At 69.9% G+C, this 42,875-nt stretch carries 31 protein-coding genes; 15 read left to right on the top strand and 16 right to left on the bottom strand.

What is annotated here, in order from left to right:
- Positions 1-270: 270 nt before the first annotated feature.
- Positions 271-798 carry an isochorismatase family protein gene (locus tag ABZT17_RS35390; protein ID WP_356355202.1) on the bottom strand — a complete coding sequence of 176 codons (528 nt, stop codon included), beginning with the start codon at positions 796-798 and terminating at the stop codon, positions 271-273.
- A 32-nt stretch (positions 799-830) separates the two neighbouring features.
- Positions 831-1,271, bottom strand: a complete 441-nt coding sequence (locus ABZT17_RS35385) for a MarR family transcriptional regulator (RefSeq protein WP_356355201.1) — start codon at positions 1,269-1,271, stop codon at positions 831-833.
- 82 nt (positions 1,272-1,353) lie between these two features.
- Here ABZT17_RS35385 and ABZT17_RS35380 point away from each other — a divergent pair, with 82 nt between their 5' ends.
- The 3 genes from ABZT17_RS35380 to ABZT17_RS35370 all read left to right on the top strand — a co-directional run bounded on the left by ABZT17_RS35380 (position 1,354) and on the right by ABZT17_RS35370 (position 5,549).
- Entirely contained in the window at positions 1,354-2,271 is a 918-nt protein-coding gene (locus ABZT17_RS35380) for a zinc-binding dehydrogenase (RefSeq protein WP_356355200.1), read from the top strand.
- A gap of 115 nt (positions 2,272-2,386) precedes the next feature.
- Positions 2,387-4,312, top strand: a complete 1,926-nt coding sequence (locus ABZT17_RS35375; RefSeq protein WP_356355199.1) for a sialidase family protein — start codon at positions 2,387-2,389, stop codon at positions 4,310-4,312.
- A gap of 10 nt (positions 4,313-4,322) precedes the next feature.
- Positions 4,323-5,549, top strand: coding sequence for a DUF4185 domain-containing protein (locus tag ABZT17_RS35370; protein ID WP_356355198.1), 1,227 nt, complete (start codon positions 4,323-4,325; stop codon positions 5,547-5,549).
- Here the strand turns inward: ABZT17_RS35370 and ABZT17_RS35365 are convergent.
- On the bottom strand, positions 5,485-6,519 hold the full coding sequence (locus tag ABZT17_RS35365; protein ID WP_356355204.1) for a bile acid:sodium symporter family protein: 1,035 nt from the start codon (positions 6,517-6,519) through the stop codon (positions 5,485-5,487). The two genes, ABZT17_RS35370 and ABZT17_RS35365, sit on opposite strands and share 65 nt — an antisense overlap.
- A gap of 176 nt (positions 6,520-6,695) precedes the next feature.
- Here ABZT17_RS35365 and ABZT17_RS35360 point away from each other — a divergent pair, with 176 nt between their 5' ends.
- Both ABZT17_RS35360 and ABZT17_RS35355 read left to right on the top strand, forming a co-directional pair.
- Positions 6,696-7,568, top strand: coding sequence for a LysR substrate-binding domain-containing protein (locus ABZT17_RS35360; protein WP_356355196.1), 873 nt, complete (start codon positions 6,696-6,698; stop codon positions 7,566-7,568).
- A gap of 365 nt (positions 7,569-7,933) precedes the next feature.
- Entirely contained in the window at positions 7,934-9,760 is a 1,827-nt protein-coding gene (locus ABZT17_RS35355) for an AMP-dependent synthetase/ligase (protein ID WP_356355194.1), read from the top strand.
- A gap of 28 nt (positions 9,761-9,788) precedes the next feature.
- Here ABZT17_RS35355 and ABZT17_RS35350 read toward each other — a convergent pair whose 3' ends face one another.
- From ABZT17_RS35350 to ABZT17_RS35330, 5 genes are read right to left on the bottom strand one after another with little or no spacing between them, the layout of a single operon-like run.
- The gene (locus tag ABZT17_RS35350; RefSeq protein WP_356355193.1) at positions 9,789-11,819 is read right to left on the bottom strand and encodes a PQQ-dependent sugar dehydrogenase; all 2,031 of its coding nucleotides are present in this window, start codon (positions 11,817-11,819) and stop codon (positions 9,789-9,791) included.
- A gap of 11 nt (positions 11,820-11,830) precedes the next feature.
- Positions 11,831-14,080, bottom strand: coding sequence for an alpha-galactosidase (locus ABZT17_RS35345; RefSeq protein ID WP_356355191.1), 2,250 nt, complete (start codon positions 14,078-14,080; stop codon positions 11,831-11,833).
- A complete protein-coding gene (locus ABZT17_RS35340) occupies positions 14,077-17,316 on the bottom strand; it encodes a glycosyl hydrolase family 28 protein (RefSeq protein WP_356355189.1) in 3,240 nt (1,079 codons plus the stop codon). The genes ABZT17_RS35345 and ABZT17_RS35340 overlap by 4 nt, the downstream gene beginning before the upstream one ends.
- 12 nt (positions 17,317-17,328) lie before the next feature.
- On the bottom strand, positions 17,329-18,111 hold the full coding sequence (locus ABZT17_RS35335; protein WP_356355187.1) for a heparin lyase I family protein: 783 nt from the start codon (positions 18,109-18,111) through the stop codon (positions 17,329-17,331).
- Between the two features lie 4 nt (positions 18,112-18,115).
- Entirely contained in the window at positions 18,116-19,303 is a 1,188-nt protein-coding gene (locus ABZT17_RS35330) for a glycoside hydrolase family 88 protein (protein ID WP_356355185.1), read from the bottom strand.
- A gap of 321 nt (positions 19,304-19,624) precedes the next feature.
- Between ABZT17_RS35330 and ABZT17_RS35325 the strand changes: the two genes are divergently transcribed.
- A complete protein-coding gene (locus ABZT17_RS35325; RefSeq protein WP_356355184.1) occupies positions 19,625-20,461 on the top strand; it encodes an aldo/keto reductase in 837 nt (278 codons plus the stop codon).
- Here ABZT17_RS35325 and ABZT17_RS35320 read toward each other — a convergent pair.
- Together ABZT17_RS35320 and ABZT17_RS35315 are read right to left on the bottom strand one after the other, a co-directional pair.
- Entirely contained in the window at positions 20,448-23,009 is a 2,562-nt protein-coding gene (locus ABZT17_RS35320) for a hypothetical protein (protein ID WP_356355183.1), read from the bottom strand. The two genes, ABZT17_RS35325 and ABZT17_RS35320, sit on opposite strands and share 14 nt — an antisense overlap.
- Positions 23,010-23,117: 108 nt before the next feature.
- Positions 23,118-23,729, bottom strand: coding sequence for a hypothetical protein (locus ABZT17_RS35315; RefSeq protein WP_356355181.1), 612 nt, complete (start codon positions 23,727-23,729; stop codon positions 23,118-23,120).
- Positions 23,730-23,894: 165 nt separating this feature from the next.
- Between ABZT17_RS35315 and ABZT17_RS35310 the strand changes: the two genes are divergently transcribed.
- Positions 23,895-25,226, top strand: a complete 1,332-nt coding sequence (locus ABZT17_RS35310) for a hypothetical protein (protein WP_356355179.1) — start codon at positions 23,895-23,897, stop codon at positions 25,224-25,226.
- A 171-nt stretch (positions 25,227-25,397) separates the two neighbouring features.
- Entirely contained in the window at positions 25,398-26,096 is a 699-nt protein-coding gene (locus ABZT17_RS35305; RefSeq protein WP_356355177.1) for a glycoside hydrolase family 75 protein, read from the top strand.
- A 109-nt stretch (positions 26,097-26,205) separates the two neighbouring features.
- Here the strand turns inward: ABZT17_RS35305 and ABZT17_RS35300 are convergent, their stop codons facing one another.
- Positions 26,206-27,126 carry a class I SAM-dependent methyltransferase gene (locus tag ABZT17_RS35300; protein ID WP_356355175.1) on the bottom strand — a complete coding sequence of 307 codons (921 nt, stop codon included), beginning with the start codon at positions 27,124-27,126 and terminating at the stop codon, positions 26,206-26,208.
- 124 nt (positions 27,127-27,250) lie between these two features.
- Between ABZT17_RS35300 and ABZT17_RS35295 the strand changes: the two genes are divergently transcribed.
- A complete protein-coding gene (locus ABZT17_RS35295) occupies positions 27,251-28,021 on the top strand; it encodes a phytanoyl-CoA dioxygenase family protein (protein ID WP_356355173.1) in 771 nt (256 codons plus the stop codon).
- A gap of 41 nt (positions 28,022-28,062) precedes the next feature.
- Here the strand turns inward: ABZT17_RS35295 and ABZT17_RS35290 are convergent, their stop codons facing one another.
- Positions 28,063-29,775 carry a glycoside hydrolase family 6 protein gene (locus ABZT17_RS35290; protein ID WP_356355171.1) on the bottom strand — a complete coding sequence of 571 codons (1,713 nt, stop codon included), beginning with the start codon at positions 29,773-29,775 and terminating at the stop codon, positions 28,063-28,065.
- A 30-nt stretch (positions 29,776-29,805) separates the two neighbouring features.
- A complete protein-coding gene (locus ABZT17_RS35285) occupies positions 29,806-31,281 on the bottom strand; it encodes a cellulase family glycosylhydrolase (RefSeq protein WP_356355169.1) in 1,476 nt (491 codons plus the stop codon).
- Between the two features lie 276 nt (positions 31,282-31,557).
- On the opposite strand from ABZT17_RS35285, the gene ABZT17_RS35280 reads away from it, so the two are divergent.
- Together ABZT17_RS35280 and ABZT17_RS35275 are read left to right on the top strand one after the other, a co-directional pair.
- On the top strand, positions 31,558-34,476 hold the full coding sequence (locus ABZT17_RS35280; RefSeq protein ID WP_356355167.1) for a glycoside hydrolase family 48 protein: 2,919 nt from the start codon (positions 31,558-31,560) through the stop codon (positions 34,474-34,476).
- Between the two features lie 98 nt (positions 34,477-34,574).
- Positions 34,575-37,244 carry a cellulose binding domain-containing protein gene (locus tag ABZT17_RS35275; protein WP_356355165.1) on the top strand — a complete coding sequence of 890 codons (2,670 nt, stop codon included), beginning with the start codon at positions 34,575-34,577 and terminating at the stop codon, positions 37,242-37,244.
- Positions 37,245-37,375: 131 nt separating this feature from the next.
- Here the strand turns inward: ABZT17_RS35275 and ABZT17_RS35270 are convergent, their stop codons facing one another.
- Both ABZT17_RS35270 and ABZT17_RS35265 read right to left on the bottom strand, forming a co-directional pair.
- A complete protein-coding gene (locus ABZT17_RS35270; protein ID WP_356355163.1) occupies positions 37,376-38,125 on the bottom strand; it encodes a class I SAM-dependent methyltransferase in 750 nt (249 codons plus the stop codon).
- 5 nt (positions 38,126-38,130) lie between these two features.
- On the bottom strand, positions 38,131-38,436 hold the full coding sequence (locus ABZT17_RS35265) for a 4a-hydroxytetrahydrobiopterin dehydratase (protein ID WP_356355161.1): 306 nt from the start codon (positions 38,434-38,436) through the stop codon (positions 38,131-38,133).
- 232 nt (positions 38,437-38,668) lie between these two features.
- Between ABZT17_RS35265 and ABZT17_RS35260 the strand changes: the two genes are divergently transcribed.
- The 4 genes from ABZT17_RS35260 to narJ all read left to right on the top strand — a co-directional run bounded on the left by ABZT17_RS35260 (position 38,669) and on the right by narJ (position 42,245).
- Positions 38,669-39,499, top strand: a complete 831-nt coding sequence (locus tag ABZT17_RS35260) for a helix-turn-helix domain-containing protein (protein ID WP_356355159.1) — start codon at positions 38,669-38,671, stop codon at positions 39,497-39,499.
- Positions 39,500-39,734: 235 nt separating this feature from the next.
- Positions 39,735-40,598, top strand: a complete 864-nt coding sequence (locus ABZT17_RS35255) for a helix-turn-helix transcriptional regulator (protein WP_356355157.1) — start codon at positions 39,735-39,737, stop codon at positions 40,596-40,598.
- A 90-nt stretch (positions 40,599-40,688) separates the two neighbouring features.
- Entirely contained in the window at positions 40,689-41,495 is an 807-nt protein-coding gene (locus ABZT17_RS35250; protein ID WP_356355155.1) for an SAM-dependent methyltransferase, read from the top strand.
- A gap of 270 nt (positions 41,496-41,765) precedes the next feature.
- Complete coding sequence (gene narJ / locus ABZT17_RS35245) at positions 41,766-42,245, top strand: nitrate reductase molybdenum cofactor assembly chaperone (protein ID WP_356355153.1); 480 nt, start codon at positions 41,766-41,768, stop codon at positions 42,243-42,245.
- Between the two features lie 7 nt (positions 42,246-42,252).
- On the opposite strand, the gene ABZT17_RS35240 is transcribed toward narJ, so the two are convergent.
- Positions 42,253-42,875 (bottom strand): Hsp70 family protein (locus tag ABZT17_RS35240; protein ID WP_356355151.1); only part of this gene is annotated, 623 nt, incomplete at its 5' end.

The following is a 42,875-nucleotide window of genomic DNA, read 5'->3' as shown; positions in this document are numbered from 1 at the left end:
GCCTGCGCCGGGGGGCCGGCCGTGGGCGGGTGCCGCGCCGCCCCCGTGCCCCCGGCCCCCCCCCGCCGGGGGGGACCCCCCCCCGACACCGGCGCGCCCCCTGCGGCTCTCTTCGCGGCCGACGCGTGGGCACGGGTCGGGTTGGTGGGCACTCGCCGTGGGCCGACGGTGCCGCACGGCGTACAGGGGGCGGTGCAGGGCGGCGCCGCATGGGGGGCGCCGAAGGGGGGCGCCGAAGGGGGGCCGTTCGGCGGTGTGCGGGGGGCCTGGTCAGCCGGTCACGAACCGTACCTCTCGTGCTCGTACCACCGTGCCCAGGCGGGGGAAGTCCAGCCGGGTCGACGCCTCGTGTTCCGCCGCCGTGAAGGCGGCCATCGCGTCCTCCACGAAGACCAGGTCGTAGCCCAGGTCGCCGGCGGCGCGGGCGGTGGACTCGACGCCCAGGTTGGTGGCGATACCGCCGAACACCAGGGTGCGGACGCCGCGTTCGCGCAGCCGCTCGTGGAGGTCCGTGCCCTGGAAGGCACCGATCGTCCGCTTCACGACCTCGACGTCGCCGTCCCGGGCGAGGCCCGCCACCAGGCCGCTGCCCGGCGGCTGTTCGGCGAGACCGGGGCGTTCGACGCGGACGAGGACCACGGGTGCGCCGGCCGAGCGGAAGGCGGCGGCCAACTCCTCGGCGGTGGACAGGACTTCGGTGCCCTTGCGGGGCTCCAGGGGGAGCGCGACGATCCGGTCCATCAGATCGACGAGGACGAGGGCGCTGCGCGCGGGATCGAGGGCTAGGGGTGCGGTCATGACGGAACGTTATCCGTCGTCAGCCCTCCGTATCAGCCGTCCGTGCCGGAAATTCGGATCAACAGGCCCATGAACCGGTCGCGTTCGGCCGCCGAGAGCGGGGCGAGCAGCTCCTCGTTGGCCGCGCGCGCCGCCCTCTCGCAGCGTTTCAGCAGGTGTGCGCCCTCCGGGGTGATCGACACCGCGTTCTTGCGGCGGTCCTTGGGGTCCGGCTCGCGAACGACGAGTTCCGCGGCCTGGAGGTCGTTCAGGACGCCGACCAGGTCCTTGGGGTCGAGGCTCACGGCCCGGCCGAGGTCGGCCTGCGCGACGGGTGCGAGGTCACGGACGGCGGAGAGCACCACGTGGTGCCACATCTTCAGCCCCTCGGCCGCAAGCGCCTCGGTCACCAGGGCACGCCCTCGGGCGGCCGCGCGGCCCAGCAGCCAACTGGGCAGGGAACGGATCTCCGCGAGGGGCTCTTGGGACGACATGGTGCCAGACTACCGGCAAGTCGTTGGACTTCCCAATAAATAAGGGATACCGTTGGGAGTCCCAACGGTTTATGGAGGTGCGATGCGCCGCGTCCGCTACGAATCCCCCGGCGGCCCCCTGTTCCTGGAGGAGGCCGCCGTTCCGGAACCCGGCCCCGGCGAGCTCCTCGTCCGCTGCGAGGCCATCGGCGTCACGCTTCCCGTCGTCCGCAAGGTCACCGAGGCCGCCGAACCGATCGCGCTCGGCGGTGAGATCGCCGGAGAGGTGGTGGCCCTCGGCGAGGGCGTCGGCCGCTTCGGGGTGGGCGACCGTGTGACCGGCCTGTGCTTCGGGCACGGTTACGCCGACTTCGCGACGCTCCACGAGTCCATGGCCTCCCCGATACCCGACTCGGCGACCGCCGTCGACGCGGTCGCCCTCGTCCGCAGCGGTCTGGTCGCCCTGGGCGCCCTGGAGGCCGCCCGTCCCGAACCCGGCGAGGCCGCTCTCGTCACGGCGGCGGCGAGCGGGGTCGGCCATCTGGCCGTGCAGTTGGCGCGGCTGCGGGGCGCGCGGCGGGTCGTGGGCGCCGTCTCCGATCCGGCGAAGGCCGCTTTCGTACGCTCCCTCGGCGCGGACACCGTCGCCGTCTACGGCGACGAGAGCTGGGGCGAGCCCGTCGACTACGCCCTCGACGCGGTGGGCGGCGAGCTGCTCACCCCGGCGCTCGCGGCACTGGCGCCCGGCGGGCGGCTGGTGGCGTACAGCTCGGGCGGCGGGACGATCCGAGCGTACGACCTTCTCGTGGGCGCCAAGTCCGTGATCGGCTTCCAGATGGCGCGGATCGCCCGCGGGCGGCCGGAGTCGTACGAGAAGTGGCGGCGGGAGCTGTGGCGGCTGTTCGCGGAAGGGGCGCTGAAGCCCGCCGTGCACGGGGAGTTCGGGCTCGGGGACGCGGCGAGGGCGCATGCGGCGGTCGAGGCGCGGAGCAACCTGGGCAAGGTGGTGCTGCGACCGTGAAATCCGCGGCCGCACGCTCCTTGTGAGGCTCCGGACGCCGCAACTAGCCTCTGTGACACGGACATCGGACGTAGGATGTCCGGATGTCCAGACCTCTGAAGGGCGGGTTCGCACCATGCCGTCACGTCTTCGCACACGTCTGAGAGCCACCCTCGCCATCCTGTTCACCACGGCCGCGCTGCTCGTGCCGGCTAACACGGCTCATGCCCAACGGGAGGGCGCGGGCGGGGACTTCGAGCAGCAGGTGCTGTTCAGGGCCTCGCAGGACCCGGGTTACGCCTGCTTCCGGATACCGGCGATCGTGAAGACCGAGGACGGCACGCTGCTCGCGTTCGCCGAGGGCCGGGTGCTCAACTGCGGGGACGCCGCCGACATCGACATCGTGCTCAAGCGGTCCACGGACGGCGGGCGGACCTGGGGCCCGCTGCGGGTGGTCACCGACGGCGGCGGGGACACCCACGGCAACCCGGCGCCGGTCGTGGACCGCGCGACGGGCCGCGTCCTGCTGGCCGAGACCTGGAACACCGGCCGTACGGACGGCGCCAGTTGCTCGGTGCCCTGCGACCGCACCCCGCATCTGCAGTACAGCGACGACGACGGTCTGACCTGGTCGCAGCCGCGTGACCTGAGCGACGAGATCCTCCCGGCCGACTGGAACTCCTGGTACGCCACAGGGCCCGTCCACGGCATCCAGCTCACCCGTGGCCGGCACGCCGGACGCCTGGTCTTCGGCGTCAACACCGAGACCTGGAAGGGCGAGCGAAGCGAGAGGGGGGTCACGCCGGCCGAGGGCGGGGGGAGGGTCACCGCCAACCACGCGGCGCTGGTCGTCAGCGACGACGGGGGCGACCACTGGCGGATCGGTGCCACGGACAGCCGGCCGGTCGCGGACGACGGCACCTTCCGGCAGAAGCCCTCCGAGATGACCCTGGCCGAGCGCGCCGACGGCTCGGTCCTCGTCAGCGGACGGGAGACCGACGGCACCGATCTCGGTCACCGCACCCAGGCGGTCAGCCGCGACGGCGGGGACAGCTTCACCGCGCCGTTCCGCGACCTGCCCGACCTCTACACCCCCATGGTCCAGGGCTCCGTGCTGGGCCTGGGCGACCGCCTCCTGCTCGCCTGCCCCGGCGACCCCGACCGGCGGCGGACCATGATGATCCGCTCCTCCTACGACGGCGGGCGCACCTGGGACAGCGTCGACCGCGGCACGGTCGTGACCACGGACTGGTCCGGCTACTCCGACATGGCGCGCGTCGACCACGACACGGTGGGGCTGCTGTACGAGGGCGGCGCGGTGGACGCCCGCGACGAGATCCGGTTCGCCCGCTTCACCGAGGACTGGCTCCAGCCCCGCCGGGGCCCCGACCCGACCACCGCCGACCTGGCCCCGCACGCCCGTCCGGCGGCCGTGCTCGGCGGCGCCCGGGAGACGGACGGCGTGTTCGGCGGCGCCCTGGAGTTCGACGGCGCCGACGACGCCGTACGCCTGCCGTACAGCGACCGGCTCCCCCTCGGGACCAGGGACTTCACGGCGTCGCTGTGGTTCCGGTACACCGCCGCGAGCGGTGAGCAGCCGCTGCTGTGGATGGGCGGGACCGGCACCACCCAGCCGCAGGTCTGGCTGCGCGGCGAGCCCGCGAACAACCGCGTCCAGGGCCTCATCACGGTCCGCGACGGCGCTTCGGCCCCCCGGTCGGCGTCCGTGAGCACCACCGGCGCCCGCAACGACGGCCAGTGGCACCACCTGGCCCTGCGCCGCGGCGGAGGGCGGCTCTCCCTGTTCGTCGACGGTACGCGCAGCGACACCGCCGATGTGCCGGGGTCGGTCAGCCGCAACTCGCCGTTCGGGGTGCACATCGGCCAGCGCATGGACAGCCGGGCGTACTTCACCGGCGCGATCGACGACGTCCAGGTGTGGGACCGGGCGCTGAGCGACGAGGAGTCGGCCGACGGGCGGGCCCTGTCCGCGCCGGACGCGAGGAACATGAAGGACTCGGTCCTGTGGCTGCCCATGGACCGCGTGCGCGGGAGCCACTAACGTCCCGTGGGTGCCCGACGACGTACGAGCACGACAGCGGACGGGAACCGGCCTCGGCCTGCTGCTGGCGCTGGTTCTCGGAGCCGTGCTGCTCACCGCCCTTCCGGACGACGGCGAACGGGAGGGCGGTGGGTGCACCCCGTACACGACCGCCGCCTGGTCCGGGGACGACCGCCTCACCGGTGAGTTCACCCGCTACGGCGACGACGAGACCCGTACCGACGACTGGACCGGCGGTGACGGCACCCACTCGGTGCGGCTGCCGGACGGCCGGGTGCTGTGGCTGTTCTCGGACACCTATCTGGGCCAGGTGCACGCCCCGCCCAACCCGGTCGGCGAGTCCGCCGCCTGGCGGGACACCTCGGCGCCGCTGGTGCGGAACTCGGCCGTGGTGATGCGGGCCGGCCGCCTGGAGAGCACGCTTCCCGCCCCGCTCTTCGCGGATCCGGCTCCGAACCAGTGGCGCTGGCCGGTCGCGGCGCGCGTCGAGCCGCGCTCCCCGGGTTCGTCCGAGAAGGTCGTGCGGGTCCTGCTGTGGGTGCGGACGGCCGGACAGTCCCCGTGGATCTACGGCGTCCCGACGGCCACCGAGGTCGCCACGCTCTCCCTGCCGGAGCTGCGGGTCGAGTCGGTCGTGAAGGTGCTCGACCAGAGCCTGGTCGCCGACCCCTCCCGGCGGGTCCTGTTCGGCACGACCCTGACCGAACAGGGCGGCTGGACCTATGTGTTCGGTGGCGACGACGGACAGGCGGCCTCCCGGCCGGTCTCGTCGGCGTATGTCGCCCGGGTGGCCGACGGACGGCTCGCGGATCCCTCGGCGTGGCGGTACTGGGACGGCTCGGGGTGGGGGCCGCGGCCCGCCGCGGTGCGCGGGGCGAAGGTGGGCAGCGCCTTCTCGGTGGTGCGGGTGAACAAAACCTATGTGCTGTTCACGATGGCCGCGGGGGCGGCAGGCCTGACCACCGTGACCTCGTACTGGTCCTGCTCCCCCACCGGCCCCTGGCACGGTCCGACGAAGAACTTCAGCCCCTCGCTGCCGGCGGCCGGGGTGGCCGCGTACAACCCGCAGGCGCAACCGGCGGTGTCCGACGGCGGCTTCGGCACGGGCGGCGGACGGCTGGTGCTCAGCTATGACGTCAACTGGCTGGAGACGACGGGGGCTTCCGCGAGCATCAACGCGAACGTGTCCCTGTACCGGCCGCGGTTCGTGACGGTGCGGCTGGTGCGGGCCCGGTGATCTCCGCGCTGTCGCCGGCGGTCTCCTCCTGGGGGTCGCGCGAGCGGCGCTTGGCGATGACCGCGCAGACCATCAGCTGCATCTGGTGGAAGAGCATCAGCGGCAGCACGGCCAGCGAGGCATGGGCGCCGAACAGGACGCTCGCCATGGGCAGCCCGGAGGCCAGGGACTTCTTGGAGCCGGCGAACTGGATGGCGATCCGGTCCTCGCGGTCGAAACGCAGCGCCTTGCCGCCGTACCAGGTCAGGGCCAGCATCACGGCGAGCAGGACGGCCTCGACGACCAGCAGCCCGCCGAGCCGGGCCGGGCTCACCTGATGCCAGATGCCCTGGACCATGCCCTCGCTGAACGCGGTGTAGACGACCAGCAGGATCGAGCCGCGGTCCACCAGTCCGAGCACCTTCTTGTGGCGTGCGACGAAGCCGCCGATCCACCGGCGCAGCACCTGCCCGGCGACGAAGGGCACCAGCAGTTGGAGCACGATCTGGACGAGCGAGTCGGCCGAGAACCCGCCGGCGCTGCTGCCCAGCAGGGCCGCCGCGAGGAGCGGGGTGATCACGATGCCGACGAGGGAGGAGAAGGAGCCCGCGCAGATCGCCGCCGGAACGTTTCCCCGGGCGATCGACGTGAAGGCGATCGACGACTGGATGGTCGACGGGACGAGCGTGAGGAAGAGCAGGCCCTGGTAGAGCGGGTGGGTCAGGAGGACCGGGACGAGACCGCGGGCGGCCAGCCCCAGCAGCGGGAAGATCACGAACGTACAGACGAGGACCGTGCCGTGCAGCCGCCAGTGCTTGAGTCCGTCCAGGGCCTCGCGGGTGGAGAGCCGGGCGCCGTAGAGGAAGAAGAGGAAGGCGATCGCGGCCGTGGAGGCGCCCGAGGCCACGTCGGCCCCCGTCCCGCGGGCCGGGAACAGGGCGGCGAGGCCCACCGTCCCGAGCAGCAGCAGGATGTACGGGTCGATCGGCATCCAACTCGGCCAACGCAGGCGTTTCACGGTGCTCCACTTGCTCGTCGATGTCAGGCGCTCCGGGTGTGGGGCACGGAGTACCCCGCTCCATCGTCCTCCTCGCACGGCCGATCGGGAATCCGTCATACCGCTCTCACTGCCATCACGTATCGCGATAGGCAGCTACCCTTCCTTTCATGTACGACCCCTCCCACCTGCGCACCTTTCTGGCGGTCGCCCAGACCCTGAGTTTCACCCAGGCCGCGCGTCGGCTGGGGCTGCGCCAGTCGACGGTCAGCCAGCACGTACGGCGCCTGGAGGACGCCACCGGCCGCCAGCTGTTCTCCCGGGACACGCACTCGGTGGAGCTGACGGAGGACGGCGAGGCGATGCTCGGTTTCGCGCGCCGGATCCTGGAGGTGCACGAGCAGGCGTCGGCGTTCTTCACCGGCACCCGGCTGCGCGGCCGGCTCCGCTTCGGCGCCTCGGAGGACTTCGTGCTGACCCGGCTGCCGGAGATCCTGGAGGGCTTCCGCCACGACCATCCCGAGGTCGACCTGGAGCTGACGGTCGAACTGTCCGGGACGCTCCACGAGCAGCTGGCGGCGGGGAAACTGGACCTGGTGCTGGCCAAGCGGCGCCCGGAGGATCCACGCGGGCAGCTGGTCTGGCACGACGAGCTGGTGTGGATCGGCGCGGAGCGACTGCGTCTGGACGCGGACCGCCCGGTCCCGCTGATCGTCTTCCCGCCGCCGGGCATCACCCGCGCCCTCGCCTTCGAGTCCCTGGAGCGGGAGGGCCGGTCCTGGCGTATCGCGTGCACCAGCGGGAGTCTGAGCGCCCTGATCGCGGCGGCCCGCGCGGGCCTCGGTGTGATGGCCCACTCGCGCGGGCTGGTCCCGCCGGGCCTGGTCCGCGTCCCCGACCGCTTCGGCCTGCCGGAACTGGGCCGCGTCGACTTCGTCCTGGTCCACGGCCGCCGTCCCACCTCGGCCCAGAGCGCGGCGGACGCCCTGGCGGCGACGATCCTGGCAGGCGGGGACCGGCTGCAACGCAGACGCGGTGGTTAGCGGGGCCGGGGCCGGGGCGGCGCCGTGGCGGTCGGGTTGTGGGAGCCCGTGGTGGACGGTGTGACGAATTCCGCCCCCGAAACGCAGACGGAGGAGACGGTCCGAACACGCCCGTGAAGCCTTTGACCTGCGGTCAAAGGCCGTAGTCAGGTCGTACAGATTCGGTGGAGATTGCGGGACCGAAACTTACTCAACCGTCAGTTTTCTGTCCGACCCTTCCTGATGTGAGGGCATTTTCCGGCCGTGACCGGGGCGGTACGTGAGGATTGCTCGGCTTCGGCCCCCCTCCCGCCCGGTGGCCGGGTGGGGTAGCTTTCACGGCGCTTGCGAGTCTCTGAATCAGCGCTGAGGAACGGGGAGCGGGTTTGCGCGAGTTCACCAACCCTCCGTTGACGTCGGTGCCGCCGGTGGGCGGTCTGGCCGATGTCGTCTTCGAGCGTGCCCAGGAGGACCCGCTGCACATCTCCCTCGGCCGCAAGGACGAGAACGGGCAGTGGCGCGACGTGACGGCGGCCGAGTTCCGGGACGAGGTCCTGGCCCTCGCCAAGGGACTGCTCGCCCGCGGCATCCGGTTCGGCGACCGGGTCGCCATCATGTCCCGCACCCGCTACGAGTGGACGCTGTTCGACTTCGCGCTGTGGACGATCGGCGCCCAGGTGGTGCCGATCTACCCCACCTCGTCGGCGGAGCAGTGTTTCTGGGCGCTGTACGACGCCGAGTGTTCGGCGGCGGTCGTGGAGCACGAGGACCACTCGATGACGATCGCCAGTGTCATCGACCGGCTGCCGCAGCTGCACCAGCTGTGGCAGCTGGACATCGGCGCCGTGCAGGAGCTGTACGACGCCGGCGCCCACATCGACGACGAGGTGGTGCACCGGCACCGCACGGCGGTCACCCCGGAGTCGACCGCGACGATCATCTACACCTCCGGCACCACGGGCCGCCCCAAGGGCTGTGTGATCCCGCACGGCAGCTTCATGTGGGAGGCGGACACGGTCGCCGAGCACTGGGAGCCCGTCTTCCACTCCAAGAAGGGCGACGAGGCGGCGACCCTGCTGTTCCTGCCGCTCGCCCACGTCTTCGGACGGATGGTGCAGGTGGCCGCGATCCGCCGCGGGGTCCGCTTCGGCCATCAGCCGCAGCTGAACGCGGCGGCGCTGCTGCCCGACCTGGTCGCGTTCAGGCCGACCTTCATCCTCGGGGTGCCGTACATCTTTGAGAAGGTCTTCAACGCCTCCCGGCGCAAGGCCGAGAAGGAGGGCAAGGCCGGCCCGTTCGAGAAGGCCGTCGAGGTCGCCGTGAAGTACGCGGACGCCGTCGAGGCGAAGGCCTGGGGCACCGGGCCCGGCCCGTCGGCGGGTCTGCGGATGCAGCACCAGCTGTTCGACAAGCTCGTCTACTCCAAGGTGCGGGCGGCGATGGGCGGCCGTATCCGCAACGCCATGACGGGCGGCTCCGCGATGGACCGCCGGCTCGGCCTGTTCTTCGCGGGCGCGGGTGTGCAGATCTACGAGGGCTACGGCCTCACCGAGTCGACGGCGGCGGCGACCGCCAACCCGCCCGAGCGCACCCGCTACGGCACGGTCGGTCAGCCCATCCCCGGCGTCACCGTGCACATCGCGGACGACGGTGAGATCTGGCTGTACGGCCCGAACATCTTCCAGGGCTACCTCAACAACCAGAAGGCCACCGACGAGACCCTGCACGACGGCTGGCTCGCCACCGGCGACCTGGGCTCCCTCGACGAGGACGGCTATCTCACCATCACCGGCCGCAAGAAGGAGATCCTGGTGACCTCCGGCGGCAAGAGTGTCTCCCCGGGGATGCTGGAGGAACGGGTCCGCGACCACCCCCTGGTCAACCAGTGCATCGTCGTGGGCAACGACCGGCCGTACATCGCCGCCCTGGTCACCCTGGACATCGAGGCCGTCGAGCACTGGCTGACCATGCGGGGCAAGCCGCAGATGCCGCCGGCCGAGCTGGTGCGCGACGCCGACCTGGAGACGGAGGTGCGGCGCGCGGTGGTCGCCGCCAACACCCTCGTCTCACAGGCCGAGTCGATCCGCACCTTCCGGATACTGGCCCAGCCCTTCACCGAGGAACACGGTCTGCTGACCCCGTCCCTGAAGCTGAAGCGCAAGGCCATCGAGAACGCCTACGCCAACGAGGTGGAGGCCCTCTACCAGGCCTGACCGGCGAAGGGCCGCTCCGGAAGGTCTCCTAACCGATCGTCACGCGGAAGAGTTTGTCCGACCCGTCCGGCTGGTTGCCGTTGTTGTCGCAGTTGGTGGTGGACAGCCACAGCTGATCGGCGCCCGGCACCTTGGTGACCGTCCGCAGGCGCCCGTACGTACCGACGTAGTACGCCGTCGGTGTGCCGACGCTCTCGTTGTCGCCGTTGATCGGGATCCGCCACAGCCGTTCGCCGCGCAGGGACGCCATGTAGACGACGTTGCGGACGATGGCGATACCGCTCGGGGACGCCTCGGAGACGTTCCAGGTGGCCTTGGGGTTGGTCATCCCGGAGACGCTGCAGGTGCCCTCACAGGTCGGCCAGCCGTAGTTGGCGCCCGGCTTGATCAGGTTCAGCTCGTCCTTGGAGCTGTTGCCGAACTCCGCCTCCCACAACCGGCCGTTGCGGTCGAAGGCGAGGCCCTGCGGATTGCGGTGGCCGTAACTGTAGACATAGTTTCCGAACGGGTTGCCGGGGGCCGGTTTCCCGTCGGTCGTCATGCGAAGGATCTTTCCGTTCAGGGAGTTCTTGTCCTGCGCCAGGTCGGGCGTCTGGGCCTCGCCGGTGGAGACGTAGAGATAGCCGTCGGGGCCGAAGAGGAGCCGTCCGCCGTTGTGGTAGCGGTTCTTCTTGATGCCCTGGAGCAGGATCTTGTAGTCGCTGAGCTTGGTGCCGTCGTAGGTCATGCGCACGACCCGGTTGCCCTCGTCGGCGGTGTGCATGAAGTAGACGTAGTGGTTGGTGTCCCACTTGGGGTCGACGGCGACGCCGAGCAGTCCGCCCTCGCCGTTGGTGGTGACGGCGTTCGGGACGGTGCCCACCTGGGTCCTGGTGCCGTCCTTGGTGACCTTCCAGACCTTGAAGTCGTCCCGCTCGGTGACCAGGGCGGTCTTGCCGTCGGGCATCCAGTAGGTGCCCCAGGGGATGGTCCAGCCGCTGGAGAGCGTGGCGATGGAGGACGGGACGCCGCCGTCGGTGGCGCACGCCTTCGTGGTGAAGGTGACGGTGTTGCTTGCCTCGGAGACGTTGCCGGCCGCGTCCCGGGCGACGACGTTCAGGCTGTAGGGGCTGTTGCAGGCGAGCCCGGTGAGCGTGGTCGACGTGCCGCTGGTGACCGTGTCGTAGACGGTGGTGTCACTGCGCACGTCGTAGGCGACGACCGCCTTGTCGTCGGTCGAGGCGCCCCACTTGAGGTCGGCGCTGTTGGCGGTGACGTTGCTCGCGGACAGCGTGCCCGGCTTGCTCGGCGGGGTGGTGTCGGAGCTGGGCTTGGTGGTGCAGTCGACGACCGGGCTGGCGGACGAGGTGTTGCCCGCCGCGTCACGGGCGATCACCGTGAGGTTGTAGTCGGTGTTCGGGGTGAGCCCGGTCAGCGCCTTGGAGGTCGAACTCCCCGGCGCCTCACCGATCTTGTTGCCGTGCTCGTAGATGTCGTACGCGCTCACCCCCACGTTGTCCGTGGAGGCGCCCCAGGCCAGGGTCAGCGCGTCCTCGCCGATGTCCGAGCAGCTGGGCTGTCCGGGGCGGGTCGGGGCCTGGGTGTCGGCGGCCGCGGCGAGGCTGACGCGGTCGAGGTTGGGGCCCCCGTTGGCGGTGGTGGCGGTCGCCCGGATCTTGTCGGTGCCCGCGGTCAGCGGGACATTGACGGTCTTGGTGACCCAGGTGTTCCAGTCGGCGGTGGCCGGGAAGGACACCCCGGAGGCGACGACCGTGCCGTTGACGGAGATGTCCATCGGCCGGTCGGCGGAGGTCCCGTTGGCGTAGCGCAGGGTGAGGGCGGAGGTGCCGGCGGAGGCCGCGCTCACCGTGAACTCCACATACGAGCCTTTGATGTTGGTGTAGTCCACGAAGCCGGTGCCGGTGTAGCCGGTGTGGTTGGTGGCGACGGTGCCCTGTGAGATCTGGGCGTCCTCGGCCTGGTAGTCGGTGGCTGCCAGCGCGGTGCCCTGGCCGAGGCCGGCGAGCGGCAGCGCCAGGGCCGCCGCGACGCCGTACGGCAGAACTCTTCTGATGTTCACGGATGTTCCCCTCAGCCCGTGTACTGGGTGAAGACCTTGAGGTAGTCGTACGGCTGCTGCGTCACGCCGCTGCAGGCGTCGCCGTCGGTGCCCGAGCCGCAGGCCCGGTCGCGGTTGACGGCCCAGTAGGTGAGCCGTCCGATGTGGTGCTGCTGGGCGTAGGCGAGCATGGTCTTGAAGTCGGCCACCCGTACCCGCTCACCGGAGTCGTCGGTCTTGCCGTTCATGGACGACAGCCCGATGTGGGTGTAGGCGGTGGCGTCGCTGTAGCCGTAGGCCGACTTCACCTGGGCCTTGAGTCCTTCCATGGCCTTGGTGGTGAGGCTGCCCATGTTGGTGGTGCCGCCGCCGAAGTCGAACGGCATGATGCACCAGACGTCGTTCGCCAGGCCGGAGTTGGCGGCTCGCTTGATCATGTCAGTGCCGGTGGAGTCGGGGCCGCTGGTCGTGGTGCCGAAGGTGATGACGGTCTTCAGGCCGGAGTTGTTGGCCTTCACCGTCTTCAGCGCGTCGACCACCCGCTGCCGCACGGTCGCGTTGGACCACTCGGTGTTCTCGATGTCGATGTCGAGGGCCTTCAGCTTGTAGGCGCTGATGACCTTCTGGTAGGCGCCGGCGAGCGCGGAGGCGCTGGAGCACTTCTCGCCGAGCTTGTTGCCGCTCCAGCCGCCGACGGAGACGACGACGTCACCGCCCGCCGCTCTGATCGCGTTGATGGTGGACTGGTCGCTGCCCCCGGTCAGCGGGCGTGAGCCGTCCCACTTCGGGTTGCAGGTGCCGTCGGAGAGGATGAAGGCGAGGGTGAACCACTTGACGCCGGTCGCGGACATCACGGAGGTCGGGCTCTGCGGATTGCCCCAGCCGAGGTACTCGTAGGGGGCGACGGCCATGCCGGGTGAAGCGGCGGCGCTCTTCAGGGAGTTCACGGGCTTGACCCGGATCAGCCGGGTCTCTCCCGGGCGCAGGGTGGCGCTGTAGGAACCCGCGATCACGCCCTTGTGGGACCCGGACCACAGGTCGGTGACGTCGCCGGAGCCGCTGAAGCCGACCTGCGACCAGTTCACGCTCACGGTCGCGCTGCCCGACGTACCGGTGTTGAACAGCGCCACGACGTACTGGCCGTCGCTCTCCTTCTTGCTCCAGACCTGCTGGACACCGCTGTTGACGATCCGTTTCGCGGCCACGCCGTCCTGGTCGACCCCGATCAGCCGGTCGTTGGTCAGCATCGCCTTGTCGACGGAGTCGAGGTGGGTGAGATCGGTGCCGAGCAGCAGCGGGGAGGCCGCCATCGCCCACAGGGTGAAGTGGGAGCGGCGCTGATCGGCCGTCAGGCCCACCTGGTCGCCGTTGCCGACCTCCAGCGAGTCCAGGTCGTTCCAGCCGCCTGTGCCGGCGTACGGCTGCCAGGTCGCCGCCGTGTTGAAGCGGGCGGAGACATGGGACCAGTCGGTCAGCGGATAGCCGCTGCCGTTGGAGCCGGGCCCGCAGTAGCACTCGACGTCACCCTGGGTGCGCCAGCTGTTCGCCAGTTTGCGCCAGGTGGAGGCGTCCGCGATCGGCAGGTTGTTGGACAGGGCGAAGTTGATGGGCCGTCCGCTGGCCCGCAGCGCCTTGTCCCAGGCCTGGACGTCGGGGATGTCCTGGCTGCCCACACCGTCGATCTTCAGGTAGTCGACGCCCCAGGAGGCGAACTGCTTCGCCCAGGAGTTGACGAACTCCTGCGCGCCCGGCTTCCCGTAGTCGATGTAGTACATGTTCTTGCAGTTGTAGTTCTTCTCGGTCTTGGACGTGTCCGCGATGTCCTTGGCGTGGTAACTCGTGCCCTCGATCGGTGTGTTCTTCAGGACGGCGTTCTTGGCGATGCCGGGGGTGACGTAGAAGCCGAACTTCAGGCCCTTGGAGTGGACGTAGTCGGCCACGGCCTTGATGCCGTCGGGGAACTTGGCCGGGTCCACGGCCCACCGTCCGTAGGAGTCGACGGTGAAGCCGTTGTCGTCGCACTTCTGCCAGAAGTCGTCGAGGTTGACGTAGACGAAGCCGTGGTCCTTCAGGCCGCTCGACACCAGCGCGTCGGCCTGTGCCTCGATCTTGGCCTCGGTCGGCTGGCGCCGTACGAAGCTCCAGCTGCTCCAGCCCATGGCGGGCCGGACCGACTGGCCGTTGTCCGAGGCGGCCGCGGGATGCGCCGCGGTCAGCAGCGGGATCGCCGGGGCCGACAGCAGGGCGGCCACCGCGGCCGCCAGTGCTCTGATGCGGGTCATGACTTTCCCCCGTTCGTGGGTGTGGCGTACGACGTGCCGATCCACGCCTCGTCGACGCGCAACCGCTTGTAGCGGGTGGTGTCGGTGGAGGCGGCCCAGGTGGTGTCCACTTCCAGGCGGACATAGCGGGCGTTCGCGGCGCTGAGGTCGATTCCCTGGATTCCACGGCGACTCGGCAGCTGGCCGGTCTTGACCGCGCTCCCCCAGGTGGAGCCGTCGTTACTCAGGAACACCTTGTAGTCCTTGATCCGCGCCGACTGCTCGGTGTCCGAGCGGGCGTAGGCGACGGAGTCCTCGCGCTGGTTGAGGCCGATGTACTGGACCTTCTTGGCCGAGCCCAGGTCGAAGGTGAGGTTGACCGGGAGCGTCTTGTTGCTGTCCCAGTAGGTGAGGTAGTCGCCGTCACCGGCGGCCGACGCGGCGTGTCCGCTCGCGGAGGCGCTCGCGCTGACCTTGACGCCGGTGAGGATGCCCTGGCGGCCGGCCGTGGTGACCTTGAAGACCGTGTCGTACGGGTCCCAGGTGCCGAGCCCGCTCAGGGTGAGCACGCCGCCGGACTGCGACCACGAAACCGCCGCTCCCGTGCGGAGGTTGGTGACGGAGGCGATGCGGTAGCCGTTGTCCCGCACGCGCAGGGTGCTGGTGCTGGGCGGGGTCAGGACGTGGATGTACTGCCGGTTCGCGTCGTCCTTGGCGATGGTCGTCACGCCGTACGCGCCGTCGTTCCAGGCGCCGGGCTTGAGGCCGCCGTACATGTAGCCGCCGCCCTCGGTGCCGTGCAGGGATTCCCAGATCGGGTCGAGGTAGGAGTCCGCGAAGGTGTTGAAGGAGGCCTGGTTGGAGGGGAACTTGCCGTTCACCTGTGCGGTCTCGGCCATCAGCGCCTTCACCGAGGAGCCGGCGTTGGTGATCAGCCGGCCGAGGGTGAGCTGTTTGTCGACGGACGGGTTGGAGCCGTCGTACCACCAGGCGCCGGTGGAGGGCAGTTTGAAGTCGGCCTCGGTCAGGCGGGGTTGGGCGGTGTAGACGGCCTGCGGATAGTCGTAGGCCGGGGTCATGCCCGTCTTCTGCTCATTGCTGATCATGTCCATGATCGGCGTGTCTTCGTTGTTGTTGCTGAGCGTGTAGTTCGGGCGCTTGTCGTAGATCTGCTGGTAGAGGTTGTGGCTCTCCCAGTAGGAGTTGTCGTTGTCGATCCAGAAGCCGCCGAGGTCGGGGTAGCGGTCCATGACCTCGAAGAAGTTGTCGTAACTGAACTGCCCGAAGCCGTCGTTGGTGGTCAGGTCGACGTTCTTGCCCTTGTAGGCGGAGTACGCGGCCGAGTCGAGCCACTCGTGACCGCCCTCGTCGTGCCACTGGGGGTCGTTGGTCATGTAGAGGATGACCTTCATGCCCTTGGCCTTGGCGGCCGTGATCAGCTCGCCGAGGAAGTCCCGCTTGGTGGAGCAGGATCCGGGGATCTTGGACGGCCAGGGGCGGGCGTAGCCGAGGCGGCTGTGGAAGGTGGCGAGGACCAGGTACTGGGTGTGCAGCTTCTGGGCCTCGTTCACCCAGTAGTCGGGCGTCCAGCCGCCGCTGGTGACGTCGTTCTCCCACGCGGTGCAGCTGGTGTGGGCGGGTGCGGTGCGCAGGCCCCAGTGCAGGAAGAGGCCGCCGACGGAGGCGCGGAGGAAGTCCTGGCGGGGGTTCTCCAGGTCGAGCGGTTTCACCGCCGTACTGCTGCCGCAGTCCTGGCTTCCCGAGACGCGCAGGGCGCCGCCGGAGGTGTTGTGACTGTCCGTCAGGCAGCCGCCGGTGACGTCCTGGAAGGCCACGTCGAAGGGCGAGTTGCTGCCCTTCTGCGCGGTGAACCGGGTGAGCCGGATGCCGCCGGCCGAGTTGGCGATGAACGCGGGCCGGCCGTCGTTCGAGGCGAACTTGACCGAGCTGTCGGTGAACTGGACGTTGTCGGCGTTGTGGAGGTACCAGCCGTAGGCGGGCCGGGTGCCGATGGCCTTGGGGTTGTAGTCGTTCGGGTCGTTGCTCGGCACGGCCGTGGACATGGTGCCGTTGCCGCCGGGGACCGTGATGTCGACGTTGGTGAAGGTCACGCCGTTGATGCGGTGGCCGGACTCGCCCCACAGGGTCGGGCTGAAGGAGGGGCTGTTGCCGGTCGCGGTGATGTGGTCGTATGTGATGTCGCTGATCGATCCGACACCGGGACTGTTGCCGCAGCGCTTGCGGGTGCCGATCTTCTGCATGATCGGCGAGTGGACGTTGGTCATCGTGATGTCGCGGTAGTGGACGTCCGAGATCTTCGCGCCGTCCATGGAGACCATGCCGAGCCCGGACTTGTCCGCGCCGTCGATGCGGATGTTCTCGAACTGGTAGTCCGAGAAGTCGCCGCAGGTCTCGGAGCCGAACATCAGGGCGTTGCAGCACTTGGCGCCGAGCGTCGAATCGCTCACCCGCACATGGCCGTTGGGGAGCTTGGCGCCGAGGGCGTAGTCGCTCTTGAAGACCAGTGCGTCGTCGTTGGCGTGGATGGTGGCGTTGGTGATCGTGGCGTCGGTCGTCGAGATGACGTTCCAGCCGTCGCGGTCGCTCGCGGTGTCGATCGTCAGGTGGTCCGACGTCACGTTCTTGCAGCCGTTGATGAGGGCCGCGAAGTGACCGCCCCGGCGCAGCGTGAGACCGTCGCCGATCCGGAGTCCGTCGCACCTGGTCAGCGAGATGATCTTGTCGGCCTCGCCGGACTTGGGGTTGCCGGTGATCAGGTTGCCGGCGCCGTCGATGACGCCCTGGCCCACGAAGCCGATGTCGGTCAGCTTGTCGCCGTAGATCATCGCGTCGTGGAAGTGGCTGTGGCCGTAGTCCTGGTAGGAGTCGTACGGGTTGGACTCGGCCTTGTCGTAGGTGTCGGCGCTGGAGCCCTGGAGTGTGGCGCCCTTGTCGAGCTGGAGCGTCACATGGCTCTTCATGTGGAGCGTGTTCTTGGACTTGTAGGTGCCGGAGGGGAAGCGGACGGTGCCGCCGCCCGCGGCGTTGGCGGCCGTGATGGCCTTGTCGATGGCCGGGCTGTCGTTGCTGGAGCCGTCGCCCTTGGCGCCGTAGTCGCGCACGTTGTACTCGGCGGCGGCGCGCACGGCGCCCTGCGGGGCGGCGAGGGCCGCGGGATGGGTGAGGCCGAGGACGACGGCCACCACGAAGAGGACGACGGCCGCCGCTCGGCGGCGCGGGTCAGTGGGGGGTGTCATGGTGACGGCTCCTCACACGAGTTGGTAGCCGCGGAGGTTGGTCAGCAGGAGATAGGTGTCCTGCAGGGACCCGGAGGTGTCGCCGAGGGAGCGGTAGATGCCCCACTTCGGGCGCACCCGGTCGGCCAGGAAGGTGTCGACGCCGGTCTTCGACTTGTCGATGACGGTCGAGCCGCCGGACTTGAGGATCCAGCGGACGGAGCCCGCCGAGCCGTTGCCGACCTTGATCTGGAAGTCGACGTCGGTCCACTGGTCGTGCAGCGGGTCGAGGTCGGTGCGGCCGATGAGGGTGCCGGAGATGGGCAGGGTCAGCTCGATGGTCTGCTTGCCGCTCACCCGGCGCAGGGACTGCGTGACGATCGGGGAGGAACCGGCACCGGGCTGCTTCATCTGCATGATGTGGGTGAAGGTGGTGGTCGCCTTCAGCGAGCTCGGGATGTACATCGAGTAGGTGACCCGCCAGGTCTGGCCCTCGTTCCACTTGAGGTAGCTGCTGGAACTCGTGCGCAGACCCGTGACCTCCTGGCGCTGACGGTCGGTCGAGGTGTCCCGGTCCACCATGTGCATGTTGAAGCGCCAGTTGTTGCCCGTGGCGAAGATGTGCGGATGCCCCGCGGGGTGGGAGTCGGCCCGGTCGTCCTCGATCGTCTCGAAGGCGCCGAGGCCGTCGCCGCTCGCGGAGGGAGCCCACTTCTGCTGCCAGGAGGCCGCGTGGGCGGTGGCGGGCAGGCCGATGGCAGCTCCGGCCGCGCCCGCGACCGCCGCGCCCAGCAATGCCCTTCTGGACGTGCTCATGACACTAATCTCCTCGCAGTTGCTCGTTCATGATCAGGAAGGCGCCCAGGCCGTGGAAGTCGTTGGTGGCCCGGTCACGTGCGATGTAGTACGCGTAGTCGCCGACGTTGGTGCCGATGGAGATGTCGGCGAGGTTGGTGCGGCCGTCGGAGCCGACCGAGAGCTTCGCCAGCACTCCCTGGTAGCCGCGGTGCGCGACCGCGCCGTAGTGCGGGTCGAGGTAGCCCTGTTGCACGCCGCGGGACAGGGCGTAGGTGAACATGCTGGAGCAGGAGGTCTCGGTCCAGTTGTCGGAGCGGTCTCCCTTGTCCATCACCTGGAACCAGCGGCCGGTGGCCGGGTCCTGGTACTTCTCCAGCCCCGCTGCCAACTTGCGGAAAATGGTGAGGAGTTGCGGACGCCGTGACTGGTTCGCCGGAATGGCGTCCAGGACGTTGACGAGTGCCATGGAGTACCAGCCCACGGCCCGGCACCAGTGCTCGGGGGCGAGCCCGGTCTGCGGATCGGCCCAACTCGCGCTCCTGGACTCGTCGTAGGCGTGCTTGAGCAGTCCGTTCGCGACCTGCAGATGGCTGCCGTAGACGTACAGCTGCTTGGCCGCCTCGTCGTCGGTGTACGCGCTGTCGCCGAACTCCTTGCCGTACTCGACGAGGAACGGGTTCACCATGTAGACGCCGTCCGACCAGAGTTGATGGGCCCGACTGGAGGTGTCCGCGTGCCAGAAGCCGCCGTCGGCGGTGCGCGGGTAGGTGTTCAGGCGGTCGCGGATCTTCTTGGCCGCCTTGCGGTAGCGGTCCTGGCCGGTCTCGTGGTGCAGGATCACCAGGAGCCGGCCGGCCTGCATGCTGTCCAGGCTGTTGAAGGACTGGTCGATCGAGCCGTCGCTCTTCACGAAGCGGTCGACGTAGCTCTTGATGTAGGCGAGCGAGCGGGGGTCATGGGTGCGCTTGTACGTGAGGTACTGGCCGTAGAGGTAGAGACCGACCGGGTAGGACCAGCCGCCGATGGTGCTCGGCGTGTAGCGGGCCATGGTGGAGTCGACGACCGCCACCGACCAGTCGGTGGCGGCGGACGGACGGTGGACGGCCTCGGCCGCGAGGGCCGTCGGTGGGGCCGCCGCCGGCAGGGCGGCGACGGTCACGGTGGCGAGTGCGAGGGTCGTCAGGGCCGTGCCCAGGCGACGGTGTCTCATGTTCCTCCCTCTCGATGGGTCGGAGGCATGGAAACATCGGAGGAAAATGCCGTGAAACCGTTCACATGCATGTCTCAAGTTCAGGAACTCGTTCGTCAGCGGGGTCCAGAGTCGCGGCAGAAGGTCCGGCGGTCAATGGTCCGGACCGCAGAGGTCGGATGCATTTCCGGCCATTCTCGCCATCCAGCCACTGACTCACCGGTCAGTTCCGGTGCGGACACATCGGTCGTTCCGGCGGATTTGCCGGTCAGGAATGCATCACGGCCTGTGATCGTTGACGATAGGAGTGCCATCTGACGACAACCGAAGGATCAAGAGCTCGTGAGCAGCAAGGTCCCCCCGATCATCCTCAACAACGGCGTCGAGATGCCCCAGCTGGGCTTCGGCGTCTGGCAGGTGCCGGACGACGAGGCGGAGCATGCCGTCGCCACCGCGCTGGAGGCCGGGTACCGCAGCATCGACACAGCGGCGATCTACGGCAACGAAGAGGGCACCGGCAAGGCGATCGCCGCCTCCGGCGTCCCGCGCGAGGACATCTTCGTCACCACCAAGCTCTGGAACAGCGAGCACGGGTACGACTCCACGCTGCGCGCGTTCGACGCGTCGCTGGAGAAGCTGGGTCTGGAGTACCTCGACCTGTACCTGATCCACTGGCCGACCCCGGCCCGTGACAAGTACGTCGACACCTACAAGGCGTTCGAGAAGCTGCACGCCGACGGGCGCATCCGTGCGATCGGCGTCTCCAACTTCGAGCCGGAGCACCTGCGCCGGCTGATCGCCGAGACATCCGTCATCCCGGCCGTCGACCAGATCGAGCTGCACCCGCATCTGCAGCAGCACGCGGCCCGCGAGTACCACGCGGAGCAGGGCATCGCCACCGAGGCGTGGTCGCCGCTCGGTTCCGGCAAGGGCCTCCTGGAGGTTCCGGCGATCGTCGCCATCGCCCAGAAGCACGGCCGCACCCCGGCCCAGGTCGTCCTGCGCTGGCACCTCCAGCTGGGCAACGTGGTGATCCCCAAGTCCGTGACGCCGTCCCGGATCAAGGAGAACATCGAGGTCTTCGACTTCAGCCTGGACACGGAGGACCTGGCGGCGATCAGCGCGCTCAACGAGGACCGGCGGCTGGGGCCGGACCCTTCCACGTTCAACGTGGCCTGAGCGTCGACCTGTCGGGGCCGCCGTCCGCGGACGGCGGCCCCGCCACTGCCGCGCGCCGGATCCCGTCGTCGCTGACCGGTGCCTGGTGGCAGTCACAGGGCGCGGCCGGGCCGTCGCCCCTGCAGCACTCCACGCACAGGTCGAAGACGGGATCGGCGAAGTAGTCGGAGTGGCCCTTCGGTTTTTCGTAGCAGGAATCGCCGGCCGGCTTCGGGAAGGCGGCCGGGTCCCGTAGTTGACGGTCCATCAGCGAGGGTGGCACGCCCGTGGGTTGCCCGGGGTCGCCGACGACCCAGCTGCCGATCGGGTCGCTGAGGCGGTACAGGTTGCGCCAGCGGGCGTCGACGGCGAAGCGCGGGGCCGTCCCGGGGTCCCGGGCCCCGGGCAGCTCGCCCCCTCGGTGCGCGAGGATCTGTCCGAGCCGGTCCACCGTGTAGGCGTTGAAGTAGGCCGGGAAGAACCTGACGTAGAGACGCGTGAGCGGACAGCCGTAGGTCAGGAAGCAGGTCCTGGTGCTCGCCGCGGTGTCGGCCTGCATGAGGACGACCGCTCCGATGACGGTGCCCTGCGAGTGGCAGGACAGGATGACGCGGCCCGGGCTGTTCTCGGGTCGCCCGGTGAGGTACTCCAGCCGGTTCAGCAGATCGGGGACGGTGCGTTCCGCGTAGCACGGCGGGGCGAAGGGGTGCGTGGCGCGCGGCCAGAAGGTGCCGACGTCCCAGAGGATGCCCACGGTGCGACGGAAGGCCGGGTTGCGGTAGGCCTGACGGCCCGCCCACAGCAGGACCAGCACCAGTCCGGTGAGGACGAGGTTGGCCACGGTGATCAGCCAGCCCGGTCCCTCGGAGACGAGCCGTGCGCCCACGGTCGGGTCGAGCGCCATGTCCGCCACCACGATCGCACCGGCCACGCACAGCAGGACGCCGAGCCCGGCGGTGCCCACACTGTCGTATCCCTGGGCCCGGGCCCAGTTGCGCGCGATGTCCTTGATCCGGCGCTCGGTCGCGTCGGTGCCGTCCCCGGCGGCTTCGCCGTAACCGGTCCGCACGACTTTCCGGTACCGCCGCGCGGACCGGTGCAGGGACCAGGCGGCGCACCCCAGGACGACGAGGGCCACGGCGAGGAAGCCGAGCGCGCTCACCGACGCCCAGAAGTACTCGGTCGGCACCACCATCGCCCGCTGCCCGCCCTTGTCCTGCCCGGCGACCGCCGGAGCGCCCAGCGTCTCGGCCGTGCGGAGAGTCAGTCCCGCCGCCAGAGCCGTCGCGAGGAGGACGGCGAGCAGGGCGACACCCGTGGTGCCCAGTCCGTGCCAGGCGGCCCGCGGGAAGGCCGGGTTGCCGAACGGGGCCTGCGGCGCTCGCTGTTTCCGCGCCTTCCAGAGCGTGCCGAGGTGGGACACCAGCAGGATCAGCAGCAGCGCGGCCTGCGCTGCCAGCAGCAGTCGCGTCGCCCCGACCTGGCCCGGCAGTTCGGCGGACGCGCGGGTCGTGTCGGCGTCGGCGGCGTCCCAGAGGAACGCGACGCCCATCGCGGCGACCACCAGCCCCAGGGCGCACCACGGCAGCACGGCGAACACCCGGTCCCAGGCGGGCGTCCGGTCCCCGGGACCCGGGCGTTCGCGCTTGAAGAGACGCGGTACGAGCATCCCGGCCGCGGCCGCCGCGAGCGCCGTCAGCAGGACGACCAGCACGGCGTCGCGCACACCTCCGGGCCATGTCCCCCAACCACCGTCGGACACCAGCTTCTTGAAGTCGCCGTGCGGCAGCAGCGGGGTGAGCAGCAGCACGCCGGTCAGCCCCAGCGCAGCCGTCACATGGAGCGCGCGCAGACGCCGCACGGGACGGCTCCCGTTCCACAACTGCCGGTCCTCCAGCAGGGTTTCGACCACCGGGTCGCGCCCTTCGACCTGCGGGACCGGGCTCGCCTCAAGGCCGTCCCAGGACCGGTTCGCGAGCCACCACAGCAGCAGGACGAGAGCGACCGGGACGAGCGCCGCCACCGCGAGCCGGCTGCCCGTGGTGTCGATCCAGCCGTAGTGCAGCCAGCTCAGCCAGATCCCGCCCCCGGTGCACGCCGGGTTTCCGTCGTCCTTCCCGCACTGCCAGCCGACGAGGTCCATCGAGGCGGAGGTCGCGGCGAGGACATAGGTACCGGTGAGGGAGAGCGCGAGGAGGCGCTGCAGCAGGGCCCGGTGCTCCACGACCCGTGTCTCGCTCGCCGTCCGCCCGTCGGGGAGAGCCCTCTTCACGACCCGGTGACCGGGATCCATGTAGAACGCCAGGTTGACGAACATGAACGGCAGCAGGAGCAGCCACAGCGCACGCCGGTTGTCGCCGGAGGTCAGCGCGCCCCACGAGTAGCCCTCCCGCCGGAACCGATCGGTGTCCGCGGCTCCCGACCGGGTCTCCCAGATCCGCCGGTAGAACCCGGCCAGTGCGTCGCCCGCCACCCGCCACACCGCCGGATGCCCGAGCTCGGACTCCGGCGGTGTGCCCGACACCCCGTGGACCCTCAACTCGGTCCAGCCGGTGCTTTCCTGATTCACATAACGGTCCATGACCGCCCCCGTTCCCCCGAACCGAACATGCCCAGGATGACGGGTTCGCGCCCGATTGCACCCCCTTCGTGGCCCGGTGGTTCAGCCTGGCCCGTGTCAGGTGCCGCGCACATCCGTGAAGACGACTTCGAACTCCTCGAGTCCGACCACGGTCACATGCGCCTTGGCGGCGCCCTCGTGACGTGCGGAGGACTGGGCGCCGCGGGAGGCGGCCAGCGACTCGCGGTCGACGAACAGGGCGCCGACCATGCCGCGGCCCCGCTCTCGGTCGACCAGCAGGGAGGTGCGGGCCAGCCCGCGCAGGGTCTCCAGACGGGGCAGGACCGAGGCGCGGAAGGTCTCGGTCAGCAGATCCGTGTCCGCGGGGTCGAACTCAAGCCTGCTGATCCGCAGCCCACCGCCGGCCTCCGGCGGACGGACCGAACGGAAGACCGTGGCCTCGTAGTTGTCCACGGCGGTCGTAGCGGCGAACGGCTCCAGCAGCGGCCCGCGCCGCGCCCGCATGACCTCGTCGCTGTTGCGCCGGGCCTCCTCGGTCTCCCACCAGCTCACGGCCAGCAGCTTGCCGAGTTCCCGGTCGACGAAGATGCCCGAACCCCGGTACCCGGGACGCTCTTCGAGCAGATCCCGCCCCTGCGCGTTCAGCGCCCTGATGGCGGTGTCGACCTTCGCTGGATCACCGGTCGTGTACACGGTGCGGACGAACATGGCCCTCACCTCCGGGACAATATCCGGAATGTTCGATATCGACAGTCTTCTCCTGTACGGGGGGCGCCGCAATCAGGGGTCGGCGTCCGCGCCCTCGCCCTTTCGTCGTATTGACGGCGCCCTGCTCGGGGAACCACGTTGTTTCCTCTGCGGGGGAGGCGGGACATGGGGCGTCACGAATTCGATTTCGAACCCGGGGGCGAGGACTCGGAGCGGCGGGCACTCCGGGAAGGTGAGCGGGAGGCGGCCGAACGGGAGGCGGCCGAGCGACGAGAGCGGCAGGCTGCCTCTGCCGACGCCCTCCGCGCCGCCCAGGACTCCCTGCGAGGACAGCCGGAACTCACCCGTCTCCACGCGCTCAGGGACGGGCTCCGCCGGATCGAGACGGCGTCCAGGGCGGGCAATGAGGCCCTGCGCAACGAAGAGGTCTTCAGGGCGCTGCGCGAGCGGGCGATCGAGCTCTTCACCTCGTCGAGCGAATGCCTCGCCGACCAGGCGTTCTGGCAGCGGCTGGAGGACGGCTGGGACAACCTCCATCAGCTGACGTCCGACCTCGCCGGCCGCCTCGAACCCCTCCTGTGGCTGGGCGTCGCCCCGCTGCTGACCGCGGTGGGCTACCGAACGCCTCCGCCCCCGTCCGTCGACGAGTTCGTCATCGGCATCACGGACACGGTCCGCCTCGCCGTCGAAGGCCCTCGCGACCCGGCGACGGCAGCGATGCGCATCAGGCGGCTGCAGGCGGACCTCGCCGCGCTGCTCTACCGGGCCCGGCGGCAGATCCCCGACCTCGTTCCGCGGACGCCGGCCGAGCTCGGTGCCTTTCGCCAGAGCATGGAGGTCCTGTTCCGCGTGGGCCGCGATCTGCTGGTGCCCACGGCCGTCCTGGCGGGCCGTACCGCGCTGAACCAGGTGGTACCCGGTTCCGGGGAGCTCGCGGACGCGGCGGCCAAGAGCCTGGCGGAGCACCGCCGTGTGCTGGCGGCCGCGGCGGTCGTCGCCGCGAACGAGACACCGCCCGCCCCCACGCTTCCGGGACCCGAGGCGCGACGCGACTGGATCGCCGTGCGCTGCGCCGCCCTGCTCGTCGGCGTGCAGGAGGCCGACAAGGCGCGCACCCGGCTCCTCGACACGTTCTCCGTCCCCGCCCCCGACCCGAAAGCCCGTCAACAGGCTTGGGACGACTACCTGTTGGGGATCGGGGCGGCACATCTGCACGCGGGCGCGCTGAAGGACCTGCTGACCCGCGGAGCACGCATGACGCCCGTGCTGCGACAGAACCTGGACGTCGTGCTCACCGAGTTGGAGTTCAAGGCCCGGAGCGCGCACCAATGGAAGCGGCTTCCCGACAGCCTCCTCCCGACGTACGACGCACGGGGCCAGCTCTTCGAGGACCTGGACGTGGCAACGGTACGGGAGCACGCGGCGATGACACGCGAGTTGGCCGTACGACGGACACCTCGGCCTCCCCGTCCCGGGGACGGCGGATTGAGGCCGTGACGCGAAAGCGGCCCGGAACGGCCCTCTGACCGCCCACCTGGCGTTTTCCGGAAACACCGCTCACACGGCGCCGACGCGCCCCCATCGAAGGGGTTGACGCGAGCATGCCGCGGGGTCCACCGTGTACGCCAACCCGGTCAGGAAAGTTTCCTAACAGAAGGGTCCCCCACAGTGCGCATACGAACACTGACCCTCGCCGCGGCCTCCGGGGCCGCCCTGCTCGCCGCCGGAGTCCTCCCTGCGAACGCCTCCGGCGCCACCACCCGCCCGACGTCCGCCCAGGAGGGCTCGGTCAGCGCGGCCGACCTGCTCGCCAAGGTGACGTCCTGTTCCCAGATCTCCAGCGGCAAGTACAAGACCGACGACGAGACGTCGGCCACCATCCCGGTGTGCGGCAAGAACGGTGCCGTGTTCTGGAAGGCCGACATGGACATCGACTGCGACGGACAGCGCACGTCGAAGTGCAACGAGAACGCCGACCCCTGGTACCAGGACGACACCGCGTTCCATCAGTCCGACGGCAAGCCGCTCAAGGCGGACTCGCTGCCGTACATCGTCGTGCCCAGTTCCAGCAGCATCTGGAAGTACTCCAGTTACGGCATCAAGGGCGGCGGTGTAGTCGCCGTGATCTACAACAACAAGGTCGAGTACGCCGTCGTGGGCGACACCGGCCCGACGAAGATCATCGGCGAGGCGTCGTACGCCACCGCCAAGGCCCTCGGGATCGACCCCGACCCGGCGACCGGCGGCGCCGACTCCGGCGTGACCTACATCCTCTTCAAGAACTCCCAGGTATCCCCCATCGAGAGCCACAGCGCCGCGGTCACGCTGGGGGACAAGCTCGCCAAGCAGTTCCTGGCGAACAACTGACTCCGGCCGAGCGGCCCGACCGGCTTTTCGTGCGGGGTCGGCCGGGCCGCTCGACCGGTTGGACGCAACGGACCCTCAGGAGTCCGCGGGACGGGGGCCATCGGCCCCCTCAGCCGGTCCGCACCGCCGTGTGCACCGAGTGGGCCGCCAGCACGAACACATCGGGCCGATGGTGCACGCTCCCCTTGTCGTCGGCGTCGAGCAGACGGTCCAGGGTGGCCCGGTCCTCCGCGTCCAGCTCGGTGCCGTGCATCTCGCGGACCCGGGCCAGTGTCCCCGCGACATAGGCGCGGGCCCGGTCGGAGGCGGGGGCGGGCAGGTCGAGGAGGAAGCTGCGCGTACGGGCGTGGGTCAGGCCCGCACCGCTCAGCAGAGCCGGCCAGTCCTCGACCTCCCCGACGGAACCGGGCAGGTCGGCCCGCATCCGCGCGAACCACTCCGCTTCCAGGGCGTCCAGCCGCGCCTCCAGACCGGGGCGTCCGAAGCCCAGGTCGCGCGGCAGGAAACGGGACGGCAGCCCGCCTTCCATGATCGCCAGCGTTCCGCCGGGCGCGAGCCGTCCGGCGAAGGCGGCGAGGGCGGCCCGCTGGTCACCGAGGTGGTGCAGGCTGCGGCCGGCCCACAGGAGGTCGGCCGGATAGTCCAACTCTTCCAGAGCGCCCGGGAGTTCACCGGTGAGGGTGTCGAAACGGTCGCTGTAACCGAGCCGTTCGGCCCGCTGTCGCGCCCGTTCCAGCAGCGGTCCGGAGCCGTCGACGGCCATGACGCGGGCGCCGGGGAAGATCTCGGCGAACAGACAGGTGACGACCCCGGGCCCACTGCCCGCGTCGACGATCAGCCCCGGCTCGGTCACCTCCTTGCCGAGCCAGTTCAGGGCCCGCTCGTACAGGGGTGTGAACAGCTCGGCCTGTGATTCGAGGAGCGGGCCCATCTCGGCCCAGTCGATGTCCGTGTCATGGCCGTGATGGCCATGGCTGTGCGGGTGTCGGTGGTCGTGCGTGCCATCGTGGCCGTGGTCGTCGTGCGCCATGTCGTCAGCCTCTCGTCCGTGATGCCGTCAGCGTGCTCCGACGCACCGGGCGAGTGCCACTCCTCTTGCCGGGACGGCAAAAAACGGGATGCGGACGGCAAGCCGGCACCCGCAGGATGGCCCCATGGACGACGAGCTGGTCGAACGGTTCCTGCGGGACGGATTCGTGAAGATCGAGGGCGCCTTCCCCCCGCGCGTCGCCGAGCACTGCGCACGGCTGCTGTGGCGGGAGACGGGGTACGACCCCGAGGACCCCGGCACCTGGAAGGAGCCGGTGGTGTGGGTCGGCGACATGGCGCAGGGCCCGTTCGCGGCGGCCGCCAACTCCCCCGTCCTGCATAAGGCGTTCGACCTTCTGGTCGGTGAGGACCGCTGGCTGCCCCGCTACTCGCTGGGCAGCTTCCCGCTGCGCTTCCCGCACGGGACGGAGCCGGACGACGCGGGCTGGCACACCGAGGGGAGCTATCTTCCCCAGGGCGCGAGCTGGTACTTCACCAACCTGCGCTCCAAGGACCGCGCCCTGCTGATGCTCTTCCTGTTCAGCGAGGTCACCGAGGCGGACGCCCCGACCCGCATCCGGGTCGGCTCCCACCTGGACGTGCCTCCGCTCCTGGAGCCGTACGGCGAGACGGGTGTCTCGGGGCTGGAGATCGCCCCCCAGCTGGTGGCGGCCTCCGCCCACCGTCCCCTGGCCCACGCCACCGGCCGCCCCGGCGACGTCTACCTGTGCCACCCCTTCCTGATCCACGCGGCCCAGCCCCACCACGGCACCCGCCCCCGTTTCATGGCCCAGCCGCCGCTGATGCCGGCGGTCCCGTACGAGCTGGACCGCCCGGACGGCAACTACTCGCCAGTGGAGGCCGCGATCCGCCGGGGCCTGACCAAAGAGGCCTGACCCCGACGGACCTGTTTGCTTCAGGGGCGCGCGGCACCCTCCTACAAAGGCGGGTACGCGTTCTGCATCAACTGCTGGAACTGCGCGGAGAACCAGTGCCCGGACAGCGGCGCGTTCGGCAGCGCCCCGGACATGTTGTTCCCGTTGCGCGCGTTGCCCGTGTACGTCGGGTCGCACATCCGGTCGAAGCCCTTGCCCTCGTCGTTCGCGATCGCGGAACTCGACCCGTCCGACTCCCCCGGCGGCTTCATCCACACATACGCGTCGATCCCGCTCGCCGGATTCGCCTGCGGACGCTCACCGAGCCCGGCCCCCGACTGGTTGCACCAGTTCCCGACATGGATCCGCCGGTCGTACCGACCGCCGTCGACATACGCGTCCACGCTGGTGGTCGGGCCGGGGCCGGCCGGCCGCGCGGTCCCGCCCCACCCGTTGCGGGACGTGTCGATCAGCATCCCGATGCTGGAGTTGAACCCGACGGACACGAGCTCGTTCCGCATGGCCTGCGCATACGACAGCTCGTCCACGTACCGGTTCCAGTCCACCCACTTCGACTGCCGTACGGACGTGCCGCCCACACTGTCGTTGATGGTGAAGTTGTTCTCCTTCAGGGCGCTGTAGTTCGCCGTGTTGGTGATGAACCCCTGCACGTCGTCGACGGTCGCGCCCTCACTCGTCGCGGCCTGCTTGAACAGGTTCGCGGCGGGCGCGAAGTTGTCGTCCCAGCCGAGCCAGCCGTGGTGGCCGGCGTCGATGTAGTTGTAGACGTTCGGGATCGCGCCGAGCTTGGCGAGCGCGTAGCCCACGCCCTTCACATAGTTGCCGTTGGCGAGCATCGTGTCGCAGTTGGCGGTGGCGGTGGCCCGACTGCCGGTGTTGGTGACCAGGTTGGGCAGCGAGTCGATCTCGACGGTGGTGACGATCCGCAGCGAGCTGTACTTGCTGTCGGCGAGGATCGCCGCGATCGGGTCGATGAACTGCGTCTTGTACTTGTCGATCTCCGTCGGGCCGAGCTCGCCGTTGGAGGCGAGGGCCGCGCAGTCACGTCCGGGCAGATCGTAGATCACCAGCTGGACGACCTCCTCGCCACTGCCCTTCTGCGCGAGGGCCGCGTCGAGGTGGGCCCGCAGGCCCATCCCGCCGTTGACACCGTTGATCGCGGCGATGCGGTCGAGCCAGACACCGGTGGGCTGGTTGGAGATCCGGCTGCCGCCCGTCTCGGCGGCGGCCTTCGCGGACCACTCGGGGTTCACGTACACCTTGGCGCCCGCGTACGGGTTGTCGACGCGGCTGCCGGTGCCGCCACCGCCGCCCCCACCACCGCCGCTGCTCCCGTCGTCGACGTTGCAGGTGACGCCGTCCAGGGTGAAGGCCGTGGGCAGCGCGTTGGTGCCGCTGTAGGACCCGTTGAAGCCGAAGCTCACCGAACCGCCGGTGGCGAGCGTCCCGTTGTAGGTCTCATTGCTCGCGGTGACGTCGGCACCGCTCTGGCTGACCTTGGCGTTCCAGTAGCTGGTGACCTTCTGACTGCCCGCGTACGACCACTTCACCGCCCAACTGCTCTTGGCGGCACTGTTGTTGGTGATGGTCACGGCGGCGGTGAAGCCGGTGTCCCACTGGTTCTGCACCTTGTAGTCGACGGTGCAGGGAATGGCTTTCACCCCGACGTCCCCGGGGACGACGGCCGTCGCGGTCCCGGCTGTCCCGGCGACCAGCGCCAGGGCGGCGAGTATCGCTGTTCTGGTACGGCTCATGAGTGCGGGTTTCCTTCTCCGGTGAGGGAATTACGGGTTGAGGGCACGCAGGTGATCGCGCAGCCCGATGCCGTACGACGTGGGAGTCCCGTCGTAGTTGGAGATCAGCGAGGGACCGGACGAGCAGTCCCAGGTGTTCCAGGTCCAGCCGAGGTAGGAGAGCCCCCGGTCGTCGAACCACTTCATGACCTGGTCCACGAACCCGTGCGAGCAGGTGTTCTCGCCGATCTCCCCTGCCACCAGCGGCACCTGGGCCGCGACCGGGGCGAGGGTCGAGTTCCAGCAGCTCTCGTTCGCACAGGTGTTGAAGTTGTAGACGTGGTACGCGGCGACGAGATTGCCCGTGGGGTCACTGGGCTTGTACGTCAGCCACTGGCTCAGGTCGTTCGAGTACGCCAGTCCGCCGGCCATGACGACGTTCCTGGCACCGGTGGAGCGCACCGCGTCCACCAGATCCTGCATACCGGCGACCTCGTAGCCGATGCCGGGGCAGCTGCCGCCGTCGCGCCAGCACTGCCACGCCTGGGTGGTCGTGGAGGTGGCCCGGTCCGGATACGGCTCGTTGAACAGGTCGAACACCACGCCCTGGTCGCCCTTGAAGGTGTCGGCCACCGAGGACCAGAAGGACGGCGTGTACTGCATGTCGGGCATCGGCTTCTGGCAGCTCGCGTGCACGTCGGAGCAGCCGGCCGAGTTTCCGGTGTACTGCCCGTAGGTCCAGTGCAGATCGACGATCGGGGTCAGGCCGTGCGCCTCGACCCTTGCCACCAGGTCCTTGACGGCGTTGACGTAGTTGGCGCCGCCGTACGCGGGCTGGATGCCGGAAAGCCCCAGCCAGCACTCCTCGTTGAGCGGAATGCGGACCGTGTCGGCCTTCCAGTCGGCGATCGCCTTGATCGCCGCGTCGTCCACCGGACCGTCGAAGATGCCTCGGCCCTGTACGCACATGAACTCGCCGCCGGACCGGTTCACCCCGAGCAGCCGCCTCGTCGCACCCGAGGCGTCCACGAGCTTGTTGCCCGAGACATGCAGGGCGGGTGCCGAGCCGCTCGCCGGCGGCTCGGTCGGCGTCGGCGACGGCTGCGCGTCCACGTTGCACGTCGTCCCGTTGAGCTTGAACGACGTCGGTACGGCGTTGCTCCCCGACCCCGGCCAGGAGGCGAGGAAGCCGGCGCTGACACTGGCGCCGGTGGCCAGCGAGCCGTTGTAGCTCTCGTTGGCCGCCGTCACCGTGGTACCGGACTGGGACCACTTGGCGTTCCAGCCCTGGGTGACCTTCTGGCCGCCCGCGAAGTCGAAGCCGAGGCTCCAACCACTCAGGGCCGCCGAGTTGTTGGTGATCTTCACGGCGCCCTGGAAGCCGGTGTCCCACTGGCTGGTGACCGAGTACTCCACCGAGCACGCCGGCGTGGCTCCCTGCGCCGTCACCACCGGGACGGTCATGGCCCCGACAAGGGCGACCGCTCCGGCGACGGCTAAGAGTACTGAACGCGGGGGGTGTCGCATGAGCGACTCCTTGCAGATCGGGCGCGTCGTGACGGACGCGTCGACTGATGGAATCGCTCCCACTGGTGTTCACGAAGCTAGCGCCAAGTGACAGTGAAGGACAGGGGAGTCACAGAGTTTCCTGACTTTCCCTCAGCTAAAACCCGTCGAATCATTTCGACTCTTCAAGCACCTTGACCGCCCCCACCCCCGTCCCCACTATGGGAGCGCTCCCACTGGTTCAAGGCTTGTTGCTCCTCCCCCACTTCGCTCGAGCCGCAAGGAGGAACCAGCACCATGCAACCAAGACGCAGACGCCGTCGCGCGCGGCGACTGTGGACCGCCGTCGTGGCGGCCCTCGCGCTTCCGCTCACCATGCTCGGCACCGGCACGACTCCCGCCCAGGCGGCGGCACTTCAGTGCAGCGTCGACTACAAGACCAACGACTGGGGTTCCGGCTTCACCGCGGATCTGACGATCACCAACCGCGGTACGGATCCCATCAACGGCTGGACCCTGACGTACGCCTACTCGGGCAACCAGAAGCTCGCCAACGGCTGGAACGGCACCTGGTCCCAGTCCGGCACGGCGATCACCGTGAAGGACGCCGGCTACAACGGGACGATCGCCGCGGGCGCGGCCGTCTCCACGGGCGCGCAGTTCGGCTACAGCGGTACCAACACCGCCCCCACGAGCTTCGCGGTCAACGGCACGACCTGCGCGGGTGCGCATCAGCCGCCGGTCGCCGTGCTGACCAGTCCCGCGACCGGCGCGGTCTACACCCAGGGCGCCGCGGTCCCGCTCGCCGCGACGGCCGCGGCGGCCGACAGTGCGACGATCGGCAAGGTCGAGTTCTACGACGACACGACGCTGCTGGGCACGGACACGAGCGCGCCGTACACGCTGTCCGTCTCCAACTTGACTGTGGGCAGTCATTCCCTGGTGGCGAAGGCGTACGACAGTCTGGGCGCCTCGGCGGTGTCGACACCGGTCGGGATCACGGTCGCCTCGGGTCCCGCGGTGGTCGCCTCGCCCAGTCAACTGGGTGTCCAGCAGGGCAAGTCGGGGACGTTCACGGTGAAGCTGTCGTCGCAGCCCTCGTCGAACGTGACGGTCACCACGGCCCGGGCGAGCGGCAACTCCGGCTTGTCCGTGACGGGGGGCGCCTCGCTGACCTTCACCCCGTCCAACTGGAACACCGGGCAGACGGTGACCGTCTCGGCCGACTCCTCGGGGACCGGGGCGGCCTCCTTCGAGTCGACGGCGACCGGCTACTCCAAGGCGGCCGTCACGGTGACGGAGCTGGCGGCCTCGAAGGCGTATGACGCCCGTTTCCTGGATCTCTACGGGAAGATCACCAACCCGGCAAACGGTTACTTCTCGCCCGACGGCATCCCCTACCACTCGGTGGAGACACTGATCGTGGAGGCGCCGGACCAGGGGCATGAGACCACGTCGGAGGCGTACAGCTATCTGCTGTGGCTGCAGGCGATGTACGGCAAGGTCACCGGTGACTGGTCCAAGTTCAACGCCGCGTGGGCGCTCATGGAGAAGTACATGATCCCCACCCACGCCGACCAGCCCACCAACTCCTTCTACAACGCCTCGAAACCGGCTACCTACGCGCCCGAGCTGGACACCCCGAACGAGTATCCGGCGAAGCTCGACACCTCGGTCTCGGTCGGTACGGACCCGATCGCCGGCGAGCTGAAGAGCACCTACGGCACGGACGACGTCTACGGCATGCACTGGCTGGAGGATGTCGACAACGTCTACGGCTACGGCGACACTCCGGGCGGGACCTGCGAGGGCGGGCCTGCGGCGAAGGGGCCGTCGTACATCAACACCTTCCAGCGCGGCCCGCAGGAATCGGTGTGGGAAACGGTTCCGCAGCCGACCTGTGACGCCTTCAAGTACGGCGGCACCAACGGCTATCTCGACCTGTTCACCGGTGACTCGTCCTACGCCAAGCAGTGGAAGTACACCGATGCCCCGGACGCCGACGCGCGTGCGGTGCAGGCCGCGTACTGGGCGGACGTGTGGGCCAAGCAGCAGGGCAAGGGCAGTGATGTGTCGGCCACCGTCGGCAAGGCGGCCAAGATGGGCGACTACCTGCGCTACGCGATGTACGACAAGTACTTCAAGAAGATCGGAAACTGTGTCGGGCCGTCGACCTGCCCGGCCGGCACCGGCAAGGACGCCTCCGACTATCTGCTGTCCTGGTACTACGCCTGGGGCGGCGCGACCGACACCAGCGCGGGCTGGGCCTGGCGGATCGGCTCCAGCCATGTCCACGGCGGCTACCAGAACCCCCTGGCCGCCTACGCGCTCAGCTCCTACGCCGACCTGGAGCCCAAGTCGGCCACGGGTACGGCCGACTGGTCCAAGTCGCTGACCCGTCAGCTGGAGTTCTACCAGTGGCTGCAGTCGTCCGAGGGCGCGATCGCGGGCGGTGCGACCAACAGCTGGGCCGGCCGGTACGCGAGCCCGCCGGCCGGTACGTCGACCTTCTACGGCATGTACTACGACCAGCAGCCCGTCTACCACGACCCGCCCTCCAACCAGTGGTTCGGCTTCCAGGCCTGGTCGATGGAGCGGGTCGCCGAGTACTACCAGCAGACGGGCAACGCGACCGCGAAAGCGGTCCTGGACAAGTGGGTCAAGTGGGCGCTGTCCAAGACCACGATCAACCCGGACGGCACCTACCAGATCCCCTCCACCCTGCAGTGGTCGGGCCAGCCCGACACCTGGAACGCCTCAAGTCCCGGCTCCAACAGCGGACTTCACGTCACCGTCGCCGACTACACCAACGACGTCGGCGTGGCCGCCGCCTACGCCAAGACCCTGACGTACTACGGTGCCAAGTCCGGTGACACCACCGCCAAGTCGACGGCGAAGGCGCTCCTGGACGGCATGTGGAACAACTACCAGGACAGCCTGGGCATCGCCGTCCCGGAGACCCGGGCGGACTACAACCGCTTCGACGACAGCGTCTACGTCCCGAGCACCTTCAACGGCAAGATGCCCGACGGCGACGCGATCAACTCCGCCTCCACCTTCACCTCCCTGCGCTCCTTCTACAAGAACGACCCCGCGTGGTCGAAGATCGAGAGCTACCTGAAGGGCGGCGCCGCGCCCTCCTTCACGTACCACCGGTTCTGGGCCCAGGCGGACACAGCCCTCGCCATGGGCTCGTACGCGGAGCTCCTCGAATAAGTCCCCGCTAAGGCTCCGCGTACATGCCGGGCGGTCCCCACCCGCACTGGGGGCCGCCCGGCACACGTTCTCCTCCCCCCTCCCGGAAAGGACCCCCCGTGCGAAGAACCCGCATCCTCACGGCCGTCCTCGCCCTCGCCGCCGGGCTGCTCGCCGGCACTCCGCCCGCGCTGGCGGCCGATCACCCCGCGAAGACCTCGCTCGCCGCCGACACGTACACCTGGAGGAACGCCCGGATCGACGGTGGCGGCTTCGTGCCCGGGGTCGTCTTCAACCGCAGCGAGAAGAACCTCGTCTACGCCCGCACCGACATCGGCGGCGCCTACCGCTGGCAGGAGTCGACGAAGACATGGACGCCGCTGCTCGACTCGGTCGGCTGGGACGACTGGGGGCACACCGGCGTCGTCAGCCTGGCCTCCGACTCGGTCGATCCCAACAGGGTCTACGCGGCGGTGGGGACGTACACCAACAGCTGGGACCCGACGAACGGCGCCGTACTGCGCTCCTCGGACCGGGGCGCCGACTGGCAGAAGACCGATCTGCCCTTCAAGCTCGGCGGCAACATGCCCGGCCGCGGCATGGGCGAGCGGCTTGCGATCGACCCGAACAAGGACAGTGTGCTGTACCTGGGCGCGCCCAGCGGGAAGGGACTGTGGCGGTCGACGGACTCCGGCGTCACCTGGTCGCAGGTGACCGGCTTCCCGAATGTCGGCAACTACCAGCAGGACCCGACCGACACGACGGGGTACGCCTCCGACAACCAGGGCATCGTGTGGGTCACCTTCGACGAGTCGACGGGCACCTCGGGCAGCGCGACGAAGACCCTCTACGTCGGGGTCGCCGACAAGGACAACGCGGTGTACCGCTCGACGGACGCGGGCGCGACCTGGACGCGGCTGGCCGGGCAGCCGACGGGCTATCTGGCCCACAAGGGCGTGCTGGACGCCAGGAACGGTTACCTCTATCTCGCCTACAGCGACAAGGGCGGCCCGTACGACGGCGGAAAGGGCCAGCTGTGGCGGTACGCCACCGCGACCGGAACCTGGACGAACATCAGCCCGGTGGCGGAGGCCGACACCTACTACGGTTTCTCCGGCCTCACCGTCGACCGTCAGCACCCGGGCACGGTGATGGCGACGGCGTACAGCTCCTGGTGGCCGGACACACAGCTCTTCCGCTCCACGGACAGCGGGGCGACCTGGACGAAGGCCTGGGACTACACCTCGTATCCCAACCGCTCGAACCGCTACACGATCGACGTCTCGTCCTCCCCCTGGCTCACCTTCGGCGCCAACCCGTCGCCGCCCGAACAGAGCCCGAAACTGGGCTGGATGACCGAGTCGCTGGAGATCGATCCCTTCAACTCGGACCGGATGATGTACGGGACGGGCGCGACGCTCTACGGCACCGAGAACCTGACCACGTGGGACAGCGGCGGCCAGTTCACCGTGAAGCCCATGGTGCAGGGCCTGGAGGAGACGGCGGTGAACGACCTCGCCTCCCCGCCGTCCGGAGCCCCGCTGCTCAGCGCTCTGGGAGACATCGGCGGTTTCCGGCACACGGATCTCACCAAGGTCCCCTCGATGATGTTCACTTCACCGACCTTCACCACCACGACCGGCCTCGACTTCGCCGAGACGAATCCCGCCACCCTCGTCCGCGTCGGCGATCTCGACTCGGGTCCGCACATCGCGTTCTCGACGGACGACGGCGCCAACTGGTTCGCGGGGACGGACCCTTCGGGGGTGAGCGGCGGCGGGACGGTGGCGGCCTCGTCCGACGGCAGTCGCTTCGTGTGGAGCCCGGAGGGCGCGGGCGTGCAGTACACGACGGGCTTCGGCTCGTCCTGGTCGGCGTCGAGCGGTATCCCGTCCGGCGCGAGGGTCGCCTCGGACCGTGTCGACCCCAAGACCTTCTACGGCTTCAAGTCCGGGAGGTTCTACGTCAGTTCGGACGGCGGTGCGACCTTCACCGCCTCCGCGGCGACCGGGCTCCCGAGCGGCGACAGCGTGCGCTTCAAGGCGCTGCCCGGCACGAAGGGCGATGTGTGGCTGGCGGGCGGCGCCTCCGACGGCGCGTACGGCCTGTGGCACTCGACCGACGCCGGCACGAGCTTCACCAAGCTTTCCGGTGTCGACCAGGCCGACACGATCGGCTTCGGGAAGGCGGCGACGGGGGCGTCGTACCAGACCCTCTACACGAGCGCGAAGATCGGCGGGGTCCGGGGCATCTTCCGCTCGACGGACAAGGGCGTGACCTGGACGCGCATCAACGACGACGCGCACCAATGGGGTTGGACGGGCGCGGCGATCACGGGTGATCCGCGGGTCTACGGCCGGGTGTACGTCTCGACGAACGGCCGCGGCGTCATCTACGGCGACACTTCCGACACGAGCGGAGGGGGTGGAGGCGGAGGCGGCGGAGGCGGCACGGATCCGACGCCCACGGGTGCCTGCTCGGTGACGTACAGGATCACCAACCAGTGGGCGGGCGGCTTCCAGGCGGATGTCCAGCTCAGCAACACGGGATCGACGGCCTGGACGGGCTGGTCACTCGGCTGGAGCTTCGCTGACGGCCAGAAGATCTCCCAGCTGTGGAACGCCGACTACACCCAGTCGGGCACGGCGGTGACCGCGAAGAACGTGAACTGGAACGGCACCGTGGCGGCCGGCTCCTCGGTGGGCTTCGGCTTCACGGGCACCTGGTCGGGCTCGAACACCAAACCGACGTCGTTCGAACTGGGTGACCAGACCTGCGCCGTCACCTGACGACGTACGAGGGCGCGCCGTCGGTCGCTGCGGGTCGTGGAGCAGCGTGGTGATGGTCGGAGTGGACGCCCGAGGCGGTCAGGAGGCGGGTGTCGGCGGAGGTGCCCAGCCTGCCGTCCGGGCCGTGGACCTCAGCCGGCCGTCGGCTTCCTGAAGGCGCGGAGGCTGAACTCCGGGTCGGGGCGCGGCCGTTCCTGGTCGGGCAGGGCCTGCAGCCGTGCGACGAACCGCTCGGTGAGCGGGTCGCCGGGCGGCAGCATGGTGAACCAGCCGCGCCGCAGGTCGGCCGCGGTGCGGCGGGGACTGCGCCCCTGGCCGCGCCCCCGGAAGGTGGCCCGCCCGACCGGATACAGGCGGTGCGCGGCGGCGTACGCCTCCACGAGCGGGCCGGCGTCGGGGGCCGGGCGGCGCGGGCGCGGGGCGAGGACGGCGTCGATGTCGCTGCCGACGTCGTGGGCGGCGGCCTTGTCGACGGTGGTGACGTAGACACCGCCGGGCCGGAGGACGCGGGCGCACTCGGCGACGACGGCGCGGACGTCCTCCGGGTCGTCGAGGAGATGCAGCAGCCAGACGCTGGTGACGGCGTCGAAGGTCGCGTCGGGGAAGGGCAGGGCGCGGCCGTCGGCCAGGGTGATCGCGCCGGGCAGCCGGGCCGCGGCCATCCGGGCCATGCCGTACGTCAGATCGGCGCCGGTCACCCGGGTGGTGGGGCGGGCCGCGGCGAGGCGACGGGTGACGATGCCGGTTCCGCAGCCGACGTCGAGGAGGCGTCGGGCACCGGCCGGGACCAGACCGAGGACGGCGGCAGCGGCGGCCTCCGCCCGCGCTTCGCCGCCCCGGGTCACGTCGTAGGCGTCGGCTTCCTTGTCGTAGTCGAGCACGCGCGTCAGTGTGCCCCGTGTCCCTGTGCGAGCTCCTCGACCCTGGTCGCGAGGCCGAAGTCGAGCGCGGTGACCTTGGCGCCGGCGCTGTGGGTGTTCACGGCCAGGGTGACGGTGTTGTAGCCGAGGGTGAGGTCGGAGTGGTGGTCGAGCTCCTCCTGGACCTGGGCGATGTGCACGACCATGGCGGTCGCCGCGAAGTGCGAGCCGAGCCGGTAGGAGCGGGTGAGCCGATCCTCCTCGACCGACCAGCCCGGCAGCTCGGCCAGCCGGTCCTCGATCTCCTTCTGGGACAGCGGTTCCACGGGCATGAGCTCGCTCCTTCCTGAGCTGCGGGTGCTTCTTCGCGGCTGCGGGTGCCTCTTCGGCTTCCTGGCCGCGGGTGCCTCTTCAGCCTGCCACAGTCGGTGACCGCGGTCCTGGTCACAGGGTGCCCGGGGGCGGGGCGGGGACACCTGCGCGGACGCGGGGCCGGGCCCCGGTGGTCCGGTTCCGGCCGCCACGCCCGGGCCGTGCCCCGTGGCCTCGACTACGGTCGTACGTATGACCACTGCCGCCGCCCGAACCGCCACCCGCGCGACCGCACCCGCCGACCGGGGCGTGGGCCCGCTGCTGCGGGCCTGGCGGCAGCGACGCCGGGTCAGCCAGCTGGAGTTGGCGCTGCGGGCGGACTCCTCGGCCCGGCACATCAGCTTCATCGAGACGGGCCGTTCCCGGCCGAGCGAGGAGATGGTGCTGAGGCTGGCCGAGCATCTGGAGGTGCCGGTGCGGGAGCGCAACTCCCTGCTGCTGGCGGCCGGTTACGCCCCGCACTACCCGGAGACACCGCTGGACGATCCGGCGCTGGAGGCCCTGCGGGAGGGCATGGAGCGGCTGATCCAGGGCTACGAGCCCTGTCCGGCGCTCGTGGTCGACGCGGTCTACGACGTGGTCGCGGCCAACCGCGGCGTGCTGATGCTGCTGGACGGCCTTCCCGAGTCGCTCCTGCGACCCCCGCTCAACGCCATGCGGTTGACCCTGCACCCGGAGGGCCTCGCGCCCCGCATCCGCAACCTGCGGGAGTGGCGCGGCCATCTGCTGGCCCAGATGGAGCGCCAGATCGCCCTGCAGCGCTCAGAGCAACTGCGGGCACTGTACGAGGAGGTGGCGGCCTACCCGGTGCACCAGTCCCGCCACGCCCCCGAACCCGCCTCCCCCGTCCCGTACTTCGCCCTCCCCCTGCAACTGGAGCACGAAGGCCGCACGCTGTCGTTCATCTCGTCCATCGCCACCTTCAACACCCCCATGGACGTCACGGTCGCCGAGTTGGCCATCGAGACCCTCCTCCCGGCGGACCCGGCGACGGTCAAGTACCTCCAGTCGCTGATGCCCTAGGCGGGGGGGCGGGCCCCAGCCCGGGACCCGCTGCCCCCACGGCCCACGTGGCAAGCGCCTCACCTCCGAACACGTGAGACCGACAGCGGAACATGACACACTGCTTCGCGCGGACTTCGGAGCGTGGGTCTGCCCGGCGGATCGGGCCGGTCCCGAGGTGGGGAGCCTCTCGACCGGCCGAGCGGACCCGCGACGCCGGGCCGATCCGCCGGGCAGATCCTTGGGGAGGCGTGGCGTGAGTGAGCGGCGGCCCGCGCCCACCGTGGGGCAGGTGGTGCTGGGCAAACGCCTTCAGGAATTGCGCGAGGCGGCCGGGTACAAGCGTGAGGAGGCCGCGCGGGTCCTGCGGGTGGCCCCGGCGACCGTGCGGCGGATGGAGATGGCCGAGGTCGCGCTGAAGATCCCGTACGTCCAGGTGCTCCTGGAGACCTACGGCGTCGCGGACGACGAGACGGAGGCCTTCGTCCGGCTGGCCGAGGAGGCCAATCAGCCGGGCTGGTGGCAGCGGTTCCACGATGTGCTGCCTGACTGGTTCAGTCTGTACGTCAGCCTGGAGGGCGCCGCCCGGATCATCCGCTCCTACGAGCCGCACTTCGTGCCCGGCCTGCTCCAGACCGAGGACTACGCCCGAGCGGTGATGGAGGCGGGAACGGTCGGCCAGACCGGCCCGGAGGCCATTGAGCGGCATGTCTCCCTGCGTATGGCCCGGCAGAAGCTCCTGGACCGACCGGATCCGCCCCACCTCTGGGTGATCATGGACGAGACCGTGCTGAAGCGTCCCGTGAGCATCCGCGGCGAGGTCATGCGGGACCAGCTGGACAGGCTTCTGGAGTTCGCCGAGCGCGACGGGGCCACCGTGCAGATCGCCGAGTTCAGCGACGGCCCGCACCCGGGGACGTACGCGCCCTTCACGCTCTTCCGCTTCGGCGAGCCGGAGCTGCCCGACATGGTCTTCACCGAGTATCTGACCGGCGCCCTCTACCTGGACTCGCGCAGCGAGGTCTCCGCGCACCTGGAGGTCCTCGACCACATGACCGCGCGCGCCGCGTCGGCGCAGCGCACCAAGAAGATCCTGCGGAAGTACCGCGAGGACTTCTGACCACGCCATCCCCACGCACTGCCCACCCGCACCCCACCCGTCCTGGCAGGGCACCACCCCGCCGCCCACTTCCCGAGGAGAAGACAGCGCATGACCGGATCCGACGCCGCACCGCAGATCGACACCAGCCGGCCGCACTCCGCCCGGGTCTACGACTGGTGGCTGGGCGGCAAGGACAACTACCCGGTGGACGAGGAACTGGCCCGCCGCATCCTGGCCGTCGACGGCACGGTGGTGCGCGGGGCGCGCGCCAACCGCCGCTTCATGCACCGGGCCGTGCGCACCGCCGCCGAGGCCGGCATCCGCCAGTTCCTCGACATCGGCACCGGCATCCCCACCGAGCCCAACCTCCACCAGGTGGCCCAGCAGACGGCCCCGGAGTCCCGGGTGGTGTACGCGGACAACGACCCGATCGTGCTGCGGCACGCGGAGGCGCTGCTGAGGAGCACCCCCGAGGGCAGTACGGACTACATACACGCCGACGTCCGCGACCCCGACACCATCCTGCGCCTGGCCGGGGAGTCCCTGGACTTCTCACGGCCGACCGCGCTCTCCCTGGTCGCGCTCACCCACTACCTGGGCGACGAGGAGGACGACGTGTACGGCCTGCTCAAGCGCTACGTCGACGTGCTCGCCCCCGGCAGCTTCCTGATCCTCTCCCAGGTCAGCCCGGATCTCGCCCCCGAGGGCGTGGCCAAGGCCAAGGAGCTCTTCGCCCGCAGCGGCACCCCCTTCCACCCGCGCACGCTCCCCGAGTTCCACCGCTTCTTCGAGGGCCTGGAGCTGCTCGGGCCCGGTGTGATCCCGGTCCACGGCTGGCGCCCCGAGCCGGTGGACGTGGAGGCCCAGGCCGAGGGTGTCGTGCCGGTGTACGCGGGAGTCGCCCGCAAGCTCTGACCGAGAGGCCCCGTACACCCGTACGGGCGTCTGAACAGGTGCGGTCCCACGCTCACCCCTAGCGTCGAAGCACGGGGTGAGCAAGGGAGCGACACAGGTGACCGACACGCGGATACCCGGTGCGTCCTCCGCCGACCCGCACGGCGTCGATGCGGGCGGCCTCCGACGGTTGCGGCCTCGGTCACTGTGGCGGCCCCGGCATGGGCGGCGGCGGGCCCTTCGGCCGGGACTCGGGGCACGGACGGCCGACGCCGAAGCGAAGGAGATCTGATGCCCTCGGACGCAGTCCTGTACCAGGCGGCCGCGCTCTGTCTGACCTACCCCGACGACGACTTCCGCGCACGCCTCCCCCTCCTGCGGGAAGCCGCCCCGCAACTGCGGGAGTTCGTGGACCACGCGGCCGTGACGCCACCCCAGGAGCTGGCCGCCCACTACGTCCGGGTCTTCGACTTCAAGGACCGGCACAGCCTCTACCTCAGCCGGTGGCAGGACGGCGACACCCGGCGGCGCGGTGTGTCACCCTCCCGCTTCCAGGACGTCTACCGCGCGGCCGGGCTGGAGTTCGCCGGTGAGGAGCTCCCCGACTTCCTGCCCGCGGTCCTGGAGTTCACGGCCCGCACCGGCGACGCGGAACTCCTCACCGAGCACCGCGCCGGGCTGGAACAACTCCGTTCCCGCCTCACCGAGTTCGGCACCCCGTACGCATCCGTCCTGGACGCGGTGTGCGCGACCCTGCCGCCCACCGTCTGAGGGGGGCCTACGCGGCCCCGCCCTTCGCGTCCCGGTCGTCGTCGACGATCTCCGCGTCGACCACGCCGTCCTCGTCCTGCGGTGAGGTGTGCTGTTCGGTGCCGGTGCCGGTGCCGGTGCCGGAGTCCGCCGGGGCCTGGTCGGCCTGCGCGTACATCGCCTGGCCCATCTTCTGGCTGACGGTGGCGAGTTTGTCGACGCCGGTGCGCAGTTCGCCCGTGTCGGCGTTCCGCTCCAGCAGTCCCTTCAGTTCAGTCGCCGCTTCCCGCACCTCGGACTTCGTGTCGGCGGGGATGCGGTCCTCGTTGTCCCGGATGAACTTCTCGGTCTGGTAGACGAGTTGCTCGGCCTGGTTACGGGTCTCGGCCGTCTCGCGCCGCTTGCGGTCCTCCTCGGCGTACTGCTCGGCCTCGCGCATCATGCGGTCGATGTCGTCCTTGGGCAGCGCGGAGCCGCCCGTCACCGTCATCTTCTGCTCACGCCCGGTCGCCAGGTCCTTCGCGGACACATGCATGATCCCGTTGGCGTCGATGTCGAAGGCCACCTCGATCTGGGGCACCCCGCGCGGGGCGGGCGGCAGACCGGTGAGGTCGAAGACGCCCAGCTTCTTGTTGTACGCGGCGATCTCCC

Source organism: Streptomyces sp. NPDC005648 (assembly GCF_040605395.1).
Classification (GTDB): domain Bacteria; phylum Actinomycetota; class Actinomycetes; order Streptomycetales; family Streptomycetaceae; genus Streptomyces.
This window is presented reverse-complemented; position numbering and strand designations above follow the sequence as displayed.

What these genes read in the sequence shown, in the direction of transcription:
- ABZT17_RS35295 (WP_356355173.1), top strand. Translation starts at nt 27,251, where the DNA reads ATGGACGACGAGCTGGTCGAACGGTTCCTGCGGGACGGATTCGTGAAG.
- ABZT17_RS35260 (WP_356355159.1), top strand. Translation starts at nt 38,669, where the DNA reads ATGACCACTGCCGCCGCCCGAACCGCCACCCGCGCGACCGCACCCGCC.
- ABZT17_RS35290 (WP_356355171.1), bottom strand. Translation starts at nt 29,775, where the DNA reads ATGAGCCGTACCAGAACAGCGATACTCGCCGCCCTGGCGCTGGTCGCC.
- ABZT17_RS35335 (WP_356355187.1), bottom strand. Translation starts at nt 18,111, where the DNA reads ATGAGCACGTCCAGAAGGGCATTGCTGGGCGCGGCGGTCGCGGGCGCG.
- ABZT17_RS35250 (WP_356355155.1), top strand. Translation starts at nt 40,689, where the DNA reads ATGACCGGATCCGACGCCGCACCGCAGATCGACACCAGCCGGCCGCAC.
- ABZT17_RS35330 (WP_356355185.1), bottom strand. Translation starts at nt 19,303, where the DNA reads ATGAGACACCGTCGCCTGGGCACGGCCCTGACGACCCTCGCACTCGCC.
- ABZT17_RS35285 (WP_356355169.1), bottom strand. Translation starts at nt 31,281, where the DNA reads ATGCGACACCCCCCGCGTTCAGTACTCTTAGCCGTCGCCGGAGCGGTC.
- ABZT17_RS35300 (WP_356355175.1), bottom strand. Translation starts at nt 27,126, where the DNA reads ATGGCGCACGACGACCACGGCCACGATGGCACGCACGACCACCGACAC.
- ABZT17_RS35310 (WP_356355179.1), top strand. Translation starts at nt 23,895, where the DNA reads ATGGGGCGTCACGAATTCGATTTCGAACCCGGGGGCGAGGACTCGGAG.
- ABZT17_RS35380 (WP_356355200.1), top strand. Translation starts at nt 1,354, where the DNA reads ATGCGCCGCGTCCGCTACGAATCCCCCGGCGGCCCCCTGTTCCTGGAG.
- ABZT17_RS35345 (WP_356355191.1), bottom strand. Translation starts at nt 14,080, where the DNA reads ATGACCCGCATCAGAGCACTGGCGGCCGCGGTGGCCGCCCTGCTGTCG.
- ABZT17_RS35375 (WP_356355199.1), top strand. Translation starts at nt 2,387, where the DNA reads ATGCCGTCACGTCTTCGCACACGTCTGAGAGCCACCCTCGCCATCCTG.
- ABZT17_RS35390 (WP_356355202.1), bottom strand. Translation starts at nt 798, where the DNA reads ATGACCGCACCCCTAGCCCTCGATCCCGCGCGCAGCGCCCTCGTCCTC.
- narJ (WP_356355153.1), top strand. Translation starts at nt 41,766, where the DNA reads ATGCCCTCGGACGCAGTCCTGTACCAGGCGGCCGCGCTCTGTCTGACC.
- ABZT17_RS35385 (WP_356355201.1), bottom strand. Translation starts at nt 1,271, where the DNA reads ATGTCGTCCCAAGAGCCCCTCGCGGAGATCCGTTCCCTGCCCAGTTGG.
- ABZT17_RS35365 (WP_356355204.1), bottom strand. Translation starts at nt 6,519, where the DNA reads ATGCCGATCGACCCGTACATCCTGCTGCTGCTCGGGACGGTGGGCCTC.
- ABZT17_RS35315 (WP_356355181.1), bottom strand. Translation starts at nt 23,729, where the DNA reads ATGTTCGTCCGCACCGTGTACACGACCGGTGATCCAGCGAAGGTCGAC.
- ABZT17_RS35360 (WP_356355196.1), top strand. Translation starts at nt 6,696, where the DNA reads ATGTACGACCCCTCCCACCTGCGCACCTTTCTGGCGGTCGCCCAGACC.
- ABZT17_RS35280 (WP_356355167.1), top strand. Translation starts at nt 31,558, where the DNA reads ATGCAACCAAGACGCAGACGCCGTCGCGCGCGGCGACTGTGGACCGCC.
- ABZT17_RS35340 (WP_356355189.1), bottom strand. Translation starts at nt 17,316, where the DNA reads ATGACACCCCCCACTGACCCGCGCCGCCGAGCGGCGGCCGTCGTCCTC.
- ABZT17_RS35265 (WP_356355161.1), bottom strand. Translation starts at nt 38,436, where the DNA reads ATGCCCGTGGAACCGCTGTCCCAGAAGGAGATCGAGGACCGGCTGGCC.